Source organism: Mesorhizobium kowhaii, assembly GCF_042431665.1.
Lineage (GTDB): Bacteria > Pseudomonadota > Alphaproteobacteria > Rhizobiales > Rhizobiaceae > Mesorhizobium > Mesorhizobium kowhaii.
On sequence record NZ_JBHLYT010000052.1, the window covers coordinates 169,233 to 219,701 of the forward strand.

Annotated in this window: 44 protein-coding genes and 1 tRNA gene (1 of these 45 cut by a window edge); 26 read left to right on the plus strand and 19 right to left on the minus strand. The window is 62.1% G+C overall.

Annotated features, from left to right (window positions below; genetic code table 11):
- Together ACFFNA_RS27210 and ACFFNA_RS27215 are read left to right on the plus strand one after the other, a co-directional pair.
- Window positions 1-1,535, plus strand: the 3' portion of a protein-coding gene (locus ACFFNA_RS27210; protein WP_378923041.1) for a zinc-binding metallopeptidase family protein. It extends 64 nt beyond the left edge of the window; only the last 1,535 of its 1,599 coding nucleotides appear in the window; its start codon lies off the left edge, out of view; its stop codon occupies window positions 1,533-1,535.
- A gap of 30 nt (window positions 1,536-1,565) precedes the next feature.
- On the plus strand, window positions 1,566-2,498 hold the full coding sequence (locus ACFFNA_RS27215) for a dimethylarginine dimethylaminohydrolase family protein (RefSeq protein ID WP_378923043.1): 933 nt from the start codon (window positions 1,566-1,568) through the stop codon (window positions 2,496-2,498).
- A 60-nt stretch (window positions 2,499-2,558) separates the two neighbouring features.
- Here the strand turns inward: ACFFNA_RS27215 and ACFFNA_RS27220 are convergent, their stop codons facing one another.
- Window positions 2,559-3,014 carry a hypothetical protein gene (locus ACFFNA_RS27220; RefSeq protein ID WP_378923045.1) on the minus strand — a complete coding sequence of 152 codons (456 nt, stop codon included), beginning with the start codon at window positions 3,012-3,014 and terminating at the stop codon, window positions 2,559-2,561.
- Window positions 3,015-3,170: 156 nt separating this feature from the next.
- Between ACFFNA_RS27220 and ACFFNA_RS27225 the strand changes: the two genes are divergently transcribed.
- The 3 genes from ACFFNA_RS27225 (at window position 3,171) to ACFFNA_RS27235 (ending at window position 6,574) form a co-directional block, all read left to right on the plus strand.
- A complete protein-coding gene (locus ACFFNA_RS27225) occupies window positions 3,171-5,324 on the plus strand; it encodes a transglycosylase domain-containing protein (protein WP_111549109.1) in 2,154 nt (717 codons plus the stop codon).
- A 103-nt stretch (window positions 5,325-5,427) separates the two neighbouring features.
- A complete protein-coding gene (locus ACFFNA_RS27230; RefSeq protein WP_111549108.1) occupies window positions 5,428-6,012 on the plus strand; it encodes a DUF1214 domain-containing protein in 585 nt (194 codons plus the stop codon).
- Entirely contained in the window at window positions 6,005-6,574 is a 570-nt protein-coding gene (locus ACFFNA_RS27235) for a DUF1254 domain-containing protein (RefSeq protein ID WP_111549107.1), read from the plus strand. The genes ACFFNA_RS27230 and ACFFNA_RS27235 overlap by 8 nt, the downstream gene beginning before the upstream one ends.
- 37 nt (window positions 6,575-6,611) lie before the next feature.
- Here ACFFNA_RS27235 and ACFFNA_RS27240 read toward each other — a convergent pair whose 3' ends face one another.
- On the minus strand, window positions 6,612-6,800 hold the full coding sequence (locus ACFFNA_RS27240) for a hypothetical protein (protein ID WP_111549106.1): 189 nt from the start codon (window positions 6,798-6,800) through the stop codon (window positions 6,612-6,614).
- Between the two features lie 209 nt (window positions 6,801-7,009).
- Between ACFFNA_RS27240 and ACFFNA_RS27245 the strand changes: the two genes are divergently transcribed.
- Window positions 7,010-8,041, plus strand: coding sequence for a hypothetical protein (locus ACFFNA_RS27245; RefSeq protein ID WP_378923049.1), 1,032 nt, complete (start codon window positions 7,010-7,012; stop codon window positions 8,039-8,041).
- On the opposite strand, the gene ACFFNA_RS27250 is transcribed toward ACFFNA_RS27245, so the two are convergent.
- From ACFFNA_RS27250 to ACFFNA_RS27260, 3 genes are all read right to left on the minus strand, one after another.
- Window positions 8,019-8,366, minus strand: coding sequence for a DUF1491 family protein (locus ACFFNA_RS27250; protein WP_378923051.1), 348 nt, complete (start codon window positions 8,364-8,366; stop codon window positions 8,019-8,021). The genes ACFFNA_RS27245 and ACFFNA_RS27250 overlap by 23 nt on opposite strands.
- 174 nt (window positions 8,367-8,540) lie before the next feature.
- The gene (locus ACFFNA_RS27255; RefSeq protein ID WP_111549104.1) at window positions 8,541-9,335 is read right to left on the minus strand and encodes a peptidoglycan-binding domain-containing protein; all 795 of its coding nucleotides are present in this window, start codon (window positions 9,333-9,335) and stop codon (window positions 8,541-8,543) included.
- Window positions 9,310-11,043 carry an ATP-binding protein gene (locus ACFFNA_RS27260; RefSeq protein WP_378923054.1) on the minus strand — a complete coding sequence of 578 codons (1,734 nt, stop codon included), beginning with the start codon at window positions 11,041-11,043 and terminating at the stop codon, window positions 9,310-9,312. The genes ACFFNA_RS27255 and ACFFNA_RS27260 overlap by 26 nt, the downstream gene beginning before the upstream one ends.
- Window positions 11,044-11,579: 536 nt before the next feature.
- Between ACFFNA_RS27260 and ACFFNA_RS27265 the strand changes: the two genes are divergently transcribed.
- Together ACFFNA_RS27265 and ACFFNA_RS27270 are read left to right on the plus strand one after the other, a co-directional pair.
- Complete coding sequence (locus ACFFNA_RS27265) at window positions 11,580-11,933, plus strand: DUF5330 domain-containing protein (protein WP_126068478.1); 354 nt, start codon at window positions 11,580-11,582, stop codon at window positions 11,931-11,933.
- A 100-nt stretch (window positions 11,934-12,033) separates the two neighbouring features.
- Window positions 12,034-12,462: a SufE family protein gene (locus ACFFNA_RS27270; RefSeq protein WP_111549101.1), complete on the plus strand. Its 429-nt coding sequence runs from the start codon at window positions 12,034-12,036 to the stop codon at window positions 12,460-12,462.
- Window positions 12,463-12,736: 274 nt separating this feature from the next.
- Here ACFFNA_RS27270 and ACFFNA_RS27275 read toward each other — a convergent pair whose 3' ends face one another.
- Entirely contained in the window at window positions 12,737-13,162 is a 426-nt protein-coding gene (locus ACFFNA_RS27275; protein ID WP_111549380.1) for a Ros/MucR family transcriptional regulator, read from the minus strand.
- 447 nt (window positions 13,163-13,609) lie between these two features.
- The gene (locus ACFFNA_RS27280) at window positions 13,610-13,978 is read right to left on the minus strand and encodes an SH3 domain-containing protein (protein WP_378923093.1); all 369 of its coding nucleotides are present in this window, start codon (window positions 13,976-13,978) and stop codon (window positions 13,610-13,612) included.
- Between the two features lie 134 nt (window positions 13,979-14,112).
- Between ACFFNA_RS27280 and ACFFNA_RS27285 the strand changes: the two genes are divergently transcribed.
- From ACFFNA_RS27285 to ACFFNA_RS27295, 3 genes are all read left to right on the plus strand, one after another.
- Window positions 14,113-16,236, plus strand: a complete 2,124-nt coding sequence (locus ACFFNA_RS27285) for a S9 family peptidase (protein ID WP_378923057.1) — start codon at window positions 14,113-14,115, stop codon at window positions 16,234-16,236.
- The gene (locus ACFFNA_RS27290; protein ID WP_378923059.1) at window positions 16,233-16,859 is read left to right on the plus strand and encodes a LysE family translocator; all 627 of its coding nucleotides are present in this window, start codon (window positions 16,233-16,235) and stop codon (window positions 16,857-16,859) included. Before ACFFNA_RS27285 ends, ACFFNA_RS27290 begins: the two co-directional genes overlap by 4 nt.
- A gap of 193 nt (window positions 16,860-17,052) precedes the next feature.
- Window positions 17,053-17,454: an SET domain-containing protein gene (locus tag ACFFNA_RS27295; protein WP_111549098.1), complete on the plus strand. Its 402-nt coding sequence runs from the start codon at window positions 17,053-17,055 to the stop codon at window positions 17,452-17,454.
- A 99-nt stretch (window positions 17,455-17,553) separates the two neighbouring features.
- On the opposite strand, the gene ACFFNA_RS27300 is transcribed toward ACFFNA_RS27295, so the two are convergent.
- From ACFFNA_RS27300 to ACFFNA_RS27315, 4 genes are all read right to left on the minus strand, one after another.
- Window positions 17,554-18,504 (minus strand): cytochrome c, encoded by a 951-nt coding sequence (locus ACFFNA_RS27300; RefSeq protein WP_378923060.1) that lies wholly within the window; start codon window positions 18,502-18,504, stop codon window positions 17,554-17,556.
- A 9-nt stretch (window positions 18,505-18,513) separates the two neighbouring features.
- Window positions 18,514-18,951, minus strand: coding sequence for a c-type cytochrome (locus ACFFNA_RS27305; RefSeq protein WP_111549096.1), 438 nt, complete (start codon window positions 18,949-18,951; stop codon window positions 18,514-18,516).
- A 271-nt stretch (window positions 18,952-19,222) separates the two neighbouring features.
- Window positions 19,223-19,819, minus strand: a complete 597-nt coding sequence (locus tag ACFFNA_RS27310) for a superoxide dismutase (protein WP_095089869.1) — start codon at window positions 19,817-19,819, stop codon at window positions 19,223-19,225.
- Window positions 19,820-19,995: 176 nt separating this feature from the next.
- Window positions 19,996-20,874, minus strand: coding sequence for a branched-chain amino acid aminotransferase (locus ACFFNA_RS27315; RefSeq protein ID WP_378923063.1), 879 nt, complete (start codon window positions 20,872-20,874; stop codon window positions 19,996-19,998).
- Between the two features lie 156 nt (window positions 20,875-21,030).
- On the opposite strand from ACFFNA_RS27315, the gene ACFFNA_RS27320 reads away from it, so the two are divergent.
- The 3 genes from ACFFNA_RS27320 to ACFFNA_RS27330 all read left to right on the plus strand — a co-directional run bounded on the left by ACFFNA_RS27320 (window position 21,031) and on the right by ACFFNA_RS27330 (window position 24,674).
- Window positions 21,031-21,693, plus strand: coding sequence for a haloacid dehalogenase type II (locus ACFFNA_RS27320; protein ID WP_378923065.1), 663 nt, complete (start codon window positions 21,031-21,033; stop codon window positions 21,691-21,693).
- 175 nt (window positions 21,694-21,868) lie between these two features.
- Window positions 21,869-22,693, plus strand: coding sequence for a L,D-transpeptidase (locus tag ACFFNA_RS27325; RefSeq protein ID WP_378923067.1), 825 nt, complete (start codon window positions 21,869-21,871; stop codon window positions 22,691-22,693).
- A gap of 232 nt (window positions 22,694-22,925) precedes the next feature.
- Window positions 22,926-24,674, plus strand: a complete 1,749-nt coding sequence (locus ACFFNA_RS27330) for an adenylate/guanylate cyclase domain-containing protein (protein ID WP_378923069.1) — start codon at window positions 22,926-22,928, stop codon at window positions 24,672-24,674.
- 52 nt (window positions 24,675-24,726) lie between these two features.
- On the opposite strand, the gene ACFFNA_RS27335 is transcribed toward ACFFNA_RS27330, so the two are convergent.
- Both ACFFNA_RS27335 and ACFFNA_RS27340 read right to left on the minus strand, forming a co-directional pair.
- The gene (locus ACFFNA_RS27335) at window positions 24,727-25,824 is read right to left on the minus strand and encodes a polyamine ABC transporter substrate-binding protein (protein WP_378923071.1); all 1,098 of its coding nucleotides are present in this window, start codon (window positions 25,822-25,824) and stop codon (window positions 24,727-24,729) included.
- Between the two features lie 236 nt (window positions 25,825-26,060).
- Window positions 26,061-27,608, minus strand: coding sequence for a helicase HerA-like C-terminal domain-containing protein (locus ACFFNA_RS27340; protein WP_378923073.1), 1,548 nt, complete (start codon window positions 27,606-27,608; stop codon window positions 26,061-26,063).
- Window positions 27,609-27,946: 338 nt separating this feature from the next.
- On the opposite strand from ACFFNA_RS27340, the gene ACFFNA_RS27345 reads away from it, so the two are divergent.
- From ACFFNA_RS27345 to ACFFNA_RS27360, 4 genes are all read left to right on the plus strand, one after another.
- The gene (locus ACFFNA_RS27345) at window positions 27,947-29,389 is read left to right on the plus strand and encodes a methylmalonyl-CoA mutase subunit beta (RefSeq protein ID WP_378923075.1); all 1,443 of its coding nucleotides are present in this window, start codon (window positions 27,947-27,949) and stop codon (window positions 29,387-29,389) included.
- Window positions 29,386-31,506, plus strand: coding sequence for a methylmalonyl-CoA mutase (gene scpA / locus ACFFNA_RS27350; RefSeq protein WP_111549088.1), 2,121 nt, complete (start codon window positions 29,386-29,388; stop codon window positions 31,504-31,506). Before ACFFNA_RS27345 ends, scpA begins: the two co-directional genes overlap by 4 nt.
- Before the next feature lie 73 nt (window positions 31,507-31,579).
- The gene (locus tag ACFFNA_RS27355) at window positions 31,580-31,801 is read left to right on the plus strand and encodes an AbrB/MazE/SpoVT family DNA-binding domain-containing protein (protein WP_111549087.1); all 222 of its coding nucleotides are present in this window, start codon (window positions 31,580-31,582) and stop codon (window positions 31,799-31,801) included.
- On the plus strand, window positions 31,798-32,187 hold the full coding sequence (locus ACFFNA_RS27360) for a type II toxin-antitoxin system death-on-curing family toxin (protein ID WP_378923078.1): 390 nt from the start codon (window positions 31,798-31,800) through the stop codon (window positions 32,185-32,187). The genes ACFFNA_RS27355 and ACFFNA_RS27360 overlap by 4 nt, the downstream gene beginning before the upstream one ends.
- Here the strand turns inward: ACFFNA_RS27360 and greA are convergent.
- Window positions 32,184-32,657, minus strand: a complete 474-nt coding sequence (gene greA, locus ACFFNA_RS27365; protein WP_378923080.1) for a transcription elongation factor GreA — start codon at window positions 32,655-32,657, stop codon at window positions 32,184-32,186. The two genes, ACFFNA_RS27360 and greA, sit on opposite strands and share 4 nt — an antisense overlap.
- 121 nt (window positions 32,658-32,778) lie before the next feature.
- Here greA and ACFFNA_RS27370 point away from each other — a divergent pair, with 121 nt between their 5' ends.
- Window positions 32,779-34,155 (plus strand): TIGR03808 family TAT-translocated repetitive protein, encoded by a 1,377-nt coding sequence (locus ACFFNA_RS27370; protein ID WP_378923082.1) that lies wholly within the window; start codon window positions 32,779-32,781, stop codon window positions 34,153-34,155.
- Here ACFFNA_RS27370 and ACFFNA_RS27375 read toward each other — a convergent pair.
- Entirely contained in the window at window positions 34,148-35,152 is a 1,005-nt protein-coding gene (locus ACFFNA_RS27375) for an asparaginase (protein ID WP_378923083.1), read from the minus strand. The genes ACFFNA_RS27370 and ACFFNA_RS27375 overlap by 8 nt on opposite strands.
- 28 nt (window positions 35,153-35,180) lie before the next feature.
- Window positions 35,181-36,347: an acetyl-CoA acetyltransferase gene (locus ACFFNA_RS27380; RefSeq protein WP_111549377.1), complete on the minus strand. Its 1,167-nt coding sequence runs from the start codon at window positions 36,345-36,347 to the stop codon at window positions 35,181-35,183.
- Between the two features lie 200 nt (window positions 36,348-36,547).
- Between ACFFNA_RS27380 and betI the strand changes: the two genes are divergently transcribed.
- From betI to betB, 5 genes are read left to right on the plus strand one after another with little or no spacing between them, the layout of a single operon-like run.
- Window positions 36,548-37,138, plus strand: a complete 591-nt coding sequence (gene betI, locus ACFFNA_RS27385; protein WP_111549083.1) for a choline-binding transcriptional repressor BetI — start codon at window positions 36,548-36,550, stop codon at window positions 37,136-37,138.
- Complete coding sequence (betC, locus tag ACFFNA_RS27390) at window positions 37,135-38,664, plus strand: choline-sulfatase (protein WP_378923084.1); 1,530 nt, start codon at window positions 37,135-37,137, stop codon at window positions 38,662-38,664. Before betI ends, betC begins: the two co-directional genes overlap by 4 nt.
- Entirely contained in the window at window positions 38,661-39,671 is a 1,011-nt protein-coding gene (locus ACFFNA_RS27395) for a threonine/serine dehydratase family protein (protein WP_378923085.1), read from the plus strand. Before betC ends, ACFFNA_RS27395 begins: the two co-directional genes overlap by 4 nt.
- A gap of 3 nt (window positions 39,672-39,674) precedes the next feature.
- Entirely contained in the window at window positions 39,675-41,327 is a 1,653-nt protein-coding gene (gene betA / locus ACFFNA_RS27400; RefSeq protein WP_378923086.1) for a choline dehydrogenase, read from the plus strand.
- Window positions 41,328-41,378: 51 nt separating this feature from the next.
- Window positions 41,379-42,842: a betaine-aldehyde dehydrogenase gene (gene betB, locus ACFFNA_RS27405; protein ID WP_378923087.1), complete on the plus strand. Its 1,464-nt coding sequence runs from the start codon at window positions 41,379-41,381 to the stop codon at window positions 42,840-42,842.
- 72 nt (window positions 42,843-42,914) lie between these two features.
- Here the strand turns inward: betB and ACFFNA_RS27410 are convergent, their stop codons facing one another.
- Both ACFFNA_RS27410 and ACFFNA_RS27415 read right to left on the minus strand, forming a co-directional pair.
- Complete coding sequence (locus ACFFNA_RS27410; protein WP_378923088.1) at window positions 42,915-45,155, minus strand: mannose-1-phosphate guanylyltransferase/mannose-6-phosphate isomerase; 2,241 nt, start codon at window positions 45,153-45,155, stop codon at window positions 42,915-42,917.
- Window positions 45,156-45,206: 51 nt separating this feature from the next.
- Window positions 45,207-46,106 carry a LysR family transcriptional regulator gene (locus tag ACFFNA_RS27415; protein WP_111549078.1) on the minus strand — a complete coding sequence of 300 codons (900 nt, stop codon included), beginning with the start codon at window positions 46,104-46,106 and terminating at the stop codon, window positions 45,207-45,209.
- Window positions 46,107-46,206: 100 nt separating this feature from the next.
- Between ACFFNA_RS27415 and ACFFNA_RS27420 the strand changes: the two genes are divergently transcribed.
- Window positions 46,207-47,100, plus strand: coding sequence for an NmrA/HSCARG family protein (locus ACFFNA_RS27420; protein WP_111549077.1), 894 nt, complete (start codon window positions 46,207-46,209; stop codon window positions 47,098-47,100).
- Window positions 47,101-47,194: 94 nt separating this feature from the next.
- Here the strand turns inward: ACFFNA_RS27420 and ACFFNA_RS27425 are convergent, their stop codons facing one another.
- The gene (locus tag ACFFNA_RS27425; RefSeq protein ID WP_378923089.1) at window positions 47,195-48,715 is read right to left on the minus strand and encodes a phosphomannomutase/phosphoglucomutase; all 1,521 of its coding nucleotides are present in this window, start codon (window positions 48,713-48,715) and stop codon (window positions 47,195-47,197) included.
- Window positions 48,716-48,913: 198 nt separating this feature from the next.
- Between ACFFNA_RS27425 and ACFFNA_RS27430 the strand changes: the two genes are divergently transcribed.
- Window positions 48,914-48,990: transfer RNA gene (locus tag ACFFNA_RS27430), tRNA-Pro, on the plus strand.
- Window positions 48,991-50,469: the final 1,479 nt, after the last annotated feature.

Genomic DNA, 50,469 nt, shown 5'->3' on the forward strand with positions numbered 1-50,469 from the left:
CGTTGCTGTCGGCGTGGACACGCACCATTTTCGACTTCGGCGAGACCGCATGGCGCGAATATCAATCCGCCGCCTGGTACGTGGAGCGGCTGAAGCGCGAAGGCTTTTCCGTCGAAGAAGGTTCCGGCGGCATGCCGACCGCCTTCTGTGCCCATTGGACCAACGGTCCCGGCCCGACCATCGGCATGTACGCCGAATACGACGCGGTACCGGGCAATTGCCAGGATGCTGCGACGGTCAAGCGTCCGCGCCCAGGCCTCTCCGAACATGCCGGTGGTCATACCGACCCGCATTCCGGGCTGGGCATTTCGAGCCTCGGCGGGCTGCTGGCGACCAAGGCGGCGATGCAGCGCCACGGCATATCAGGCACACTGCGCTTTACCGGCGAGCCGGCGGAAAAGGTGCGCGGGTCAAAGCCGATCCATGCCGCCAAGGGCTATTATGACGGCCTTGCCGGCATGATCTCCTTCCATCCATTCTACATGCTGCCGCTCTGCAACACAGCACGCTGGGACACGCATTGCGGCGCGGCTTACGCGATGATCTATCGCTTCATCTGCGACCAACCGGAGCGCTGGGCGCGGGCGGCCACCGGCGCAGCGCCCATTCCGCAGGCGCATTCGGCGGTGCGCGCGCCCGGCGCCAACGACGCGCTCATGATGATGTACATGGCGTCCAAGGCGCTGCGCGATTCCATGCTGCCGCACCAGGGCGGCTGGTCGATCAGCGAGGCGATCCTCACGGCCGGCCAGGCGACCGCCGACAATCTGCCGGCGGGGCTGGCCGAGATCCAGTACATGATCCGCGTGCCGACGCTGGCGATGGCCGAGCAGGTCACCGCCGTGCTCGACCGCAACGCCGAGGCCGCTGCCGGCATGAGCGGCTGCCGCCATGAGCGGCATTGGGTGTCGAAGTCGCGGCCGGGGCTGGCCAATCACGCCATGGCCGAAATCGCCTATGAAGCGCTGTCGACCGTCGGGCCGCCGCGCTGGGACGAGGACGCCAAGGCAATCGCGCGCTACATACAGGTCAATGCCGGGCGCATGGCGAGTGACGAGCCGTTCATCGAAGAACTGGAGCGCCTGATCGAGCCGCAGGCGGCGGAAGCGATCCTGCGCCGTGATCTGCCGCCCTCGCAGGTGAATTCGACCTCCGACGACTACACCGACATGAGCTGGCATACGCCGACTGCGCGCTTCTATGTCGCCCGCCCGGCGCTACGCTCGGAAACCGGCTACCCCTATCCGTCATGGGTAATGAATGCGCTGGGCGGCATTCCTGCCACCATCGACCCGATGGTCATCTGCGCGTCGAAGACCATCGCGCTCGCCGCCCTTCGCCTGCTGGAGGACCAGACGGCCCGCGATGCGGCGATGAATGAATTCGTCGCCCGCACCGGCGGTGGAATCGGCGGCTCGAACTGGATCGCGCCGCTCTGCGACTACGAACCGCCGATTGGATTTCGTTGGCCGGAATATGTCACCACCCCGCGCGGACCGGACTGGTGCATACCGGGCAATCCCAAAGCCACATGATCAACCAAGTTGCCTCACGAGGAGAACCCCATGACCGTTCACGACCGCATCGTCGCCGAGCCGTTTTCGCTGCAGCGCCGCAACCCGGCCGGCGGCACCAAGCCGCTAACCGCCTGGGGTTTTGCCAACGAGACCGATGTCTTGACCGACGTGCTGCTTGGCTCGCCCAATTTCCTGCGGCATTTGTCGACCAGCTCGCTGTCGCGCAAGCATCTGCGCGAGGCGCCTTGCAACGTCCAGATCGCGCAGGCGCAGCACAAGGACCTGGTCGCCGCCTACGAGCATTTCGGCGTCAACATCCACTGGCACGAGTCGACACCGGAACTGCCGATGCAGGTCTATTCCCGCGATTCCAGTGTCATGACGCCTTACGGCGCCTTCATCACCGCGATGGCCAACTGGTGGCGGCGCGGCGAGAACTACGCCGCCATCCGCACCTACGAAAAACTCGGCATCCCGATCTACGACATGGTCACGGCAGGCACTTTCGAGGGCGGCGACTTCAACGTCATCGAGGATGGCGTCGTATTGATCGGCTGCGGCGGCGCTCGCACGCAGGAGGAAGGCGCCCGGCAGGTGCAGGCCTGGTTCGACAAGGAAGGTTGGGAAACCCGCATCGCCTTCATCGACGAGTATTATGTCCATATCGACCTGATGGTGGTGCCGATCGCCGAAAAACTCACCGCTGTCTGCCTCGCCTGCACCGAACCCGGCATTGTCGACTGGCTGAAGGGCAAGGGGCACGAGATCATCGACGTGCCGTTCCAGGATACGATGGCGCTCGGCTGCAACTTCATGTCGCTGGGCAAGGACCGGGTGATCGCGCCGACCTCCAGCCAGACGCTGATCGGGCAGCTCAGGGCGCGCGGTTTCGAGGTCGCGGCGGTCGACATGAGCGAGATCTCGAAGACCGGCGGCGGCATCCACTGCATGGCCCAGGCGTTGAAGCGCGAACCGGCCTGAGGGCAGCGGTTGGCGGGGCACCAACTATCCCACGTTGACTGACAAAATCGGCGCGCGGCTTTACGCTGCGCCCGTCATCTCAGCGTATCGTCTGAGCCCCATCCCGGCGAAAAAGATGACCATCAGGATGGTGAAGGCGATGAGCAGGCCGATGCGGAAGAACTTCGCTAGCGGCGAGATCTTGACGTTTGCAAGCTGCTTGAACGGAACGCCACTCGGTTTCGTCGCCGCCAGGCCAAGCCAGAAAATGCAGGTGATGACAAAGAGCACACCAATATAAGAATCCATCCAGTCCGGCACTCTCATCAATCCGAAATTGAACGCGAATGCTCGGCTCACGGACAGGAACAGCAAGGAGGATATGGAGCAGATAAAAAACAGGCGTTTCATACTACTTTCTTTCGCTGCAATTTTTAGCTCACCAAACATATAATTTGCCTTGATTGAAGAAACGTTATGTCTGCTTGCCTTCAACAATTTACCTTTCTCTGGGCGCGCGACAGAGTTGCCTTTCACGCTTGCCCCCTGCCCTTGCGCCAACAAACCTTGCAGCTGTGTCCTCGCTGCCCTTGTGAGCGTCCACAAAATGGATGAATAGTCGGGACAGGGCGCCGCCCTGAAATTGCCGGCTTGCGGTTTTCAGGTCACGCCACAGCCGAGCCGGATTTCCGAATGGCCAGTCCTGAACCGCGCAAGAGAAGAGGTCCGATCGCCGCCTGGCTGCTGGCGCTCGACGCATGGCTCGATTCCTCGCTCTACGAGATCGGTTTCAAGGCACGGCAGTTCTGGGAAGCCGCGACGATCTTCTCGCGGCGCTTCCGGGTCAACGGCTGGCGCCGTGGCATCATCGAACTGTTGAGCGAAGGTTTTACCCTGGGCGCCGGCGGCATTGTGGTGATGCTGGCGCTGGCCATTCCGGCTTTCCAGGATACGGCTGGCGACTGGCGCGCGCAGGGCGACTTCGCCGTCACCTTCCTCGACCGCTACGGCAACGAGATCGGCCAGCGCGGCATCATCCAGCGCGATTCGGTGCCGGTCGACGAAATGCCCGATCACGTCATCAAGGCGGTGCTCGCCACCGAGGATCGCCGCTTCTTCGATCACTACGGCATCGACGTGCTTGGCCTTTCACGTGCTATCTTCGAGAATGTACGGGCCAATTCCGTCGTCCAGGGCGGCTCCAGCATCACCCAGCAACTGGCCAAGAACCTGTTCCTCACCAATGAGCGCACACTGGAGCGCAAGATCAAGGAAGCCTTCCTGTCGCTGTGGCTCGAGGCCAATCTGTCGAAGAAGGAAATCCTGCAGCTCTATCTCGACCGCGCCTATATGGGCGGCGGCACGTTCGGCATCGAGGCGGCCGCCGACTTCTATTTCGGCAAGAGCGTCAAGGACCTGAACCTCGCCGAGGCGGCGATGCTGGCCGGTCTGTTCAAGGCGCCGACCAAATATGCGCCGCACATCAACCTGCCGGCGGCGCGCGCGCGCGCCAATGTGGTGCTGTCCAACCTTGTCGACGCCGGTTTCATGACCGAGGGTCAGGTCCTGCAGGCAAGGCTGCACCCTGCCGATGTCGTCGATCGCGGCGAACAGAAAAGCCCGGATTATTACCTCGACTGGGCGTTCGACGAGGTCAAGAAGATCGCCAAGCCGGGCCAGCACTCGCTTGTCGCTCACACCACCTTCGACGCCAACATCCAGAAGGCGGCGGAAGAATCGGTCGAATTCCACCTGCGCCAGTTCGGCAAGGAGTATAACGTCACCGAGGGTGCTGTCGTCGTCATCGAGACCAACGGCGCCGTCAGAGCCATCGTCGGCGGCCGCGACTATGGCGCCAGCCAGTTCAACCGCGCCACCAAGGCGCTGCGCCAGACCGGTTCGTCGTTCAAGCCCTATGTCTATGCAACGGCGATGGAGCACGGCTTCACGCCCGACTCCATCATTTCCGGTGGCCCGATCAGCTGGGGCACCTGGTCGCCGCACAATTACAGCGGTGGATCGGCGGGCAACGTCACGCTGATCGTGGCGATGGCCAAGTCGATCAACACCGTGCCGGTGCGACTGGCCAAGGACTATCTCGGCATCCCGCCGATCAAGGCAATGGCCGAGGCGATGGGCGTGGAATCGCCGCTCGAAGCGCACAAGACGATGGTGCTTGGCACCTCCGGCATGACCGTGATGGATCAGGCAACGGGCTACAGCGTGTTCGCCCAGGACGGCTTCGTCGGCTCCCGGCACGGCATCACGCAACTCGTCACCCGCACCGGCGAGGTGGTTTATGATTTCGCCAAGGATGCGCCACCGCCGCACCGGGTGCTGTCCGAGCAGGCGCTCAAATCCATGAACACCATGCTGGCGGCGGTGCCGGTGATGGGCACGGCGCGCCGTGCGCAAATTCCCAACATCGTCGTCGCCGGCAAGACCGGCACGACGCAATCCTACCGCGACGCCTGGTTTGTCGGTTTCACCGGCAACTACACGGCGGCCGTGTGGCTGGGCAACGATGATTTCACGCCGACCAAGAACATGACAGGCGGCTCGCTGCCGGCGATGGTTTGGCAGCGTCTCATGGTCTATGCCCATCAAAACATTGACCTCAAGCCGATCCCCGGCATCGACAAACCTTTCGTCGACGAAGAGATCGCAGCCAAGGCCGGGGAAGCGCAGAAGAAGAGCGACGAACAGGCGGCAGCCGATGCCGCGGCCGAACGGCCGCCGGTGTTGTCCAGCCGGACCACGCAGACGTTGAGGGACATGACCAAGCAGTTCCAGTCAGCGCCAGCCCTCGATCCGCCTCAACCGCCGGAAACGCTGTCGGTATTGTGATTCTTTCCGACTGGCCTGATCGGGCAAATCCATCGGCCCGCTTGCCACAGGACCCCACGCCGCGATATCCCCGAGCGGCAACTCTTCGTGTCCCCGGCCCTTCATGCTCAAGAATGCACTCCTGACGCTGCTTTCGCTTGTCATAGCCATCGGCGGCGGTGGCGGCAGCGTCTGGTATGCGCTGAAGGCCCAGGATGGTGTCGGCGCCATCCGGATCGGCCAATGGACGGCCTTTCCCGATATCGGCACGCCAGCCGCCGACCCCTATTCGAAGGCCCGCGTGGCACGCGAGGGCGTGCTTGCGCTCGGCCGAGCCGAAGGGCTGTCCTTCGTCGCCGAGCGCGACAGCGGCGGGGGCGAACTCAAGCGCGAATGCACCTACACGATCGAAGGTGGATTTCCGACGGCACGGTTCTGGACGCTCTATGCCGCCGATCAGTCGCTCGGCGTGGTCGAAACCGGCAAACCACGGCTTGCGGCGCTGCAATCCTACGGGGTGGTACGACAACCCGACAATTCTGTCATCATTTCCGCCAGCGATCACCCGATGCCGGGCAACTGGCTGCTGACCGGCGGCTTCGGCAGGATGTATTTCGTGCTGACATTCTACGACACGCCGATCGCCAGCAGCACCGGCCTGTCTGACGTTTCGCTGCCGCGGATCCTGAAGGTCGGCTGCAATGCGTAGCTCTTATGCGACGTTGCGCAAGCTTCTGCATGCTGTCCTGCTCGGCTTGCTCGGCGCCGGCATCGTCCACATCGTCGTGCTGCTTCTGGTGCCTGAATTTTCCGAACGCGACGCCTGGTCACGGCTGTCCACGGCCTCGGACCTCTACAGGATGACCCGCCTCGATGCCGAGGCCGGTGGCGCGCCAGTGGTGAAATCCGTCGACCCGTTGTTTTACGCCACGGCATGCCGGTTCGACCTGGGCGAAGGACTGGTCCGCATCAAGGCGCCGGGACATGTGCCGTTCTGGTCGGTGTCGGTCTATGACCGCAGCGGCCACAACATCTATTCCTTCAACGACCACACCGCGAACGACGGCGTGCTGGATGCCGTCGTGCTGACACCGGCGCAGATGATCGACGTGCGCAAGGATCTTCCCGAGGATCTTCAGGGAGCAATCTTTGTCGAGGCGCCGATCGAGGAAGGCATCTTCGTCATCCGCACCTTCGTGCCCGATGACAGCTGGAAGCCGATCGTATCAAGCTTCCTCGAAAAGAGTTCCTGCGAGTTGCAGGACTTCTAGACATGATCTCGGACCAATGGTCCGCGGCTGCCTAAACTCAGTGGTGCGGCGCCGGCGGCGTCCGTGGTGATCCCGGCTTGTCGGGATCACCCGGCCGCACTTCGCCGGCGTGAGATCGCTCATAGCGGATGCCGGGAAAGATGATCACCGCCGCCGGAATTTCGGCGGTTTGCTTTGTCCGATTGCTTGGTGCCGTACGCGGCACGAAAGACAGTACCATGCCCATGATTCGCGCATTCCTCTCGGTTTCCCCGGAGCACAACGCAACGCCTCCAAATATCATTAAGGACGGCAGAGGGTTAACGGAGCGCTAACGGATCGTCGCTAACTTGATCTTTGTCTAGAGGTCAGGACGTTCTGACCCGAGGCAAACGCGAAACCGACACAGTCCCGGTGAGCGTGGTTGAGATTGTGTCGAGTACGGGCGTATCCTTCGTGTCATCTTCGGACTTCAGGCAAATCGCGGTACGGACGGACTCGGGAAAGGCTGAAAGGCTGTTCCGCGCCGCGGTGTCGGCGTTCTGCTCGCTCACCCGCCCGTCACGCCGCGAGATCGGCCAGCTCGAAGACCTGACGCTTCCGCTGTTCGACAATGTGTCCGTCGAGTCGCGCCGTTACGTGGCAGCCGCCCTGTCCGAATGCGAATATGCCCCCGCCGCATTGGTGCGCCGCCTTTGCGAGGAACCGGTCGACATTGCCGCGCCCCTGCTCATCCGCTCCCGCGCGGTCAGCGACATCGACCTCATCGCGCTGATCGGGCGGCACGGCCTGCCGCATGCACGCGCCATTGCGCGCCGCAAGGACTTGAACCCGACCATCGCCGATCTGATCAGGGCGCTCGAAAGGCCAACCCTGGTACGGGTGCGGGAGCCGGACGCGAACCCCATCACAGCGGACAAGATTGCACCGGTGAGCACGGAAGCCGCCTCCGAAGAGCCCGCGAGAGAACGAGCGGCCGGCATTGCCGCCGAAAATGCACGGCGCAGGCTGCGCTCCATGATGCGCACCGGCGACGAGGCCGCGGCGACCGATCCTTTCACGGGCGCGGACACCTATGTCAAACTGCGCGAGACGGCGCTGACCGGAAACGCGGCGTTCTTCCAGACCGCGCTCGCCGATGCGCTCGATATCGATTTCTCGATCGCGCGATCGCTCACCGCCAACCAGAATTATGCCTCGCTGCTTGCAGCACTTCGCTCGCTCGACCTCAATGAGGACCGGGCGTTCCTGATCACGGTTGCGGTCTATCCCAGCCAGTTCCCGCATCCGCAGGCCATCCGCACCTTCCTCGACCGCTACCGCCTGCTGCATCGCGATGCGGCTCAAGACAAGGTGCGGCTCTGGAAAGCCGAGACCCTTTCAAAAGTGGTTCGCGACGCGGCACCTGCAAACAGCGATGCCCGCACGGTATCGAACAGCGACGATGCGGCGGCTTCGTCCGGCCTCAGGGCGTCTTCACGGAAATAAGCTCCTCGACGGAGACGGCACCGGCCTCGATCTCGACCACCCAGATGTCGGGATCGAATTTCTTTTCCCGTTCCAGCCGCGCTTCGAGCACGGCGGCATCATCGCCGGCGCCGAGAAGGCTGAAGAAGCGATCGTCGGGCTTCGCCGAATCGTAGCTTGTCTGCGGTGCCGGCCCGAACAGGGCAATGTCTCCCGACCTGCCTCGCGCCAGCACGAAGACAGCGCCGGCTTCGGTGGCGCCGCGCTTGACCACGGCGGCAAATCCGCCGGCGCCAAAAACCCGGCGCAACAGGGCCGAGACCCACAGATCCGATGTGACGCGCATGAGAGAACTCCGCTAATGCATGTCGCCCAAAAGTGGTCCCGGCTTTGGGACAACGACATGCATGAAAACAAAGCCTAAAGCGCGTCGCATGATTCCGTTGCGGGCGCGACGCGCTTTAGGCACGCGGGCTATCTATCGATATTTCCGCCGCTCGGCGAGCCGTCGTCTCAGCCCTCAGTTGGTCAGGCCGATCTCGCGCATCTTGACGTAAACGAGCTCATCGGGCTCGCCAGTCTGCGGCAGTCCGAACAGCGACTGGAATTCCTTGATCGCCGCCTTGGTGCGCGTGCCGACGACGCCGTCCAACTGCATGTCGTCATTGCCGAATGCCTTGAGCCCGGCCTGGATCTTCACGATGCGGGCGTCGGGTCCCTGCGTCGGGGTAGTCTGGTCGGCATTCGCCTGCCCGGAATTCGTCTGCAACGACACCGGAACGGCGGCCGGCATATCCGGGCGCGGCTGCGGTTTCGGTATGACGGCCGCGGTTTTCGGCGTTGCGCCCAATTGGTCCAGCAGAAGCGCGTCGATCTCGCCGGACGCGTCGAGCCCGACCTTCTGCTGATAGGCCTGGATGGCCTTGCGCGTGTTGGGCCCGGAAATGCCATCGACCGTTCCGGAGTAGAAATCGAGATCCTTCAGAATGCCCTGCACCTGCTCGACCACCGGATCGCCCTTGATCGGTGCCGGCGCGCCGGATGGCCGCACGATGTTGAACGTCGTCTCCGGTTCGTCGGACGCCGTGTGCGGAAAGCCCTGGATGCTGCGGGTCGCGAAGAACGCGCCGGCATGCGGGAAAGGCTGGTACCACAAGGCATTGGCGGAAACGTAAAACAGCGTCACCAGGAATGCCGTCGACCCGCCCACCAGGACGGGATTGCGCGAGATCATGCCGCCGACGGCGACGGCGCCGTCCTGAAAGGCACTGCTGCGGCGCTTGACCGCCTTAGGCTGTTTTGCGGAGCGAGCCATTTCTGTCCCCTTTCGCCATGGCCACCGGCATCGTCAGCACTCCGGCCTTCTCCGCCTGATGTCCCTTCGGTCCGTTCACCGGCAGGCTGATGGTCACCGTGGTGCCCTCACCCGGCATGCTTTCGATGGACATCGTGCCTTCGTGCAGCGCCACCAGGCCCTTGACCAGCGAAAGGCCGAGGCCAGTCCCCTCGAACCGGCGCGTATAGTCGTTCTGGATCTGCATGAAGGGCTTGCCGAGATTGGCAAAATCCTCCTCGGCGATGCCGATGCCGGTGTCCCTGACCCAGAAATGCAGACGCGAACCGATCCGCTTGGCGCCGACGACCACATCGCCGCCATCGGGGGTGAACTTGATCGCATTGGAGACCAGGTTTATGAGCATCTGCTGCACGGCACGCCGATCGGCATTGATGTCGCCGGCGTCCGGCGCGATCTGCGTCTGCAGATCGATGTTCTTCGCCTGCGCCTGCAGCCGCAGCATGGACTGGCACATGTCGACCGCTTCCACGAACCGGAACGGCTCCGGTTCGGTCGCATAGACGCCCGACTCGATCCGGGACACGTCGAGTATCGAGGTCACGACGGCCAGCAGATGCTGGCCCGAATCCCTCACCAGGCCGACGTACTCCTTCTGGCGCGGATCCTTGAAAGCGCCGAACATCTCGTGCAGCAGCATGTCCGAGAAGCCGATGATGGCATTCAACGGCGTGCGCAGTTCATGGCTGACCACCGCCAGGAAGCGCCCCTTGGCCACCTCGGCGGATGCGGCCGCCTCATTGGCCGCCGCGAGATTTTCGCGCAGCCGGGCAATGTCGTCATTCTCGCGCAGGACAAGCGTGAAGACGTCGCCCTGTTCTTCACCTCGCACCAGATCGAGCGAGAACGGCCGATAATTGTCGGCTGACTGGCCGTGGCCGTTCTGGGGCAGCCGGATGCGCAATTCGAGCCGGCGCGACAGCGCGCCATCGCGCATGTCGGCCAGTGCGCTGAGATAGGAGACACGATCCGACAGATGGACGCGATCGAAGAAGCCGTTTCCGGACAGCAGTTCGGGCGGCAGCTTCAAAAGCGTGCGCGCCTTTGCCGAAGCGTCCAGAACCTCGCCATGGCGGGCGACGCGCAAGACCACCGCATCGATGATGTCTTCAAGACGGTCGGCCGTGTCGGCGACATCGGCCGCACCGGTCGTGTTTTGAAACGCCGACGCGCGTGGGATCAGCGTGAGCGCCCAGGCCAACGGCACCAGCCAGTGCCATGCCGCAATCTGCGCTCCGGCGAACGGGAACAGAATTCCGGCCAGAGGCTGAGCCAGGATGGCGACAGCGGCCGACACGGCTCCCCACAGTGCCGCACGCCGCGAGGCGCCGATCCACCAGGCTTCGAACGGCAGCGCCACAACGAGCATGGCGACAGGAGAGCTCAGCCCACCGGCGGCGGCGATGAGACTGCCGAGCGCAATACCCGCCATCGCCAGGGCGACCCGAGCAGCCATGGCCATCTTGCCGGTCGCCGCCACCAGCAAGGCGACGAACCAGCACAGGCCAAAGGCCGCGAAGATGGCGGCCACGGTGACGGCGGCGCCCATGCCCGACGTGACCAGCGTGACCGCGGCACCGGCGGCAAAGAAAGGAGCCGCCAGCATGACGCCGATGAAGCGGCGCTGGCGCTCGCGGTCGTTCCGCCCAAGGATGGACGGATGCACCATACGTTCGCAACCAGCTGCCATCGCGCCAGGCAATTCAACGTATCTGGCCTTGATCGAACTCAACTCAACGCACCCGTACTCGTCGTGGACAGCTCTGCTTTTGCAGATTGTTTTGGTTGGCTCTGAAACTCGCATCCAGCGTTTAAGGAATGGATAAGGCAGCGCCGACCAAGACCCGGCCTGCGGCAAATATTGGGATGCCGGCAGCCGAAAGCCCGGGCAAATGCAGCCATAGTAAACGGAGGGTTATCCGCCGCCGGCGCGTATGGGGTGGATCCACGCAGCGCCAGGACTCCCGGGCTTCACGAAAAATGCAGGAAAAGCAGGCAGATAGATGGTTATCCAGCGTTAAGGAAAATCGTTCGGATTTGAAACAAACTGATTGCACAACGGTTCGTTTCGAATTCGCCTAAAATTTGAGGAAAATTCTCGGCGAACCTGCAAGCCGTCCTTTGCGCCTGTGTGCCAACATCCTGCCTACAAAAGAGGTCATGCCATATGGATGCATGATCCGGTCACGACGAGAGGGCAAGGGAATGGTCTTCCTGATAAGAATGGCTTTCTGGTTCTCGCTGGTGCTGCTGGCGCTGCCACTGACTGTCGGTCCCGACGAATCGGGCCGCGAGAGCGTCGGGCCGATCCAAGCCCTGTTTGCAGCGCGTGAGGCGGTTGGCGACATCGCCGGCATTTGCGAACGCAAACCCGACGTCTGCGAAACCGGCAAGTCGGCGATGCACACCATCACCGCCCGCGCCAAGGAGACCGCCAAGATCGCGGCCGCGATGCTGGACGACAAGTCCGCCGCTGGCCCTGACACGTCGACGATGACCGGCAGCGTGCCGGAGGAAATCGTCTTGCCCGAGACAGTCAACCTGCCGGCGCAGAATTAAGCCGTCTCGACGGCGCACCGCGGGCTGTCTGCCCTCTCGACGCCCGCGGTGTCCTTGTTTTTTCCGTGACGCGGCGCTGTCGCGTGACTATATCGTGAGCATGACGACCACGATCCAGACGATCCGCGACGATTTCTCGTTCCTCGAGGAATGGGAAGACCGCTATCGTTACGTCATCGAACTCGGCGAGGCGCTGCCGCCATTTCCGGACGATGAGCGCAACGCGGCCAACAAGGTGCCGGGCTGCGTCAGCCAGGTCTGGTTGACCACCGAACGCGGACCTGGAGCCGATCCGGCCATCACCTTCACCGGCGATTCGGACGCCCATATCGTGCGCGGGCTGGTCGCGATCATGCTGGCGCTGTTTTCCGGCAGGGCCGCCAGCGAGATCCAGAAGACCGACGCGGAAGCAACATTGAAAGAGCTCGGCCTCGACGAACATCTTTCGCCGCAGCGCGCCAACGGCCTTCGCTCCATGGTCAAGCGCATCAAGCGCGACGCCGAGACGGCGCTCAAGCAGACCGCCTGACGACCCGAGCGGTTCATCGTTTCACGGAACGCAAAACCGCTCTATTTCGTTGTTTTGACGCAATTCCCTAAGGGAAAGCGCTACGCGCTTTTCCCGGGAAAACCGTTTCACACTTTTCCTGGAATTGCTCTCGTTGTTTTTGACGCAATTCCGGACGGAAAACCGTTTCACACTTTTCCTGGAATTGCTCTAATCGATCGCCGCGCTGCAGCCCTGTAAAATCAAACGGCGCCCGAAGGCGCCGTTGATGTCGATCCGATCTGGCGAGCAGTGATTACCGCGCCTTGCGCTTGCGACCGAGACCCATCTTCTTGGCAAGCTGGGACCGCGCAGCGGCATAGTTGGGAGCAACCATCGGATAGGTCGGGTCGAGGTTCCACTTTTCGCGGTACTGATCTGGCGTCAGGTCGTAGTGGGTCATCAGATGACGCTTTAGCGACTTGAACTTCTTACCGTCTTCGAGGCAAACAATGTAGTCGTCATGAACCGAGCGCTTCGGGTTGACTGCCGGCTTTTGCTTGTCGGCAGGCGGTAGTTCGGCGGTTCCGCCCACGCGCCCGAGCGCGGCATGGACATCGGATATCAGGTTCGGCAATTCGCCGACCGGCACGGGATTGTTGCTGACATAGGCGGCCACCACGTCGGCGGTCAATTCGATCAGCGCATCGCTGTTTCTGGAAGGTGTTTCGACAATATCCATGGTCATCAGGCCCCAACAAGAGTTACGTCAGTGTGCGCCCTTTTTTACAGGCAGGGCATCGCGCGAATTTTTTGCAGGTAGAGCTTCTGCGATTCGTATCGCGGGCACATCAATGAGCCTGCTGACCAAGTAAGTCAATTCGCTCTTTGCGCTATATTCAACAATGTTGATCAATTATTCCCGGATTAGCTTCAATCTTTCGTGCATTGTGTAATTTTTCGATATTTCGCCCGCCTACCAGCAACCGCTGACGCAACGTCAGCTCGCTGTTACATTCGCCATAACTCACAAAGCAGGTTTCAATGCTTGATTTTGCTTGGCTATCGCACGGGGCAAGCTTGGTTGCTCACACCTGTCCACAAAACCACAGGTTGCTTGCGCCAAGCGCAACCAACCAGGCGACATGCCTGTCATGCAACCGGCCCGGATCAATCGCTGCCAGGTCAATCAATGCGGCGTGATGTATTTGCCATAGGCCCAGCCGGTGACGAAGTTGCCGTTCTGGGCCGGGTCATGCCAGACTTCGCACCAGCGATAGCGAACCGTCTGTTCCTGCTTCCGCGCCGGCTGATTGGCGATGTCGAGCAGGTTTATCCCGCCGGTGCATCGTCCGGTCATCTGCAGAACGGTTCCGTTCGGATACGCCGCTTGTTTCTGGGATGTGCCCGAGGGGTATTTGCGCACATTGAGCGTGTCGCCGAACGGCACATTGGACACTTGCCAAGCCGCGAATACGGTCGCATGAGACTGGCCGGTAAGAGCCAGAGTTAACGAAGCAACGGCGAAAGCCGCAGCAGTCCGAGAATAAATATCCATCATCTCTCCTCCCGACCCATCTCCTGGAGCCGACACGATGCTTACGTTGCGGCTCTTGAACCCGCCCTGATCGGCGTGTTCATTCGTCATTCAAGATACTTCGCCATTCAAGATACTGGCAAAAGCGAGACGCAATGACCAAGACTTCCGCATTTCCGCACGTCAGCCCGCCAGTGCCCGAGAAACGGCCAGTTTCCGATACGCATCACGGCATCACGCGAACCGACGACTATGCCTGGCTGCGGGCCGACAACTGGCAGGAGATGTTCCGGGATCCGTCATTGCTCGATGCGGGGATCCGCGCCGAGCTCGAGGCGGAGAACGCCTATCAGTCGAAGCTGATGGCCGACACGGCCGAGTTGCAAAAGCAGCTTTTCAAAGAAATGAAGGGCCGCATCAAGGAAGACGATTCCTCGGTGCCAATGAAGGACGGACCCTATGCCTATGGCTCATCCTTCAGGCTTGGCGGCGAGCAACCGCGTTATTTCCGCATGCCGCGCGACGGCGGCGCCGAGCACATCCTGCTCGACGGCGATGCGGAGGCCGCGGGCAAGGCCTATTTCCGTCTTGGCGGCGTCGATCATTCGGCCGACCATCGCAAGCTCTTGTGGGCATTCGACGACAAGGGCTCCGAATTCTACACGCTTCGCGTGCGCGACCTTGACGATGGCAAGGAGCTCGCCGACCAGATTCCCAACACCGGCGGTTCAGGCGTCTGGAACGCCGGCGATGACGGCTTCTTCTACACGCGTCTCGATCCCAACCACCGCCCGTCCAAGGTGCTGTTCCATGCGCTTGGGCAAAGCCCGGAAAGCGATCGGCTGATCTATGAGGAAACCGATCCCGGCTTCTTCATGAATGTCGACGGCACCCGCAACAACGAATGGATCATGATCGCCATCAACGATCACGAGACCTCGGAATACCGCCTGATGCGCGCCAGCGATCCGTTTGCTGAACCGAAACTGGTCTCGCCGCGCGAGATTGGCCTTCAATATGATCTGGAAGAAGGCGGCGACATCTTCTTCATCCTGACCAATGCCGACGGCGCCAAGGATTTCAAGATCATGATGGCGCCGGCGAGCGATCCGGTGCGCGCCAACTGGCAGGAACTGGTGCCGCATGAACCTGGCCGGCTGATCCTGTCGGTGATCGGCTTCAGGGACCACATGGTCCGGCTCGAACGCAAGGAAGGCCTGCCGCGCATCGTCGTGCGCGACCGCACCAGCGGCGAGGAGCATCTTTTGTCCCTCGACGAGGAGGCCTTCTCGCTCGGCCTGTCGGGTTCCTATGAGTACGACACCGAGATCATGCGCTTTTCCTACTCGTCGATGACGACGCCGGCCCAGGTGTTCGACTACAATATGCGCACCCGCGAGCGGGTGCTGCTCAAGACCCAGGAAGTGCCCTCCGGCCATGACCCGGACCAATATGTCACCAGGCGCCTGATGGCGCCCGCCGCCGATGGCGAACTGGTGCCGATCTCACTTCTCCACCACCGCGACACGCCGCTGGATGGATCCGCACCTTGCCTGCTTTACGGCTACGGCTCCTATGGCATCACGGTGCCGGCCGCGTTCAACACCAACTGGTTTTCATTGGTCGACCGCGGCTTCGTCTTTGCCATCGCCCACGTCCGCGGCGGCAAGGACAAGGGCTATGGCTGGTACGATGACGGCAAGCGGGCGCACAAGATGAATACGTTCACGGATTTCATCGCCTGTGCGCGCCACCTTGTTGCCGAGCGCTACACGGCGCATGACCGCATCGTCGCGCAAGGCGGCTCGGCCGGCGGCATGCTGATGGGCGCCATCGCCAACATGGCGCCGGACTGTTTTGGCGGCATCGTCGCCGAGGTGCCCTTCGTCGACGTGCTCACCACCATGCTCGACGCCAGCCTGCCGCTGACGCCGCCGGAATGGCCGGAATGGGGCAACCCGATCGCGTCCGCCGACGATTACCGAACCATCGCCGCCTACTCGCCCTACGACAATGTCGCCGCGCTCGACTATCCGCCGATCCTGGCGCTGGCCGGTCTCACCGATCCGCGCGTCACCTATTGGGAACCGGCCAAATGGGTGGCACGGCTGCGCGACCGCAAGAGCGGCGACAGTCCCGTGCTGTTCAAGATCAACATGGATTCAGGCCACGCCGGCGCTTCCGGTCGGTTTTCGCGACTGGAGGAGATCGCCTATACTTATTCCTTTGCGCTGAAGGTGATGGGCAAGGCGCAGCTTACAGGAGAGATTAGCCAATGATCGATCTGTCCACATTGACAGCCTACATCGCGGTTGTGCTCGGCTTTGTCTTTATTCCAGGCCCAGCCACCCTCCTTACCGTCGCGCGGGCAACGAGTTCCGGAACGAAGGTGGGCATAGCGACCGGTGCCGGGATCGCAGCCGGCGACGTGGTTCACACCATCATGGCCATGGTCGGCATATCGGCGATCATCGCCACTTCGGCGGCGCTGTTCAGCATCGTAAAGTACATCGGCGCAGCCTACCTGGTTTATCTCGGCATTCGCGCGATCATCGAGAAAACACCGGCCAACCCGGCTGCCGGCGCGCTTGCCATCTCCGCCGGCAAAGCGTTTCGACAGGCTATCCTGACCGAAGTGCTCAACCCTAAGACCGCGCTTTTCTTCCTTGCATTCCTGCCTCAGTTCGTGCGGGCTGAAAACGGGTCGGTGATGCTTCAGTTGACCATACTAGGGGTCATCTTCGTCACGCTGGGTCTTCTCAGCACGGTCGTCTTTGCAGTGAGCGCCGGTCGGCTTGGCACTTTCCTGCGCCGAAATCCGAGGGTGCTCAAGTGGCAAGGCAAGATTGTCGGCGGCATCTACTGTGCTTTGGGCGTCCGTCTGGCACTGCAGCAACGCTGACGCGCAGCGAGGTGTCGGCACTGCGCTGCCGGCCGCCCACGGTCATCACTTTTTGATTTGCACATGATCCCGTCCGACGCTTCTGTTCCAGCTATGTGAAGTGGATTTTCCGCTCGCAATTGCAATGGCTGCGCGCTAACCAGTGCGCGGCTTCTCTGAGACCACCACAGCCCCAATCGCGTAAAGGTCCATTATGCTGCTCGTCGACGTCTATCTCGACAAATCGCCCATCCAGGGCATCGGCGTCTTTGCCAAGAACCGCATTCCCCGCGGCACGCGGATCTGGAAGCTGGATCCACGGTTCGACCGGCTCATCAAGGTCGAGACCTATGAGGGCGAGACCGGGCCGGTGAAGAGCTATCTCGACCGCTATTCCTATCCCGACAGGCGCGACCCGAACTACATCGTCTTCGAAGCCGACGATGCGCGCTACATGAACCATGCCGACGAGCCGAATTGCGACGTCTCCTCGCCCGAGGAGACCTTTGCGCTGCGTGACATCGCGCCCGGCGAGGAGCTGACCTGCAACTACAACCATTTCTTCGAGACGGGCTTCGACTTTCTGGGCGACCGCCACCCGCCATCCGACAACTGAGCGCGTCGCGCTTGATGAAAATCCTGTACCGCGCTTCAAGCTATTGTTTTAATGCATGTCGTTGTCCCAAAACCGCTGCGCAGTTCTGGGCGATATGCATTAGTTCGCCTTCTTCTTGCGCGCCGGATAGCCGTTTGGATGCGACGGTATCGCCTTGAGATAGGCGGCGATGGCCGCACGATCCCCTGCGGTCAGTTCGGCCATGTTCCTCTGCACGTCGACCATCGCGCCGCCGACGGAATCGAAATCGGGCGTGAAGCCGGTTTCGAGGTAATTGGCGATGTCGGCTACGGACCAGTTGCCCATGCCGCCCTCGCCTGATGTGACGTTCGGCACGACGCCGCTGCCTTCGGCGGCCACAGCACCCGCCAGCCACTGGTTCTTTTTCGTCCCGCCCGCAAAGTCGCGCGGCGTGTGGCATTCGCCGCAGTGACCCGGCCCTTCGACCAGATAGCGGCCGGCGATCACCGGGGCAGGCGTGCTTTCGGGGAGCGAAACGACCGGCTGATCACTGAGATAAAGCAGTTTCCAAAGGCCGATACCGCGGCGGATGTTGAACGGGAACGTCAGTGAATTGCCAGGCGCTTTGCCGGAGACGGCCGGCAGCGTCTTCAGGAAGGCATAGAGATCGGCAATGTCGGCCGGTTTCATGCGTGCGTAGGACACATAGGGGAACGCCGGATAGAAGTGTTCGCCTGATGGCGACACCCCTTTCAGCATGGCATTGGCGAGGTCTTCGACCGACCATGCGCCGATGCCGTCCTTGGGGTCCTGCGAAATGTTGGGCGGCACGAAAGTACCGAACGGCGTCTTGAGTTCGAGGCCACCCACCAGCTTAAGCCGCGCATCGCCCTGCGAACCCGGCTTTGCATGGCAGGAGGTGCAACCCCCGGCATAGAAAATGCGCTTGCCCCTGGCCGCATCGCCAGGGCCGAGCTTGGCCAGGGCCTCACTGTCGAGCCTCACCGGCGCCGACAGGACCCACCCTGCAACCGCGCCGACGCCGCCCAGAATGACCAGGGCGCCGACGAGTTTTTTCAGCCAGGGCATCGCCCGCTATCAGCCTTTTTTCACCCTGTAGGTCTGGTGGCAGGTGCCGCAATTGGACGCGATGGTGTCAAACTGCGTCTTCAACGTATCGACATCGGCAGGAGCGGCAGCGGCCGCGGCCTTGACGTCGGCGATAAATTTGTCGTTGGCGGCCTTGAAGCCGGCCATGTCTTCCCAGATCTTTGGCGCAGCCGTGGTGTCGCCTGTGTCGCTGCCGGCAGGGAACAACGCGTCGACGTCGACTTTCTCTGCATTCGCTTGCAATGCCTGCAGGGCCGTCAGCACAGCGGCGGCATCATAGGGCTCCTCGCCCTTGACCACCTTCGAAATGCCGCCGACGATCTTTCCACGTTCCTTCATCAGAGCCTGCCGATCGAGGATCGGGTCGGCAAAAGCCGCCGAACCAGCGAGGGCGAGCATTGAGATGGCGATGACAAGCTTTCTCATTCATTTGGCTCCGTGGTGAAGGTATTTTGGGGATGAGGGCGTTTTCGGGACAGGACGTTAACGGATGCAACGGGGGGAATATTCCCTTCGCCTCGGATGATTTTGCTGCGACACAGCAAAAGAAAAGCCCCGGGGATGCCGGGGCTTTTCTGGAGATCGATCAGGACATTAAACTCGTCGCGCCCGAACGGACCCGAACGACTTGGCTTGAGTCCTTGTTTTCGTGCATGTCGTTGTCCCAAAACCGCTGCGCACTTTTGGGCGACATGCATCAGGCCTTTTCGTAGAGCTCTAGCACGTGATCCCAGTTGATCAGGCTGTCGACGAACGCTTCGAGGTATTTCGGCCGGGCGTTACGATAGTCGATGTAATAGGAGTGCTCCCAGACATCGACGCCGAGGATCGGCGACGCGCCATGAACGAGCGGGTTTTCGCCATTCGGCGTCTTCGAGATCGCCAGCTTGCCGTCCTTGACCGATACCCAGGCCCAGCCGGAGCCGAACTGCGTCGTACCCGCGGCGATGAAATCGGCCTTGAACTTGTCGTAGCCGCCGAGATCGCTGTCGACTGCCTTCTGCAGGGCGCCCGGCAATTTGTTGCCGCCGCCGCCCTTCTTCATCCACTTCCAGAAATGGATGTGGTTGTAATGCTGGGCGGCATTGTTGAAGAGGCCGGCATTCTTGCCGAACGACTGCTTGACCACCTCTTCGACCGACAGATCGCCCATGCCGGCTTCTGCGGCGAGCTTGTTGCCGTTGTCGACATAGGCCTTGTGGTGCTTGTCGTGGTGATATTCCAGCGTCTCTTTCGACATGTAAGGCTGCAAGGCCTCATAGTCGTAAGGCAGAGCGGGCAATTCAAAAGCCATGGGTAGTACTCCCTCGTGGAAAAATCCGGTGTCGATACCGGACTAAGATAGGTCTGGATTGAGCTGGAACAACTCCGGAATGACGCGCCGGTTCCCTTTCTAAGCGGGTTGCGGAAAACTGTCACACGGTTTTCCGACAACGAACCGCGCAGCGACAAAAAGTCAGGCCGAACGTGTCAGCCAGCTGACGTCGAATGCGCCCAATCCCAATAGAGCTCGCGCGCCTTCTTGGCCACCGGCCCGGGTTGCAGATTGCGATCCTCGATACGCGTGATCGGCACCACCTTGGAATGGTTTCCGGTCGAAAAGATTTCGTCCGCTTCCAGGAAATCCCGTATCGACAGCGTCCTTTCGGTGGTCTTGAAGCCATACTCGCCAAGCAGCGTCATGGTTCGTGAGCGGGTGATGCCGGACAGGAAGGTGCCGTTCGGCGCCGGCGTCAGCACATGGCCATCCTTGACCAGGAAGATGTTCGAGGTTCCGGTCTCGGCGACGTTGCCCAGCATGTCGAGCACCAGCGCGTTGTCGAACCCGCGCATCTTGGCTTCGAGAATGGCACGGCCGTTGTTGGGGTAAAGGCAGCCGGCCTTGGCGTTGGTCGGCATGGTTTCGATGGTCGGGCGCCGGAACGGCGACACGGTCACCGAAAAGCCGGTCGGCGGGATCATCGGCGATTCATAGAGGCAAAGGCAAAAACGGGTCGAGGCGGGATCGGCCGGCACGCCCATATAGCCGCCATGCTCGGCCCAATACATCGGCCTGATGTAGACGGCTGTCTTGCCATCGAACTTCTTCAACCCGTCCCAGGTCAGTCCGACGATCTTGTCGGCGGTCATTGACGGCTTGAGGCCGAGCGCAATCGCCGAAGAATTCACCCTGGCGGCATGGCGCTCGAGGTCGGGTGCGACACCTTCGAACCAGCGGCCGCCGTCGAACACGCTGGTGCCAAGCCACATGGCGTGGCTGCGCGGTCCCAGAATAGCGACATTGCCCTCGTGCCAATCACCGTCGACGAAAGTCCATGTCGCGGATAGTGCTGCAGCCGCCAGTGTCATCGCGTTGTCCCGTTTCAATCGATCTTGTGTGACGGCCATTGGAAGATGCTTTGGCAGGCGCCGTCAACCAGCATCGCGGAGTTTTGTTGAGGCCAGCGGCGAGTGCGGTGCAATCAAAGCTTGCACCTTCTCGCGCCTCGCCTCAAAACTGTTGCCATGCAATACACCGCCTATGTTTTCGACGCCTATGGCACGCTGTTCGACGTGCATGCCGCCGTGCGCCGTCATGCCGACCAGATTGGACCGGACGGCCAATTGTTGTCCGAAATCTGGCGCGCCAAGCAGCTCGAATATTCCTGGGTGCGCACGCTGATGGGCGCCTATGCCGATTTCTGGCAACTGACCGAACAGGCGCTTGATTTCGCCTTGCGCAAGGTTCCCTCGGCCGACCCCAGCCTCAAGGCGAAATTGCTGGACGCCTACTGGCGGTTGGATTGCTATCCGGAAGTGCCGGCCGTGCTCAAGGCGCTCAAGGCTTCGGGAGCGCGGCTGGCGATCCTTTCCAATGGCTCGCCCGAAATGCTGCAGGCAGCGGTCAAATCGGCCGCGCTCGATCAGGTTCTGGACGACATCTATTCTGTCGATACGGTGCGGCGTTTCAAGACCGATCCGGCGGTCTACGACATGATCACAACCGGCTGGCGCCTCTACCCCAACGCGGTTTCCTTCCAGTCCTCCAATCGCTGGGACATCGCCGGTGCAACCAAATTCGGCTTCCGCACGGTCTGGATCAACCGTTCCAACCAGCCGGAAGAGTATCGGGACTTTCCGCCGGCCCTGATCCTGCCATCGCTCGAAGCGTTGGTACCAGGCAGCTAGGTTGCGAAGCTGTGTCTCTGGCGCCACAGTGGCTGCGCAGTCACAGCTTCGCCTTTGTTTGTCCACGTTCGGGCCAGAATCGGAACCGCCTATCGCGCCGGGTGTTGGTCAGATACCCACGCAGCGGTCGGCGAATTTATGCTTTGTTGCGATTTGAGACCTAAAGAAGGCAACCATGTCCATAACCGAAATCGAATCCTATCGCCTGAGCCGTCGCGGCTTTCTCAACGCCGCTGCATTGGGCGCCGCTTCGATCGCGGTTTCCGCATGCGCCACCACTGGACCGGAACCGGTCGAGCCGCCACCGCCAGCCTATGTCGAGCAGCCGCTGCCCGACTATGCGACGATGTACGCGGCCGTCAGCGATGGCGGCTTCGACCTTCCGGCAATACCGTTCGAGAGGATCGATTCGCAGTTCCTGCGCCAGATCGTTCCCGATCCGACGGGACAGAAGCCCGGTACCATCATCGTCGACACGACCGGCCACCATCTCTATCTCGTGCGCCCTGGCGGCCAGGCGATCCGCTATGGTGTCGGTCTCGGCCGCGCAGGCTTCGAATGGTCCGGTGACGCCGTCGTCCAATGGAAGCAGAAATGGCCGAAATGGACGCCGCCGGATGAAATGGTCGCCCGGCAGCCGGAACTGAAGCCATACAGCGCCGACAATGGCGGCATGCCAGGCGGGCTGAAGAATCCGCTCGGGGCGCGCGCCCTCTACCTCTTCCAAGGCGACGTCGACACGCTCTACCGCCTGCACGGCTCGCCGGAATGGAAGTCAATCGGCAAGTCGGTTTCGTCAGGCTGCGTGCGCCTGATGAACCAGGACATCATCGATCTCTACGACCGCGTGCCTTCGAAGACGCCGGTCATCGTGACCAGCGACGTCAGCCAGCCGATGGTGGCAACGGCCAACCGCCAGGCTATTCCGATCGACGCCGGCGTGCCGGACGGATCGATCCTGCTCGGGCCGGTGAAAGAGATCACCAACTCGATTTTCTGATCTGCGGGGTGCGAGGCGAGGGTTTGCCACCTGCGAGCCTTCAGCTGATCCTCAGCACACCAATATATCGAGTCCGATGCTTCGTGCCGGGCATGGGCTTCTGACGCGTGGCAAACGCCCCGATGACAGCTCTTGGCCCGAAGCGGGCGTTCTATGGCGGCTAGTTGCGCATAGACGTGAGTGCTACGTTCCCAGCAAACCCACGTGACGTCTTTGTAGTCCAGGAGGCATCGTGGCGCGCCCGGAACGAAAGCTTGTGGCGGTTTTGGCAGCGGACGTAGCTGGCTATTCGCGTTTGATGGGGGCCGATGAGGCCGGGACTCTCTTCCATCTAAAGGCACTGCGCGCCGAAGTGATCGATCCAAAGATCGCGCAATTCAGGGGTCGGCTGGTCGGCAGCGCGGGCGACAGTCTGCTGATCGAGTTTCCCAGCGCCGTCGATGCGTTGCAGTTCGCAGTCGAGACGCAAGAACGCATAACGGCACGCAATACGGATATTCCTGAAGACCGGCGCATGGCCTTCAGAATGGGTGTCAACGCCGGCGAGGTTATCCTGGATGAGACGACGATCTACGGTGACTGCGTAAACGTGGCCGCCAGGCTGGAAAAGGTCAGTGAGCCCGGAGGTGTCGTCATTGGACGCAGCGTCTATGATCAAGTGAAGGGAAAGATTCCCTATACGCTCGTCGACCTGGGCGAGCATACGATGAAGAACATTGCTGGGCCCGTGCGTGCCTACCGGGTTCAAACAGAAGAGCGGGATGATCCAGAACCGTCAGCGTCAATTGCTTCAGCGGAGGATTTGCCGCTCCCGTACAAGCCATCGGTGGCGGTGCTTCCTTTCACAAACATGTCGGTGGACCCCGAGCAGGATTATTTCTCGGATGGAATAGCCGAGGACCTCATCACCGAGCTCAGTCGCAGTCAGAGTCTGTTCGTGATCGCGCGCAATTCCTCGTTCGCTTTCAAGGGTCAATCCGTAAACATCACCGACGTCGGAAGGAAGCTCGGTGTACGGTACGTCGTCGAGGGAAGCGTTCGAAAGGCGGCTGCACGCGTCAGGATCACTGCGCAGTTGATAGAAGCGGCCACTGGCAATCACGTCTGGGCCGAGCGCTACGATCGAGACCTCGAGGACCTTTTCGCCGTTCAAGACGAGGTGACAGAGAGGATCGCCTGGGCACTGGTCGGCAAGGTAGGCGCTGCTGAGATCGTTCGGACCAGGCAAACACAAACGAGCCTCAGCGCGTATGACGCGTTCTTGCGCGGCATCGATGCTATGCACCGATTCACCGAGAAGGACACCGTCGCTGGTGTCGAGTTCTTAAAGCTGGCTCTTGGCTGGGAGCCTGATTCGGCGCGGGCGCATGCATGGCTCGCGGACGCCTACGCGACCCTCTCCGTTTTCAGAGCTGACGGAGACATGAAGGCGTTGGCCATGCAGTCGGCCTTGCGAGCTATCGAACTCGGCGACGCCAGCGGACTGGCAGAGGCGGTCGTCGCCGCTCTGCATGGATGGAATGGGGAGTTCGAGGCTGCCAAGACTCATTGGCAACGCGCGCTCGCGATGGCCCCGACAAACCCGAGCGTACTCGTCTGGGTCGGGTACATCTGTCTTTGGAGTGGTCAACTCACGAAGGCCCGCGAGATCGGCGAGCGGCTCAGGCGGCTGAGTCCACTCGAACACCGCGATGTCCACGAGCTACTCGCATTCACTTACTATCTGCTCGGTGAATATGAGGCTTCGCTGGATTCGTTCCGCCGTTGGGACAACAACAATTATGATCGCGGGTTCGCCAATCTGGCTGCGTGTTTGGGACAGCTCGGACGCATCAACGAGGCAATATTGGCTTGGGGCAGGTGCCTCGAGCGCAAGCCTGGTTTCACTCTAGGTGACTACAAGCGCGGCTCTCCATATCGCCGTCAGGAGGACGTGGAGCACTGGCTAGATGGCCTGCGGAAAGCAGGCATTGCGGATTGACGGATGACCGATGAACAATCAGGCGGTTCGTCGGAAGCGCAACTGCCGTCAATTACTGACCCGTGACGATTTTGGTCCAGGTGCGCGTCGCCACGCGCTGCGTCTTCGGGTCGTACGGAAAGACGGTGAAAAGCTTCTTGAGCGTGGCATCGTCAGGATAGATCGACTGGTCGCCGAGAATGCTTCTTTCAACGAATTTTTGTGAGGCCTTGTTGCCATTGGCAAAGAATACATAATTTGTGTTCTTGGCGGCGACTTCAGGCTTCATGAGGTAGTTGATGAAGGCATCCGCTTCGTCCACATGCGGTGCATCTGCGGGGATTGCCAGCTGATCGAACCACATCACAGTGCCTTCTCGAGGGATCGAGTAGGCGATTGTGACGCCGTTACCGGCTTGAGCTGCACGGTCGCGCGCCTTCAGGACGTCGCCCGACCAGCCGATCGCCAGGCAGATGTCGCCGTCCGCCAAAGCGTTGATGTACTCGGATGACTCGATTTTGCGGACGTGGGGACGGATACGCATCAATGCCTCTTCGGCCTTGCCGAAGTCTTCTGGCGAGGTGCTCTCGGGGTTCAGCCCAAGATAATTCATCGTGATGGGCAGGATTTCGGTGGGCGAATCGACCACGTAGACTCCGCAATCGGCAAGCTTCTTCAGCTTCTCGGGATCGAAGAAGAAGTCCCAACTGTCGAGTCTGTCGACACCAAGCGCGGCTTTGATCTTCGAGGTGTTGTACCCCAAACCCACCGTGCCCCACATGTAGTTCACCGAATATTGGTTGCCCGGGTCGTACTTGGCCGTACGCTGCTCGATGACGTCCCACATGTTGGCGATGTTGGGCAACTTCGACCTGTCCAGCTTCTGGAAGACGCCGGCCTCGACCTGGCGGGCCAGGAAACTGGCGCTTGGCACGACGACGTCGTAGCCGGAGCCGCCAGTGAGCAGCTTGGTCTCGAGGATCTCGTTGGAGTCAAAGACGTCGTACACGACCTTTATACCGGTGTCCTTGGTGAAGTCGTCGATGACCAAGGGATCCAAGTAGTCCGACCAGTCGTAAAGGTTGACGACCTTGTCGGCAGCGTGTGCGGACAGTGTCATGGCCCCGGCGAGCAACGATGCAGCCGACCAAAGAAGCGCCTTGCGGATCATGTGCTCACCATTGGTTGCAGTCCCCAAGCTGCGAACGCCGTACTTTGTACACGGCGCGCACGGTTGCAATATTAGCACATGTTGAAAGGAGTAAGAGTTGAATGGGCAAACTCGGTCGTCGAATGCGCCCCACCATGACGTGCAGTGCAATCAGATCGTCTACGGAAGAAGCCGCCCACAAGGCCACTTGCGAAGCTGGTTGGCAATGTCGGGAACTGGCGCATAGCTGCCGCTCCTTACCGCCCCCGCGACAAGCTCCCCAATATCCCGCGCACGATGGCGCGTCCCACAGACGAGCCCACCGAGCGCACCACCGACTTGATTGCGGCCTCGGCCACCGTCTGGCGGTTGGATGGGCGCGGCGCCGGCGCGCGCCTGCCACCGGGTTGCGGTGCCGGATCGTCGTTGCCGAAGCCGGGAATGGTCCAGCGCGAGCGGCCGCTGTCGGCCTGCTGCGCCTGCTCTTCGGCGTCCTGCGCCTCCTTGGCCTTTTTCCGCAGCATCTCGAAAGCCGATTCGCGATCGACGACCTGGTCGTACTGACCGGCGACCGGGCTTTCCTGGATCAGCTTTTGTCGCTCGGCGGGCGTGATCGGCCCAAGGCGCGAGGCGGGCGGGCGGATCAGCGTCCGCTGCACCATGGACGGAACGCCCTTGGTTTCGAGCGTCGAGACCAGCGCCTCGCCGGTGCCGAGCTGGGTGATCGCGGTGGCACAATCGAAGTCGGGATTCGGCCTGAAGGTTTCGGCCGCGGTCTTCACCGCCTTCTGCTCGCGCGGCGTATAGGCGCGCAGTGCGTGCTGCACCCGGTTGCCGAGCTGGGCGAGAACGGTTTCGGGAACATCCAGCGGGTTTTGCGTAACGAAATAGACGCCGACGCCCTTCGAGCGGATCAGGCGGACCACCTGCTCGACCCGGTCGATCAACACTTTCGGTGCGTCCTCGAACAGCAGATGCGCCTCGTCGAAGAAGAACACCAGCTTCGGCCTGTCGGGATCGCCAACTTCCGGCAGCACCTCGAACAGCTCCGACATCAGCCACAACAGGAAGGTCGCGTAGAGCCTCGGATTCATCATCAGCTTGTCGGCAGCAAGCACGCTGATGGCGCCTCGCCCGTCACGGGTGGTGCGCATGATGTCGGCGATGCGCAATGCCGGCTCGCCAAAGAAATGCGCCGCACCCTGCTGCTCCAGAACCAGCAGCGTGCGCTGGATGGCTCCGACGGAAGGCTTCGTCACATTGCCGTAGCGCGAGCCCAGCTCGTCGGCGCGCTCGGCGATGTTGGCCAGCAGCGCCTGCAGGTCCTTCATGTCCAGAAGCAGCAGGCCTTCCTCGTCCGCCAGGCGGAAGGCGATGTTCATGATGCCTTCCTGAGCCTCGGTCAGGTTCATCAGGCGCGACAAAAGCAACGGCCCCATTTCAGAGACAGTGGCGCGGATCGGATGGCCCTGCTCGCCGAACAGATCCCAGAAAATGACCGGGAATTCCTGGAAGTCATAGGGGTCGAGCTTGACCTGCTCGGCTCGCTTGACGAGGAAATCCTGCGCCGTGCCCATCATGGCGATGCCGGACAGATCGCCCTTGATGTCAGCGCAGAACACCGGCACGCCGGCATTGGAAAAACCTTCGGCCAGGATCTGCAAAGTGACGGTCTTGCCGGTACCGGTGGCACCGGTCACCAGGCCGTGACGATTTCCATATTGCAGCAACAAGTGCTCGGCACGCTGATAGCTGTCGTCGGGCTTGCGGCTGGCGCCGATGAAAATACTGGTGTCGTCAGCCATATGTCCGGTCTCCGCAGACTGATGTGTTTAAGCCAGTGGCCTTGCCGCAGGTATAGTGAGGCCCTTGCACAGCGACAATGCCATTCGTTCAAATGGGGGGCCAATCGTCCAAATCGGGGCCAATCGTCCAAATCCAGCCCAGTCGTCCAAATCGGGTTTTTGGAACTTGCGGATTTTGCCGGTGTTTGGCAATCGTTCATGGTTCGTCCATGCAAGGCTACCTATATCTGATGGATTGAATTCCGACCTTGAAAGCGCATTGCATTGCGATATCGGACCGGGGACCGTAGACTGAGCTGCTCCAGGCTGTTGCGGTCGCATGAAAACGAGGAAGACGGATGGGCGCCGGAGCCTTGATCCAGGACGTTGAACCAGTGAATGCCGAGCGCCAGCGATGGCTGGCCCTGGCGGAAAAGGCGTTGGCCGGCGCGTCCTTCGAGGAAAAGCTGGTCTCGCATACCGACGACAACATCCGCATCGAACCGCTCTACGAGCGCAGCATCGCAGCGGAACCAACCGTGCGCGCAAACCCGAAATCGCCCTGGATCGTCAGCCAGCGCATCGATGATCCGGATATCGACCGCGCCAGAGCCCAGGCCCTGGAGGACGTGGCGCAAGGCGCGACGGGATTGTCGCTTGTCTTCGAAGGAGCGCCGAACGCGTTCGGCTACGGCCTGCCGAGAACGGCGCAGGCGCTGGAGACGGTGCTGGACGGCGTGCCGCTCAACCGCATCCAGGTCCGCATCGATGCCCACCCCTGGAGCCGCGCCGTGGCCGACTGGCTGGTGGCGTTCCTGAGCAAGCGCCGTTCGGACCCGGCAAAGCTCAACCTCTCCTTCGGCATCGATCCGGCGGCGATCTTCGCCGGCACCGGCCGGCTGCGCATGTCGATCGAGGCGCTGCAGGCCTCGATGCCGCAGTCGCTGGCGCATTTCTTCTCGATGGGCGTTCCGGGCGTGCTCTTGGAGGCGGACGGGCGCGTGTTCCACAATGCCGGCGCCACGGAGGCGCAAGAGCTTGGCATCATGCTGGCTTCGGCGGTCTCCTATCTCAGAATGTTCGAGACGGCGCGACAGCCGCTTGTCTATGCCGCACCCCATATCGGCTTTGCGCTCAGCGTCGACCAGGACCAGTTCCTGTCGGTGGCCAAGGTCAGAGCGCTGCGCAGGCTCTGGGCACGGCTGCAAGAGGCCTGTTCGATCCCCAATTCCACCGCCAATATCCATGCCGAGACGTCGTTTCGCATGATGACGGCCATGGATCCGGAGACCAACATCCTGCGCACCACAATTGCCTGCTTTGCCGCGGCATCCGGCGGCGCCGATTCGATCTCCATCCTGCCGCACACGATCGCGCATGGCTTGCCGGCGGGTTTTGCCCGTCGCGTTGCCCGCAACGCGCAGCTGATCATGGCCAATGAAAGCCATATCGATCATGTCGCCGATCCTGCCTATGGTTCCGGCGGCGTCGAAGCGCTGACCGCGGAACTGTGCGAGAGGGCCTGGGCGGAACTGCAGACAATCGAGGCCGAGGGCGGCGTCTTGTCCAGCCTTCAGGACGGACATATCCAGAAGCGCGTTCACGCCGCGGCAGCGCGGCGCAACGCGGCCTACCAGGCTGGCGAGCGGACCATCATCGGCACCACGCTCTACCCGTTGAAAAGCGAACGCCCGGTCGAGACGCTGGCAGCGGAACGGCGGCCCGCCTTCAACGAAGGCGTTGCCGTCTGCGAAGCCCTGTTTCCGGTCCGCATCGACCAATCGATCGGAGCCGTCTCTTGATCCCTGATTTCAGCCAGATCGGCTGGGTGCCGCCACGCCGCGCACCGGTCGAGGTCAAAGGCCAGCGGACGACGCCGGAAGGCCTTGTCGCCAAGCATCTGTACAATCAAAGCGACCTCAAGGGCCTGCCGCATCTCGACACCTATCCGGGCCTGCCGCCCTTCGTGCGCGGCCCCTACCCCACCATGTACGTCCAGCAACCCTGGACGATCCGGCAATATGCCGGTTTCTCGACGGCGGAGGAGTCCAACGCTTTCTACCGGCGCAATCTTGCCGCCGGCCAGAAGGGACTGTCGGTCGCCTTCGATCTCGCCACGCATCGCGGCTATGACAGCGACCATCCGCGTGTCGCCGGCGATGTCGGCATGGCGGGCGTCGCCATCGATTCCATTCTCGACATGCGGCAGCTCTTCGACGGCATTCCGCTCGGCGACATGACCGTGTCGATGACCATGAACGGCGCGGTGCTGCCGATCATGGCGCTTTACATCGTCGCGGCTGAAGAACAGGGCGTTGCGCAAAAGGATCTGGCCGGGACCATTCAGAACGACATTCTGAAGGAGTTCATGGTCCGCAACACGTACATCTATCCGCCAAAACCCTCGATGCGGATCGTTTCGGACATCTTCTCCTATACGTCGAAGCACATGCCGAAGTTCAATTCGATCTCGATCTCCGGCTATCACATGCAGGAGGCCGGCGCGACGGCCGACCTGGAGCTCGCCTATACGATCGCCGACGGCATCGAATATGCCCGCGCCGGCGTTGCGGCGGGCCTCGATATCGACCGCTTCGCGCCGCGCCTGTCCTTCTTCTGGGCGATCGGCATGAACTTCTTCATGGAAGTCGCCAAACTCCGCGCGGCACGCCTGTTGTGGGCAACCCTGATGGAGAAGAATTTTTCGCCCAAGGACGAGCGCTCGCTGTCATTGCGCACCCATTGCCAGACCTCGGGCTGGTCGCTGACGGCGCAGGACCCTTACAACAACATCATCCGCACCATGATCGAGGCGATGGCGGCGACGCAGGGGCATACGCAGTCGCTGCACACCAATTCCTTCGACGAGGCGATGGCGCTGCCGACCGACCATTCGGCACGGATCGCCCGCAACACCCAATTGATCCTGCAAAAGGAATCCGGCACCACGCGCATCATCGACCCGTGGGGCGGTTCGGCCTATCTTGAACGGCTGACGCATGATCTGGCGGCGCGTGCGCTTGCCCACATCGAGGAGATCGAGGCGCTCGGCGGCATGGCCGCCGCGACCGAACAAGGCATTCCCAAACTGCGCATCGAGGAAGCGGCGGCACGCACGCAGGCGCGCATCGATTCGGGCGAGCAGATGCTGGTCGGCGTCAATGCACATCGCCCCGCGACCGACATCGAGGTCGACGTGCTGAAGATCGACAATGCCGAAGTCAGGGCGCGGCAATTGTCGAAGCTGCAACGCCTGAAAGGCACACGCGATGTCGGCGCGGTCGAAAGCGCGCTCGATGCGCTGACCCGTGCCGCGGAAGGCAATGAAAACCTGCTGGAGTTCGCCATCCGCGCCGCGCGCGCCAATGCCACGGTCGGCGAGATCTCGTTCGCCTTGGAAAGAACCTTTGGCCGCCATGTCGCAACGGTCCAGACGATCTCCGGCGTCTACCGCAAGGCACTCGGCGACAATTCCGTGGTCGAGGGGCTGCAGGACAAGCTTGAAGCCTTTGAGAAGAAATCCGGCGGCAAGCCGCGCATTCTCGTTGCCAAGATGGGACAGGACGGCCACGACCGTGGGCAGAAGGTCATCGCCACTGCCTTCGCCGATCTCGGCTTCGACGTCACCGTTGGGGCGATGTTCCAGACACCGGATGAGATCGCCAGGCTGGCGGTCGCGCGGGACGTTCATGTCATCGGCGCCTCGTCGCTGGCCGCGGGGCACCTGACGCTGATCCCCGAATTGCGTGACGCGCTGAAAAAGCTCGGTCGCGGCGACATGCTGATCGTGGCCGGCGGCGTCATCCCGCCACAGGACTACGACGCGGTGCTGCAAGCGGGTGCGGCGGAAATCTTCCCGCCGGGCACGGTCATTCCGGAAGCGGCGGATCGCTTGCTGGATCGACTGCTGAAGGCCTAACGGGGCCTGTTATAATATCTGTTGCAACGCATGCTGATTGCGTTATAATTGGCGTTGCAACAGGATATCCATCATGAACACCACCATTCGCAAGATCGGCAATTCCGAAGGTGTGATCCTACCCAAGGAAATTCTCGACCGCCTGAACATGAAGACAGGCGATCAGCTCCAGATTGTCGAAACGGACAAGGGTATTGCTCTTGAGCCGGTGGACGACAGTTTCGAGCGGCAGATGGAAGCTGCTCGTAAGGTCATGGACAAGTACAAGGTCGCACTTCAGAAACTCGCCGAATGAGCTGGGAGTTTCTGTCACGTCGCGTGGTCGAAGCGATGCATACGGAGCAATTGCGCAGGCATGGCGGAGCGCAAGGTTTGAGAGATGAAAACGCTCTCGAATCGGCGCTCGCCCGCGCTGAAAACAAGGCGAACTATGAAGACCCATCGGTCGAGGATCTCGCCGCTGCCTATGTCTTTGGCATTGCCAGAAATCATGCCTTCGTCGACGGTAACAAGCGTACTGCTATCGTGGCGGCCGGCGCATTTTTGATTGTGAACGGCCATGTCCTGACAGCCGACAACGGCACGCTTTACGAATTCGTCATGGCCGTCGCTTCCGGTGAAATCGATGAAGCCGGAGCCGCGGCTTTCTTCCGCGACCACGTTGTCAAGCTCGAAGATTAGCTCTCGGAGAGCTTGACGATTTCCCATTCCTTGCCGTTGACCACAGCCACGTCGCCGACCTTCTTGCCGAACAGGGCGACGGCCATCGGCGACACATGGGAAATGGTGCCCTTGGCCGGGTCGGCCTCGTCCTCGCCGACGATTTTCCAGTGCACCTTCCTGCCGTCATCGCCCTCAAGTGTGGCGCCCATGCCGAAGCGCATCAGGTCGCTGTTCGGTTCCGGCACCGATAACTCGGCGCTTTCGCGCCGGGCGGTCCAATAGCGCAGGTCGCGCGACACCACCGCGATGCGCTCGCGGTCCGCCTTCCGCTCGGCTTTGGCCAGTATGTCGCGCAGATCGGCGAGATTCTCTTCGATCATCGCCAGGCCGCGCTCCGTCACTAGGTTGCGGTGCTGGCTGATCGGCCGCTCGCCAACGCCGGCGATGGCGTTTTCGCTGTCTTCCTCGCGCGTGAAAGCTCTGCTCATCCGTTGAACTTAGGCGCGGAGAGGCTGCTCGACAAGCCATTGTCGCTGCGCCGGTGAGGAGCGCCAGTACGTCTGGCACGATTCCTGCGGTGTCGGGGTTGAACGCCAGGACCCTGTGCCGATGTTGAACAGACGAAAGCTGCTAATCGGAACCGCCGGCTTTGCCGTCATGGGCCTTTCGCTTGGCAGAGCGGCGGCCGCCAGCCTGACCGGCATCGAGAAAGCCTCCATGCGCGGTTCGATCAACGCGACTGAACTTGGCGTCTCACCTGGCACCTTTGATGATCAGAGCAAGGCCTTCGCCAAGCTGCTGCGCGGCGCCAACGACCGCGACATGCCGGTGTTCCTGCCGCCCGGCACCTATGTGGTGTCCAACCTGTCGCTGCCCGGCCGTGTGCGTCTTTCCGGCGTGCCGGGCGCAACGCGGATCGTCTATGGCGGTGATGGTCACCTGTTCATGGCCGAACAGGCCGACCATATCGAACTCAGCGGGCTGGTCTTCGATGGCAGCAACCGCTCGATGGGCGACTACGCGCAAGGATTGCTCGATCTGCGCCGGGTCGCGCACCTCGTCGTCGACAATTGCCAGATAACCGGCAGCGGCAAGAACGGATTGGCGCTGGAACACGCGGCGGGCCGGGTCGAGCGCTCGGACATTTCGGGGGCTGCCGATGCCGGCATCTATTCGGTCGAGGCCGGCGGGCTGGCAATCACAGGCAACACCATCTCCGACTGTGCCAATGGCGGCATCCTGGTGCACCGCTGGCAGGCGGCGGAAGACGGCACAATGGTCACCGGCAACCGCGTCGAGCGCATCCAGGCGCGCAGTGGCGGAACCGGGCAGAACGGCAATGGCATCAACGCCTTCCGGACCGGCAATGTCGTCATCTCTGGCAACATCGTCTCGGACTGCGCCTTCTCGGCGATCCGCGCCAACAGCGCCAGCAATCTGCAGATATCAGGCAACACCTGCTCGCGCTCGGGCGAGACCGCGGTCTATTCGGAATTCTCGTTCGAAGGCGCCATCATCAGCAACAACATCGTCGATGGCGCCGCCAACGGTATCTCCATCGTCAACTTCAACGAAGGTGGCCGCATGGGTGTCTGCTCGGGCAACATCGTGCGCAATCTGTCGACCAGCGGCCCCTACCCCGCAGACCCGCCCGGCTTCGGCGTGGGCATCGGCGTCGAAGCCGACACGACCGTTTCCAACAATGTCATCGAGAACGCGCCGCTCTATGGCATGCAGATCGGCTGGGGGCCGTATCTGCGCAATGTCGTCGCCACCGGCAACATCATCCGCAAGGCTGGAACCGGTATCGTCGTCAGCGTGGTCGATGGCGCCGGTACGGCCGTCATCTCAGACAATGTCATCGATGGTGCGCTGAACGGCGCCGTTGTCGGCCAGCGCTGGGCCGAGCCAGCGACTGGCGACCTGACATCGTCGGACAAGAGCGGTTATGCGCACCTGACCGTCGAGCGCAATCACGTCAGCTGAGTGCCGCCGTCGGCCTGAGCGCCCCGACCTTGGCGCCGTTCCGGCTTTCAATCGGAGCGTTGGCCAGTTCGAGTAGCTTCGCCGCCAGGGCCTCATCCGCGTGCAGCAGCCTGGCAATGACGGCGGCAACCATGGCTTCGCCAGCGCGGCCGGCACCATCATCGCATTTGAGCGCGATGCCGAGGCCAAGCTCGGGGAGTGCCGCGCAATAGACGCCTTCGGCGCCGCCTTTTGCAAAAATCCGCCCGGGTGCAGCCTCCATCAAAGCGACATCGGCACGGCCGGTGCCGGCGACAAAGAACGGTTCTGCCATGCAGGCGGCCAGCAGACGCCTCGCGGCCCTGGCTCGCTCGGGACCAAAACCATTTGTCGTGGCCATGCGGGCAAAGCCTAGGGCGAAGCTCCTGAGCGGCACCGCGTAGGTCGGGATCGAGCAGCCATCGGTCGCTCGTTCATCGGCACCATGGACAGCGCCCGTCACTGCCTGCATGGCGTTGCGCACCATCTCCTGCAAGGCGTGCTCCGGCTTGACATAGCCGCGGTGCGCAATGCCTGCGTGGACGCAGGTGCAGAGGAAGCCGGAATGCTTGCCGGAGCAGTTGTTGTGCAATGCGTTCGGCGAACCGCCGGCTCGGGCAAGCGAAATCTCCGAGTCATGATTGGAGGGCCAATGCGCGCCGCATTCGAGCGCTGACCCGTCCAATCCGGCCTTGGCCAGCATGGATCGCGCCAGTTCGACATGCGCGGGCTCGCCCGAATGGGAGGCACAGGCAAGCGCCAGTTCGCGGTTGCCAAAGCCATAGGCATCGGCCGTGCCGCTTTCGACCAGCGGCAATGCCTGGATCGCCTTGACCGCGGAGCGCGGAAACACCGGCTTCGAGGTGTCGCCGATCTCCAGGACCGGCTTGCCATCGGCATCAAAGACCGCGACAGCACCGCGATGGGCGCTCTCGACGATCGCGCCGCGCAAGACTTCGATCAGAACCGGATTTGTCATGGCCACCCCGTAAAAATACGGGCTGCTTCTACCTGATCCGGTCCAATATTGAAACGTAATTGGCGACGGCAGCACCACCCATGTTGAAGATGCCACCAAGTTTTGCGCCCGGCACCTGGATGCCGCCGGCTTCGCCAACAAGCTGCATGGCGGTCAAAACATGCATGGAGACGCCTGTTGCGCCGATCGGATGGCCCTTGGCCTTCAACCCACCTGATGGATTGACCGGCAGGCGGCCATCCCTGGCGGTCTCGCCGCTCATGGCGAGCTTCGCCCCCTCGCCCGGCTTGGCCAGGCCCATCGCCTCGTACTCGATCAGTTCGGCAATGGTGAAGCAGTCATGCGTCTCGACGAAGGACAGATCGTCGAGCGTCACGCCGGCATTCTTCAGCGCACGAGTCCAGGCCTGTTCGCAGCCTTCGAAGGTCAGGATGTCGCGCTTCGACATCGGCAGGAAATCCTGCACATGCTCGTTGGCGCGGAAGGCAACGGCGCGGCGCATCTTCAGTGCGGTCGCGGTGTCGGCAAGGATAAGGGCGGCGGCGCCGTCGGAGACCAGCGAGCAGTCGGTGCGCTTCAGCGGACCGGCAACGAAGGGGTTCTTTTCGCTTTCCTGGCGGCAGAACTCATAGCCGAAATCCTTGCGCATCTGCGCATAGGGATTGTCGACGCCGTTCTTGTGGTTCTTGGCGGCGATCATCGCCAGCGCGTCCGACTGGTCGCCATAGCGCTGGAAATAGGCCTGCGCGATCTTGCCGAAGACGCCGGCGAACCCCGCCGGTGTCTCGCCGTCCTCAGGCAGATAGGAAGCCTTGAGCAGGTTCTTGCCGATCTCGGGTCCGGGCGTCGTCGTCATCTGCTCGGCACCGACCACCAGCACGATGCGGGCGGCGTTGGCGTCGATAGCGCGGATGCCTTGCCTGACCGCCGCCGAACCGGTGGCGCAAGCGTTCTCGACGCGCGTCGCCGGCTTGAAGCGCAGCCGGTCGTCGGCCTGAAGCACCAGGCTGGCGGTGAAATCCTGCGCCGAAAAGCCGGCGTTGAAGTGGCCGAGCACGATCTCGTCAACCTCGTCCGGCCCGATACCGGCATGGTCGAGTGCGTCGGTCGCCACCTTGACGATAAGATTTTCGAGCGTCTCGCCCTCAAGCTTGCCGAAACGCGAATGCGCCCAGCCAACGATGCATGCGGTCATGGCGGTCTCCATCCTTGGCGCCAGCCTATCATGTGGGCTCATGGCGCACTTCGCCTTTATTGTTCAAATATAAACAATTATGCCCGCGCCTGGAAGGGCCGGAACCGGACAATCGCTTGGTACAGGCGGAGCCGGTGTCGATTTTTTTGTTGATTGACCCGTCAATAAAAAATAATCCTGCTTCAAAGGACCATAGCGAGATGCCGAAAGTCGGAATGGAACCCCTGCGCCGCAAGGCGCTCATCGACGCGACGATCTCGGCGATCGGCGAACGCGGCTCGCTCGACGTGACCATGTCCGAGATCGCTGGCCGCGCCGGCGTGTCCTCGGCCCTTGCCCATCATTATTTCGGCGCCAAGGACGAATTGCTGCTGGCGACGATGCGCCACATTCTGGCCGAACTGACCACCGACACGCGGCGCGCCCTTGGTGCAGCCAGCAGCCCGCGCGAGCGCGTTTCGGCGGTCGTGGCCGTCAACTTCTCCGACCTCCAATTCCAGCCGGAAACCATCGCCGCCTGGCTCGCCTTCTATGTCGAGGCGCAGAAATCGGCGGCGCTGCGCCGGCTGCTCAAGGTCTATGCGCGGCGCCTGCACTCCAACCTGTTGAGCGGGCTGACCGGCATCTTGCCGAGAGCCAAGGCCGATCGCGTCGCCGAGGCGACCGCGGCGCTGATCGACGGGCTCTATATCAGGCGCGCCCTGAAGGACGGCGTGCCCGACGCCGCGACCGCGATCGCGCTGGTCGAGGACTATCTCGAAACGAAACTTGGTGGGCGACAGACACAGTGACAACCAAGCGACCCAACTTCCTGATCGTCATGGTCGATCAGCTCAACGGTACGCTGTTCCCGGATGGGCCGGCGGACTTCCTGCACGTGCCGCATCTCAAGGCACTGGCCGGCCGCTCGGCGCGCTTTGCCAACAACTACACCGCATCGCCGCTTTGCGCGCCGGGCCGGGCCTCGTTCATGAGTGGGCAGCTACCGTCGCGCACCGGGGTCTATGACAATGCCGCCGAATTCGTCTCGTCGATCCCGACCTTCGCCCATCATCTGCGCGCCGCCGGCTACTACACCTGCCTGTCGGGCAAGATGCATTTCGTCGGACCGGACCAGTTGCACGGTTTCGAGGAGCGGCTGACCACCGACATCTATCCGGCCGATTTCGGCTGGACGCCGGATTACCGCAATCCCGGCGAGCGCATCGAATGGTGGTATCACAATCTGGGCTCGGTGACCGGCGCCGGCGTTGCAGAGACCACCAACCAGATGGAGTATGACGACGAGGTCGTGTTCCTGGCCACGCAGAAACTCTATGAGCTTTCGCGCGATCAGGACGATGCGAACCATCGGCCCTGGTGCCTCACCGTTTCGCTGTCGCACCCGCACGATCCCTATGTCGCGCGCAAGCAGTACTGGGATCTCTACGAACACTGCCAGGCGCTGGACCCGGAAACCGGGTTCATCGCACATGACGAGCAGGACACGCATTCGCAGCGGCTGTACCACGCCAGCGATTATCCGTCTTTCGAGATCACTGCTGAGCAGGTGCGTCGTTCCCGGCGCGGCTATTTCGCCAACATCTCCTATGTCGATGACAAGCTCGGCGAGCTTCTGGACGTTCTGCGGCGAACGCGCATGCTCGACGACACCATCATCCTGTTCTGCTCGGACCATGGCGACATGCTCGGCGAGCGCGGCCTGTGGTTCAAGATGAGCTTCTTCGAGGGCTCGGCGCGGGTGCCGCTAATGATCGCCGGCAAAGGCGTTCGCGCCGGGCTGATCGAGGCGCCGGTCTCCAATCTCGACGTGGCACCGACGCTTTGCGACCTCGCCGGCATCGACATCGGTGCGATCGCGCCGTGGACCGACGGCCAGTCGCTGCTACCCCTCACCAATGGCGGGCAGCGCACCGCGCCTGTGTTGATGGAGTATGCCGCCGAAGGTTCCTCCGCGCCCCTGGTGGCGATCCGTGACGGCAGATACAAGTTCGTCCATTGCGAGCTCGACCCGCCGCAACTGTTCGATCTCGAAACCGACCCGCTCGAGCGAGACAATTTGGCTGAGGATCCGGCCAATGCGGGCTTGGTGGCGGCATTCATGAACAAGGTCCGGGCGCGCTGGGACATGGCTGGCTTCGACGCCGCCGTGCGCGAAAGCCAGGCGCGCCGCTGGGTCGTCTATCCCGCGCTGCGCAACGGCGCCTACTACCCCTGGGATTTCCAGCCGCTGCAAAAGGCGTCGGAACGCTACATGCGCAATCACATGAACCTCGACAATCTCGAGGAGAGCAAACGGTATCCACGAGGCGAATGATGGCAGACCTTCTCGTCCCCTCCCTCGACCATCTCAAGCAGGCCTATGCCGTCACCTCGCGGGCGACACAGATCACGCCGCTGCTGGAATCGGCAGCCCTGGCCAGGGAGACCGGTGCGGCCCGCGTCTTCATCAAGCCGGAATCGCTGCAATGGGCTGGATCGTTCAAGATACGCGGTGCCTATTGGCGGCTGAAGCAGCTTTCAGCCGACGAGGCGAAGAAGGGCGTCGTCGCCTATTCCTCAGGCAATTTCGCGCAAGGGCTGGCAGCGGCCGGCCAGGCACTCGGTATTCCGGTCACCATCGTCATGCCGATCGACGCACCCGCCGCCAAGCGCGACGCTACGGCAGGCTACGGCGCCCGTGTCGTGCTGACCGATCACGGCGAGCGGGCGCGTGAAGAAGTTGCCGCCGCCAAGGCGCGCGAAATCGCCGAGACCGAGGGGCTGGCCCTGTTGCACCCATTCGACGACCCGGAGATCGTCGCCGGCCAGGCGGGCGCCGGCCTCGAAGCGCTCGACCAGCTTGCCGCCAAGGACGCCAGCGCTGACCTTTTGTTCTGCTCGGTCGGCGGCGGTGGACTGATCGGCGGCGTTTCGCTCGCCTTCCACTATCTGTCGCCGGCCACCGAGATCATCGGCGTCGAGCCGGAAGGTTTCAATGGCATGGGCTCGTCGCTGGCGCATGGCAGCATCGAGACGATGCCGATCGGCCCGAAGTCGATCTGTGACGGGCTGATGTCGCGACGGCCGGGCGACGCGCCGTTCGCGGCGGTCAAGACCGCCGGCGTTCGCGGCATCACCGTCGACGATCAATCGGTGCGGCAAGCCATGCGGATCGCCTTCGAGCGCATGAAGCTGGTGCTCGAACCGTCGGGAGCCGCCTCGCTGGCGGCGCTGCTCGGCGGCAAAGTGGATGTAAAGGGCAAGACCGTGCTCGTGATGGCAACTGGCGGCAACGTTTCGCTCGCCGATTTCATTACGCATATGAACGATGGGCGCATATGAACCATGCTTGAAGCGGATTTCGTCATCATCGGCTCCGGCTCGGCCGGCTCGGCCATGGCCTATCGACTGTCCGAGGACGGCAAGCATTCGGTGATCGTCATCGAATTCGGTGGCACCGATATCGGACCATTGATCCAGATGCCGTCGGCGCTGTCGATCCCGCTCAACATGAACCTCTACGACTGGGGCTTTGCCAGCGAGCCGGAGCCGCATCTCGGCGGCCGCGTGCTGGCGACGCCGCGCGGCAAGGTGATCGGCGGCTCGTCCTCGATAAATGGCATGGTCTATGTGCGCGGCCATGCCCGCGACTTTGATCATTGGGCCGAAGAGGGTGCGGCCGGCTGGGGCTTTGCCGACGTGCTCCCCTATTTCAAGCGCATGGAGGACAATGACGGCGGCGAGGATGGCTGGCGCGGCCACGGGGGGCCATTGCATGTACAGCGCGGATCGCGGCGCAATCCGCTCTACGGCGCCTTCGTCGAGGCGGGCCGCCAGGCGGGGTTCGAACTGACCGACGACTACAATGGTTCCAAGCAGGAAGGTTTTGGGCCGATGGAGCAGACCATTCGCGGCGGCCGCCGCTGGTCGGCTGCAAGCGCCTATCTGAAGCCGGCGTTGAACCGCAAGAATGTTAGCCTGCTCAAGGGTTTCGCCCGCCGGGTGATCATCGAGAATCAACGCGCTATCGGCGTCGAGATCGAAGCTCACAAACAGATTCAGGTCGTTAAGGCGCGACGTGAGGTGATCGTCGCCGCCTCATCGATCAATTCGCCCAAGATCCTAATGCTGTCGGGCATCGGTCCGGCCGAGCATCTCAGGGAAAACGGCATAGAAGTGGTGGCCGACCGGCCCGGCGTCGGCCGCAATTTGCAAGACCATATGGAACTCTACATCCAGCAGGAATCGACACAGCCGATCACGCTGAACTCGGTGCTCAATCCGTTCTCGAAGGCGCTGATCGGGGCGCAGTGGCTGTTCTTCAAGACCGGGCTTGGCGCCACCAACCATTTCGAGGCAGCCGCCTTCGTGCGCTCGCGTGCCGGTGTCGACTATCCTGATATCCAGTACCACTTCATCCCGGCGGCGGTCCGCTATGACGGCAAAGCGGCGGCGAAATCGCACGGCTTCCAGGCGCATGTCGGGCCGATGCGTTCGAAATCGCGCGGCTCGGTGACGCTGCGCTCGCCGGACCCGAAATCGAAGCCGGTGATCCGCTTCAACTACATGTCGCATCCTGACGACTGGACGGAGTTCCGCCACTGCATCCGGCTGACCCGCGAGATCTTCGGCCAGAAGGCATTCGATGGCTATCGCGGCAAGGAAATCTCGCCGGGTTCGCACGTGCAGTCGGACGACGATCTCGATGTTTTCATCAGGGATCACGCCGAGAGCGCTTACCATCCTTGCGGCACCTGCAAGATGGGCCGCCCGGACGAAATGATGAGCGTCGTCGATCCGGAATGCCGGGTCATCGGCGTCGAGGGATTGCGCGTCGCCGATTCCTCGATCTTCCCGCGCGTCACCAACGGCAACCTCAACGCACCGTCGATCATGACCGGCGAGAAGGCATCCGACCACATTCTCGGCCGCACGCCATTGGCGCCGTCCAACCAGGAACCATGGATCAATCCGCGCTGGCAGGCGTCCGACAGATAGAGCATGATCCGGCGAACGTTCCGCCCAAGCGAAGACGATTTGGAGACCCCCATGCGCGCCCAGCCCACGGCATCGCACTATGTCAACGGACGCTATATCGACGATGAGCAAGGCGCGCCGCTGCCGGTCATCTATCCGGCAACCGGCGAGACCATCGCCATGCTGCGTTCGGCGACGCCGAACGTGCTGGAGCTCGCCGTCGAGGCCGCGCGTGCCGCGCAGCCCGCCTGGGCGCGGCTGAAGCCGGTCGAGCGCGGACGCATCCTGCGCCGTGCCGCCGACATCTTGCGCGCCCGCAACTCCGATCTCGCCCGCATCGAGACGCTCGACACCGGCAAGGCGATCCAGGAAACGCTGGTGGCAGACGCGCCGTCGGCCGCGGACTGCCTTGAATATTTCGGCGGCGCGGTCGCTGCCTACAATGGCGAGGCGATAGATCTTGGCGGGCCCTTTGCCTACACGCGGCGCGAAGCGCTCGGCGTCTGTGTCGGCATCGGCGCCTGGAACTATCCGATCCAGATCGCCGGCTGGAAATCAGCGCCGGCCCTCGCCATGGGCAACGCCATGGTGTTCAAACCGTCGGAAAACACGCCGCTTTCAGCGCTGGCGCTGGCCGAGATCTACAGCGAGGCCGGCCTGCCCGATGGGCTGTTCAACGTCGTGCAGGGCTATGGCGATGTCGGCGCCGGGCTTGTCGGCCACGATGTCGTCGCCAAGGTTTCGGTCACCGGCTCGGTGCCGACCGGGCGCAAGGTGCTGTCGCTGGCCGGTTCGAAGATGAAGCACGCGACGATGGAGCTCGGCGGCAAGTCGCCGCTGATCGTCTTCGACGATGCCGACATCGAGAATGCCATTGGCGGCGCCATGCTCGGCAATTTCTATTCGACCGGCCAGATCTGCTCCAACGGCACGCGGGTCTTCGTGCAGAGCGGCATCCACGACCGCTTCGTAGAGCGTTTGATAGAGCGGACGAAAAAAATCCGCATCGGCGACCCGCTCGATCCCGAAACCCAGATGGGGCCGCTGGTCTCCAAGGCTCAGCATGAGAAGGTGGTCGGCTATATCGAGATCGGCAAGCAGGATGGAGCTGTTCTCGCCTGCGGCGGTAATGTGCCTTCGCTGCAGGGCTTTGACGGCGGCTTCTTCGTCGAGCCGACGGTGTTCACGGGCGTCACCGACACGATGCGCATCGCCCGCGAAGAGATTTTCGGGCCGGTGATGAGCGTGCTGAAATTCGACGGCGAGGACGAAGTGATCGACCGCGCCAACGACACCGAATTCGGCCTCGCCGCGGGCGTCTTCACGCGCGACCTGCCGCGCGCCCACCGCGTCATCGCCGAGCTGCAGGCCGGCACCTGCTGGATCAACGCCTACAATCTGACGCCGGTGGAAATCCCCTTCGGTGGCTTCAAGCAGTCAGGCATCGGCCGCGAGAATTCGCTGGCGGCGCTGGCGCTCTATTCGCAGCTGAAGTCGATTTATGTCGAGACCGGGGATGTGGCCAGCCCGTATTGAATTGGCGATTGGCGAAAGCCGACTGGACGGCCAATCTCCCCCCTTGCGGGGGAGATTGGCAGCTGCAGCCCGTCAGCTTGCCTTCTTCGCCGTGCTGTCCAGATACTGCGTCAGCGCGCAGACCAGATGATAGAAGATGCTGGCCGGCACATCGGTAGCCAGCGAGCGGCCGCGTTCGTCGATGCGGTCGATCCACAGGCCGAGCGGCGCCGGGTCGATGTGCCAGCGGAACAGCCGGCCAACGCGTGCCTCGATCTCCGGCTTGAGATCCGGCCCGCCCGAACCATCGAGCGCAATCGCGGCCTTGACCGCTTCGGCCTGCGGCCAGCTGCGTGAGACAAGGTCGAGCGGCAGGCCATGCCTGGAGACGGCGCCATAAGAAAGGCCGGTGGCGCGGTTGAGGCCATTGGCGATGGCCGAGGCATAAAGTTTCCTGGCAAAGCCGCTCAGTTCGGCCTGGCCGCTGCGCCCGGCGAAATCTATCAGCAGCGAGGCCCATTCGAAGTGATGGCCGGGTTCGGTCCAGGAGCCTTTCTCGCCGGCGGACGGTTTCCATTCGGCATCGAAATATTCGCCCAGCGTCCAGCTTTCCGGGTCGAAGAAATGGCTGCGGAAGAGGTCGATGATGCGTGCGGCACGACGCAGATAGGCGCGGTCGCCGGTGGCCTTATACCAGGCGAGAAAGGCCTCAAGCAGATGCATATGCGGGTTGGAGCGCCGCTCGCCCTCGCCGCCCGATGTCTCGAGAAAGCCGGTCATACGGCTGTCCTCGAGATACGCGTCGAGAAAGTCGAAAGTCTCTTCGCCGAGCCGCAAGGCGTCGGGATTGCCCGACATATGCGCGTGCGCCAGCGCCAGCAGCACGCAGGAATGATCATAGGCATCCTCGGTGGCGTCGGCAACGGAGCCGTCGACATTCAGCGTGCGCACCCAGCCGCCTTTGTCGGTGCGGCCATTTTTGGCCATGAAGTCGATGCCGTGGCTGATCAGCCGGTCGGCCGGACCGTCCCAGCCGCGCGCTTTGGCGACGGCGAAAGCATAGACCTGCCTTGCCATGGTGCGCATGCGCTTGGGCTTCATCAGCGGCGAAGCATCAAGGCCGAGCGCTTCGTGAAAACCGCCATGGCGCTCGTCGACGCCCGATGTCGACCACAGCGGCAAGGTCTCCTGAAACAGCCAGTGATGTACGCGCCGCCGCCATGCGCCATTTTCGATGACGCGGTCATGCGCCGGCGTGAATCGGGTTTCCAGCCGGCCCGATTTCTCGAGCTGCTCGACGATCTTCTTGACGTGCTGGCTGTGGCTGACCGGGGCGACGAAGGTGGCGTCTGATGTCGAGACGATGGCGACGTCCTTCATGCCGATCGCCGACAGCAGGCGGCCGTCGCTGCGGATGTAGGAGTTCTCGCAGTCGATGGCGACGACATCGCCGATGACGACATTGCCCTGGTCGTCGGCAGGGCCGACATCGAGCAGCGACTGCCAGGAGCCGAGATCGTTCCAGCGGAAGCCAGCCGGCACCATGGCGATGTCCGTTGCCCGCTCCATGATGGCGTAGTCGATCGAGTTCGACGGGATGGCCCCATAGAGTTCCAGCGGCATGTAGAGGCCGGACAGATCCGATGTTGCCGCCTTGTAGGCCGCTTCGGTGGCCTGCCAGATTTCAGGCTGGAACGCCGCGAAGGCGTCGCGCATGGCGCCGGCGCGAAACAGGAAGATGCCGGTGTTCCAATAGAAATTTCCGGCCTTGAGATAGTTCTGCGCAGTCGCAAGGTCCGGCTTTTCGACAAAGCGCGACACGTCGAAGGTGCCGCCGCTTTCGGCTGCGACTTCGATATAGCCATAGCCGGTCTCGGGCTGCGTCGGCTTGATGCCGAACACCACCAGCCGGCCGGCGTGTGCTGCCTCGGTGCCGGCTTCGACACTCTGCCAGAATTGGCGCGGGGTTGATATCTCATGGTCGGACGGCACCACCAGCACCAGGCTGTCGCCGAACTCGGACAGCGTGCGCAGCGCCGCCAGCGCGACGGCGGCGGCGGTGTTGCGGCCTGTCGGCTCGAACAGCGGCCCGCCGCCGGCGAGATCGAGGCCGGCGAGATCGGCACGGACGCGTTCGGCATGGCGTTCCGAGGCGATCAGGAAGATCGGCGTTTCGCCTTCCGGCCTCGCCGTCAGCCGACGCAAGGTCTTGGCCAGCATCGAGCCATCGCCGGACAGATCGTGGAACTGCTTGGGGTTGTCCTCGCGCGACAGCGGCCACAGCCGCGAGCCGATGCCGCCGCTCATGACAAAACTAACGATCCGCTCGGTCATTCGGGTCTCGCGCTCAGAAGGCATTGGTGGCCGGTTGCTACTACACAAGCCTTAAGCTGTGTTTATCCCATTGGAAATGCGCTCGGATGCAAGCTCGATGAATGCCTTGACCAGGGGCGAAAGGTGGCGGCTGCTCGGATAGAGGGCATGCAGGCCGCCGGCCGGTGTCGTGTAATCCTCAAGAACGTGCTGCAGTCGCCCCTCCTTGATCAGCCCTTCGGCGATCGCCTGGGGCAATTGGGCGATGCCGAAGCCGGCGTGCGCGGCCGCAACGACCGCCTGCATTTCATTGGCGGCAAAGCGCCCGGCCACCATGACCGTTTCCTGGCCGTGCGGCCCTTCCAGCACCCAATGAGCGCCTGAGGCCGAAGCGCCTGCGATGACGCATTGATGGTGCGTTAGGTCCGCCGGGCTTTGCGGCGTGCCGTGCCGCGCGAGATAGTCCGGGCTGGCGCAGAGCAGCCTGTGCGTGGAGCCGAGCTTGCGGGCGATCAGCGTCGAATCCTGAAGGATCCCGGTGCGGAAAGCGAGGTCTATGCCGTCCTCGACAAGGTTGAGCCTGTCGTCGGTGAGGCGGAGTTCGACATTGGTTTTCGGATATAGTGCGAGAAAGTCGACCACGGCGCGTATCAGGAAATGGCCGCCAAAGCCGACCGGGGCCGAAATGCGAATCGTGCCCGATGGCTCCGCTCTCGCCTCCGCCAGGCGCAGATTTGCCTCCTCGATGGTCCGCAGGCCCTGGCTGCTCTGCTCAAAGTAGAGACGCCCGGCATCCGTCAGGTTGAGGCTACGTGTCGTGCGCTGCAGCAGGCGGACGCCGACCTCGCGTTCGAGCGTGGCAATGCGGCGGCTGACCGTCGTCTTGGGCATGGCGAGCTGGCGCGCGGCAGCGGTGAAGCTGCCGGCTTCGACGACGCGGGCAAACACGACGATATCGTTGAGGTCGATCATTGTATCCAAAATTGGGACGACATTTCCCAATTAGAGCCAATTATGCATCAATGCGAAAGATCCTAACTCTGCTCCAGCCAAACAAGAAGGAGCAGACATCGTGACCAGCAAACGAAGCATTCTGGTGACCGGCGCTACCGGCCAGCAAGGCGGCGCGGTTGCGCGCGCCCTGTTGTCCAGGGGACATCGCGTCAAGGCACTGACGCGCAAGCCGGACAGTGAGGCCGCACGGCAACTGGCGTCGGCGGGCGCCGACATCGTGGCCGGCGATCTCGCTGACGCGGCCTCCGTCGTGAGGGCCGCAAAAGACGTCGACACCATGTTCCTGATGGGCAACAGCTATGAAGCTGGCATGCAGGAGGAAACCCGCCAGGGGATCATTGCCGCCGACGCGGCGAAGGCTGCCGGCGTCGGACACCTGATCTATTCATCCGTTGCCGATGCCGACAAGAAGACCGGCATCCCGCATTTCGAAAGCAAATATCTCGTCGAGAAACATGTCGTCGGGCTCGGCATCCCCTACACGATCAGCGCGCCCGCCGCGTTCATGGAGAATGTCGTCGCGCCATGGTCGATCGGCGCGCTCGGCCAGGGCACTTATGCCTTCGCGATGCCTCCAAAGCGCGTCCTCCAACTGGTTTCCCTGGCAGACATCGGCGGCTTCGTTGCGGCTTTGGCCGAGCGGCGAGAACAGGTGTTCGGCAAGCGCTTCGATTTCGCCGGGGACGAATTGTCAGGCGAAGAGCAAGCGAAAATCCTGTCCGGGGCCATCGGTCGGCCGATCCGCTACCAGGAAATCCCGATCGCCGTGGCTCGCCAGCAAAGCGAGGATGCGGCACTGATGTTCGAATGGTTCGACCGCGTCGGCTACGACGTCGATATCGCCGCCTTGCACAAGGATTTCCCGGAGGTCCGCTGGCACAGTTTTGCCGACTGGGCGCGAGCGTTCGACTGGAGCGCCCTGCGGCAAACAGCTTCGGCGGGCGACCGCTGAAGCTAGGGCCTGTTCCATCCCGATGAATCGGGATGAGGCTCTATCTTATTGTTCGAGCATGATCTTTTCCGAAACCGTTTTTCGGGATCATGCTCTAGAAAGTCTGGTTGTAGGCGCCGACTTCGGGGCTGCGGCGCAGCACGGCGTCGACGGCCTCGAACATCTGCCGGCGACGCTGCGACGACACCGGGCTTTCGACGACCACGACAAGCTCCGGCTTGTTCGACGACGCGCGCACCAGTCCCCAGGTGCCGTCCTCGGCGACGACGCGCACGCCGTTGACGGTGATCAGGTCAATGATCTGCTGGCCGGCGAAGCTGGCGCCATCCCGCTTCATCGCCTGAAAATCGGCAACCACCCGCTCGACCACGCCATACTTCACATCGTCCGCGCAATGCGGCGACATGGTCGGCGTGCCGAAGGTCAGCGGCAGGGCCCGGTAGAGATCAGCCATCGAACTGCCGGGGCTGCGATCCAGCATCTGGCAGATGGCGATTGCCGTGACCAGCCCATCGTCGTAGCCGCGCCCGATCGGCGGATTGAAGAAGAAATGGCCTGACTTTTCGAAGCCGGCGACGGCGCCGAGCTCTGCGACGCGGCGCTTGATGTAGGAGTGGCCGGTCTTCCAGTAGTCTGTAACGGCGCCGTTGGCGCGCAGCACTGCGTCGGTGTTGAACAGGCCGGTCGACTTGACGTCGACGACGAAGGTCGAGCCCGGGTGGAGCAGCGAAATATCGCGCGCGAGCATGACGCCCACCTTGTCGGCAAAAATCTCGTTGCCTTCATTGTCGACGACGCCGCAACGGTCGCCATCGCCGTCGAAGCCAAGACCGACATCGGCTCCGGTCTCCAGCACCTTGTCCCTGATGGCATGCAGCATCCGCATGTCCTCGGGATTGGGATTGTAGCGCGGGAAGGTATGGTCGAGCTCGACATCGAGCGGGATCACGTCGCAGCCGATGCGCTGCAGCGCTTCCGGGGCAAAGGCGCCGGCGGTGCCGTTGCCGCAAGCGGCGACCACTTTCAGCTTTCGCGTGATGCGCTTGTCGCGGGTCAGATCGTCGAGATAGGTCGCGCGGAAATCGCGGACAAAGTCATAGGAACCGCCGCCGGCGAGGTCGAAGTCGCCAGCCAGCACGATCGCCTTCAAGGCGCTCATCTCCTCCGGGCCGAAGGTCAGCGGCCGCGACGCGCCCATCTTGACGCCGGTCCAGCCATTCTCGTTGTGCGAGGCGGTGACCATGGCGACGGACGGCGTGTCCAGCGCGAACTGGGCGAAATAAGCCATCGGCGACAGCGCCAGCCCGATATCCCTCACCTTTGCACCGGCGGCCATCAGGCCGGTGACCAGCGCCAGTTTGATCGACAGCGAATAGGAACGGAAGTCGTGCCCGGTAACGATATCGGGTCCGGCGCCGAGACGGCGGATCAGCGTGCCGAGCCCCATGCCGAGCGCCTGGACGCCGATCAGATTAAGCTCGGGCGGCACCTCCGAGGCCGGATGGCCAAACCACCAGCGCGCATCATATTCGCGAAAGCCGGACGGTTTGATCAGCGCCGAGGTTTCGAATTCGAAGCTGTTGGGTCGGGCCTCGTCAACGATCCTGGGGGTCAAGACTGGAAAACTCCAAGCGGCTGGAACACGGTTTGTCGAAGCGGTGGCTACCACACAAGCCTTTAAGTCATGTTTATCCCGAAGGAAAATCCGCACGCTCGCAACGCGCGCGGCGAAACCTGATGAAATGCGACAGAAGTCCTGCCATTGCCGCTTGCAGGAACGAAGTGCGGCGGCTATAAGCCCGCGGTCTGGTCACGGAGTGTAGCGCAGCCTGGTAGCGCACCTCGTTCGGGACGAGGGGGTCGCAGGTTCAAATCCTGCCACTCCGACCAGAAAAAACAATGTGTTAGCGCATCCCGACTTTGGCGCCCCACAGATATCCCCACAGAAAAAATGGAAAAGCATCTAGGCCGCTCGATGCAGCTGGCAGACGCATAACTATCAAACTGCGACACGCCATTGCGGCCATTTCACTCGCCAGCCCAGGTCGGCTTGTTTCCGGCGCCTACCGTACCGAGACCGCATTGACCGCTCGCTATTTTGCCGATGGTGCTCATCTGAGGCCGCGCCATCAAAACAATGTCGGCTTCGCGCCCAAAGCGGACTTTCTCAGGTGAAAGCGCACATGACGGCTTTGCGCCCGATCTCGGACGTTGCGCGGGCGATGGCGGCGCAAAAAGGCGAAATCACGATATCGGGGCAATGACCGATTCGCGGCGCAAAGCTGACGTCATCCTCGTGAAAGACGGACTTCGGGTTCGAGTCAAAAGCGCCTGCAGCAACCAGGATGATTGGCTTTTGGGAAGTAAGCTGTAGTTGATGGTAGGCCTGGAGGGACGTCATCTTTTCAACAAAATCAATCAGTTAGAGGGTGGTTCGCCAAGCCGTATCCTTCGTATGTTCTCGTATTCGGTGGCGAACCGGGTAAGAGCTCCAAATGAGCATCCCCATCCTCTGATTCCTAATCTGTAGGTCACAGGTTCGATTCCTGTCGGGATCACCAACATTTTCAAACGCTTAGCGAATTTGCGCCGTACTTTTTTTTGCGATATTTTTGCGAAATAAGTACGGCGAATTTCGCGGACCTTCAGACTCCGGACACACCTGCCCCAAGGACCAAAGGGCCTAAGTCCGCTGCGAAGCGGGGCCCCAGGATGCCCAAATAAGGTTGGTCATCGGTGTTCCCAATCACTCTTGCCCGTGTTTTGACACTCGGAACTAAGGGCGTCGGCCGGCTACCCGCCCCTCGGCCTCGACTTCTGCAGATTCAAATCATGGAGGCGCAGCAACCGATACCGAGATTCACTAATGGTGGGCATCTGATGGTGGGCATCTGAATGGAGAATTCGTCTCGAAGCAGAACAGCACGATAATCCTGGTGCACAACGATCCCGCTCGACACCCTACGACCATTGTGGATCACGGTTGGTCACGCTTCGATCCAATTTCCCCTGAAATCATAGATTTGCGAGTTTGCCCAACCGTCGTGCGACGGGTGATAGATCGCAAATATAGCCAGCGACCTGCGAGGGCGTTGTCGGCGCAAGACATGCGCCCTTCCCTGCCCCACAACGCAGCGTCGATTTCGCGTCACTGCACCCTTTGACGAACCTGCTGAGCGCCGGAGATATCGGCAATCGCCGCTCGCTGAAACGATATATTGCTCTCAGAAACGGCTCCACTGGCCCGCGATCGGGATGACTGAAATGGGCCGGAGAACGAACCCGCTGCGCGGGAGGGCGCCTGCGGTTGAGGTAGAGATCAAGAACCGGTCGTTGCGCCTGCATTGAGCGGGGTTCGGCAGCGGCAGA

Bases quoted from the DNA above. Each gene is read 5' to 3' on its own strand.
- ACFFNA_RS27215 (WP_378923043.1), top strand. From the start codon at position 1,566: ATGACCGTTCACGACCGCATCGTCGCCGAGCCGTTTTCGCTGCAGCGC.
- ACFFNA_RS27225 (WP_111549109.1), top strand. From the start codon at position 3,171: ATGGCCAGTCCTGAACCGCGCAAGAGAAGAGGTCCGATCGCCGCCTGG.
- ACFFNA_RS27230 (WP_111549108.1), top strand. From the start codon at position 5,428: ATGCTCAAGAATGCACTCCTGACGCTGCTTTCGCTTGTCATAGCCATC.
- ACFFNA_RS27235 (WP_111549107.1), top strand. From the start codon at position 6,005: ATGCGTAGCTCTTATGCGACGTTGCGCAAGCTTCTGCATGCTGTCCTG.
- ACFFNA_RS27240 (WP_111549106.1), bottom strand. From the start codon at position 6,800: ATGGGCATGGTACTGTCTTTCGTGCCGCGTACGGCACCAAGCAATCGG.
- ACFFNA_RS27250 (WP_378923051.1), bottom strand. From the start codon at position 8,366: ATGCGCGTCACATCGGATCTGTGGGTCTCGGCCCTGTTGCGCCGGGTT.
- ACFFNA_RS27255 (WP_111549104.1), bottom strand. From the start codon at position 9,335: ATGGCTCGCTCCGCAAAACAGCCTAAGGCGGTCAAGCGCCGCAGCAGT.
- ACFFNA_RS27260 (WP_378923054.1), bottom strand. From the start codon at position 11,043: ATGGTGCATCCGTCCATCCTTGGGCGGAACGACCGCGAGCGCCAGCGC.
- ACFFNA_RS27265 (WP_126068478.1), top strand. From the start codon at position 11,580: ATGGTCTTCCTGATAAGAATGGCTTTCTGGTTCTCGCTGGTGCTGCTG.
- ACFFNA_RS27270 (WP_111549101.1), top strand. From the start codon at position 12,034: ATGACGACCACGATCCAGACGATCCGCGACGATTTCTCGTTCCTCGAG.
- ACFFNA_RS27275 (WP_111549380.1), bottom strand. From the start codon at position 13,162: ATGGATATTGTCGAAACACCTTCCAGAAACAGCGATGCGCTGATCGAA.
- ACFFNA_RS27280 (WP_378923093.1), bottom strand. From the start codon at position 13,978: ATGGATATTTATTCTCGGACTGCTGCGGCTTTCGCCGTTGCTTCGTTA.
- ACFFNA_RS27285 (WP_378923057.1), top strand. From the start codon at position 14,113: ATGACCAAGACTTCCGCATTTCCGCACGTCAGCCCGCCAGTGCCCGAG.
- ACFFNA_RS27290 (WP_378923059.1), top strand. From the start codon at position 16,233: ATGATCGATCTGTCCACATTGACAGCCTACATCGCGGTTGTGCTCGGC.
- ACFFNA_RS27295 (WP_111549098.1), top strand. From the start codon at position 17,053: ATGCTGCTCGTCGACGTCTATCTCGACAAATCGCCCATCCAGGGCATC.
- ACFFNA_RS27300 (WP_378923060.1), bottom strand. From the start codon at position 18,504: ATGCCCTGGCTGAAAAAACTCGTCGGCGCCCTGGTCATTCTGGGCGGC.
- ACFFNA_RS27305 (WP_111549096.1), bottom strand. From the start codon at position 18,951: ATGAGAAAGCTTGTCATCGCCATCTCAATGCTCGCCCTCGCTGGTTCG.
- ACFFNA_RS27310 (WP_095089869.1), bottom strand. From the start codon at position 19,819: ATGGCTTTTGAATTGCCCGCTCTGCCTTACGACTATGAGGCCTTGCAG.
- ACFFNA_RS27315 (WP_378923063.1), bottom strand. From the start codon at position 20,874: ATGACACTGGCGGCTGCAGCACTATCCGCGACATGGACTTTCGTCGAC.
- ACFFNA_RS27320 (WP_378923065.1), top strand. From the start codon at position 21,031: ATGCAATACACCGCCTATGTTTTCGACGCCTATGGCACGCTGTTCGAC.
- ACFFNA_RS27325 (WP_378923067.1), top strand. From the start codon at position 21,869: ATGTCCATAACCGAAATCGAATCCTATCGCCTGAGCCGTCGCGGCTTT.
- ACFFNA_RS27335 (WP_378923071.1), bottom strand. From the start codon at position 25,824: ATGATCCGCAAGGCGCTTCTTTGGTCGGCTGCATCGTTGCTCGCCGGG.
- ACFFNA_RS27340 (WP_378923073.1), bottom strand. From the start codon at position 27,608: ATGGCTGACGACACCAGTATTTTCATCGGCGCCAGCCGCAAGCCCGAC.
- ACFFNA_RS27345 (WP_378923075.1), top strand. From the start codon at position 27,947: ATGGGCGCCGGAGCCTTGATCCAGGACGTTGAACCAGTGAATGCCGAG.
- ACFFNA_RS27355 (WP_111549087.1), top strand. From the start codon at position 31,580: ATGAACACCACCATTCGCAAGATCGGCAATTCCGAAGGTGTGATCCTA.
- ACFFNA_RS27360 (WP_378923078.1), top strand. From the start codon at position 31,798: ATGAGCTGGGAGTTTCTGTCACGTCGCGTGGTCGAAGCGATGCATACG.
- greA (WP_378923080.1), bottom strand. From the start codon at position 32,657: ATGAGCAGAGCTTTCACGCGCGAGGAAGACAGCGAAAACGCCATCGCC.
- ACFFNA_RS27370 (WP_378923082.1), top strand. From the start codon at position 32,779: ATGTTGAACAGACGAAAGCTGCTAATCGGAACCGCCGGCTTTGCCGTC.
- ACFFNA_RS27375 (WP_378923083.1), bottom strand. From the start codon at position 35,152: ATGACAAATCCGGTTCTGATCGAAGTCTTGCGCGGCGCGATCGTCGAG.
- ACFFNA_RS27380 (WP_111549377.1), bottom strand. From the start codon at position 36,347: ATGACCGCATGCATCGTTGGCTGGGCGCATTCGCGTTTCGGCAAGCTT.
- betI (WP_111549083.1), top strand. From the start codon at position 36,548: ATGCCGAAAGTCGGAATGGAACCCCTGCGCCGCAAGGCGCTCATCGAC.
- ACFFNA_RS27395 (WP_378923085.1), top strand. From the start codon at position 38,661: ATGATGGCAGACCTTCTCGTCCCCTCCCTCGACCATCTCAAGCAGGCC.
- betA (WP_378923086.1), top strand. From the start codon at position 39,675: ATGCTTGAAGCGGATTTCGTCATCATCGGCTCCGGCTCGGCCGGCTCG.
- betB (WP_378923087.1), top strand. From the start codon at position 41,379: ATGCGCGCCCAGCCCACGGCATCGCACTATGTCAACGGACGCTATATC.
- ACFFNA_RS27410 (WP_378923088.1), bottom strand. From the start codon at position 45,155: ATGACCGAGCGGATCGTTAGTTTTGTCATGAGCGGCGGCATCGGCTCG.
- ACFFNA_RS27415 (WP_111549078.1), bottom strand. From the start codon at position 46,106: ATGATCGACCTCAACGATATCGTCGTGTTTGCCCGCGTCGTCGAAGCC.